Annotated in this window: 49 protein-coding genes (1 of these 49 only partly in view); 25 read left to right on the top strand and 24 right to left on the bottom strand. The window is 72.0% G+C overall.

What is annotated here, in order from left to right:
• Positions 1 to 524: 524 nt before the first annotated feature.
• Positions 525 to 1,304, top strand: coding sequence for a hypothetical protein (locus K4S16_RS41165; RefSeq protein WP_200842415.1), 780 nt, complete (start codon positions 525 to 527; stop codon positions 1,302 to 1,304).
• Here K4S16_RS41165 and K4S16_RS41160 read toward each other — a convergent pair.
• Together K4S16_RS41160 and trxA are read right to left on the bottom strand one after the other, a co-directional pair.
• Positions 1,222 to 2,055: a putative RNA methyltransferase gene (locus tag K4S16_RS41160; protein WP_149264528.1), complete on the bottom strand. Its 834-nt coding sequence runs from the start codon at positions 2,053 to 2,055 to the stop codon at positions 1,222 to 1,224. The genes K4S16_RS41165 and K4S16_RS41160 overlap by 83 nt on opposite strands.
• Positions 2,056 to 2,169: 114 nt before the next feature.
• Positions 2,170 to 2,523, bottom strand: coding sequence for a thioredoxin (trxA, locus tag K4S16_RS41155; RefSeq protein ID WP_149264527.1), 354 nt, complete (start codon positions 2,521 to 2,523; stop codon positions 2,170 to 2,172).
• A 130-nt stretch (positions 2,524 to 2,653) separates the two neighbouring features.
• Between trxA and K4S16_RS41150 the strand changes: the two genes are divergently transcribed.
• Positions 2,654 to 3,658: an RNA polymerase sigma factor RpoD/SigA gene (locus K4S16_RS41150; RefSeq protein ID WP_235037401.1), complete on the top strand. Its 1,005-nt coding sequence runs from the start codon at positions 2,654 to 2,656 to the stop codon at positions 3,656 to 3,658.
• Positions 3,659 to 3,784: 126 nt separating this feature from the next.
• Positions 3,785 to 5,134, top strand: coding sequence for a class II 3-deoxy-7-phosphoheptulonate synthase (locus K4S16_RS41145; protein WP_149264526.1), 1,350 nt, complete (start codon positions 3,785 to 3,787; stop codon positions 5,132 to 5,134).
• Between the two features lie 105 nt (positions 5,135 to 5,239).
• Here the strand turns inward: K4S16_RS41145 and K4S16_RS41140 are convergent, their stop codons facing one another.
• Genes K4S16_RS41140 through K4S16_RS41130 form a run of 3 tightly spaced genes read right to left on the bottom strand, consistent with a single transcriptional unit; the run spans position 5,240 to position 8,287 of the window.
• Positions 5,240 to 5,608, bottom strand: a complete 369-nt coding sequence (locus tag K4S16_RS41140) for an ATP-binding protein (protein ID WP_235037400.1) — start codon at positions 5,606 to 5,608, stop codon at positions 5,240 to 5,242.
• Between the two features lie 44 nt (positions 5,609 to 5,652).
• Positions 5,653 to 5,991 carry an STAS domain-containing protein gene (locus K4S16_RS41135; protein ID WP_149264524.1) on the bottom strand — a complete coding sequence of 113 codons (339 nt, stop codon included), beginning with the start codon at positions 5,989 to 5,991 and terminating at the stop codon, positions 5,653 to 5,655.
• Positions 5,992 to 6,022: 31 nt separating this feature from the next.
• On the bottom strand, positions 6,023 to 8,287 hold the full coding sequence (locus tag K4S16_RS41130; protein WP_149264523.1) for a SpoIIE family protein phosphatase: 2,265 nt from the start codon (positions 8,285 to 8,287) through the stop codon (positions 6,023 to 6,025).
• Between the two features lie 328 nt (positions 8,288 to 8,615).
• On the opposite strand from K4S16_RS41130, the gene K4S16_RS41125 reads away from it, so the two are divergent.
• The 3 genes from K4S16_RS41125 (at position 8,616) to K4S16_RS41115 (ending at position 14,757) form a co-directional block, all read left to right on the top strand.
• Positions 8,616 to 12,851: a HAMP domain-containing protein gene (locus tag K4S16_RS41125; RefSeq protein WP_235037399.1), complete on the top strand. Its 4,236-nt coding sequence runs from the start codon at positions 8,616 to 8,618 to the stop codon at positions 12,849 to 12,851.
• A gap of 74 nt (positions 12,852 to 12,925) precedes the next feature.
• Positions 12,926 to 13,591 (top strand): two-component system response regulator, encoded by a 666-nt coding sequence (locus K4S16_RS41120; protein WP_149264542.1) that lies wholly within the window; start codon positions 12,926 to 12,928, stop codon positions 13,589 to 13,591.
• A 95-nt stretch (positions 13,592 to 13,686) separates the two neighbouring features.
• The gene (locus K4S16_RS41115; RefSeq protein ID WP_149264521.1) at positions 13,687 to 14,757 is read left to right on the top strand and encodes a sulfite exporter TauE/SafE family protein; all 1,071 of its coding nucleotides are present in this window, start codon (positions 13,687 to 13,689) and stop codon (positions 14,755 to 14,757) included.
• A gap of 16 nt (positions 14,758 to 14,773) precedes the next feature.
• Here K4S16_RS41115 and gltX read toward each other — a convergent pair whose 3' ends face one another.
• Together gltX and K4S16_RS41105 are read right to left on the bottom strand one after the other, a co-directional pair.
• The gene (gltX, locus tag K4S16_RS41110; protein WP_149264520.1) at positions 14,774 to 16,177 is read right to left on the bottom strand and encodes a glutamate--tRNA ligase; all 1,404 of its coding nucleotides are present in this window, start codon (positions 16,175 to 16,177) and stop codon (positions 14,774 to 14,776) included.
• A gap of 46 nt (positions 16,178 to 16,223) precedes the next feature.
• Positions 16,224 to 16,802: a TIGR03086 family metal-binding protein gene (locus tag K4S16_RS41105; RefSeq protein ID WP_149264519.1), complete on the bottom strand. Its 579-nt coding sequence runs from the start codon at positions 16,800 to 16,802 to the stop codon at positions 16,224 to 16,226.
• 98 nt (positions 16,803 to 16,900) lie between these two features.
• On the opposite strand from K4S16_RS41105, the gene K4S16_RS41100 reads away from it, so the two are divergent.
• Complete coding sequence (locus K4S16_RS41100; RefSeq protein WP_200842414.1) at positions 16,901 to 17,782, top strand: AraC family transcriptional regulator; 882 nt, start codon at positions 16,901 to 16,903, stop codon at positions 17,780 to 17,782.
• Positions 17,779 to 18,417 (top strand): CoA pyrophosphatase, encoded by a 639-nt coding sequence (locus K4S16_RS41095; protein ID WP_149264518.1) that lies wholly within the window; start codon positions 17,779 to 17,781, stop codon positions 18,415 to 18,417. The genes K4S16_RS41100 and K4S16_RS41095 overlap by 4 nt, the downstream gene beginning before the upstream one ends.
• A 3-nt stretch (positions 18,418 to 18,420) precedes the next feature.
• On the opposite strand, the gene K4S16_RS41090 is transcribed toward K4S16_RS41095, so the two are convergent.
• The 3 genes from K4S16_RS41090 to K4S16_RS41080 all read right to left on the bottom strand — a co-directional run bounded on the left by K4S16_RS41090 (position 18,421) and on the right by K4S16_RS41080 (position 20,862).
• Positions 18,421 to 19,182, bottom strand: a complete 762-nt coding sequence (locus K4S16_RS41090; RefSeq protein ID WP_149264517.1) for an SDR family NAD(P)-dependent oxidoreductase — start codon at positions 19,180 to 19,182, stop codon at positions 18,421 to 18,423.
• An 84-nt stretch (positions 19,183 to 19,266) separates the two neighbouring features.
• Positions 19,267 to 20,277, bottom strand: a complete 1,011-nt coding sequence (locus K4S16_RS41085; RefSeq protein WP_149264516.1) for a methyltransferase — start codon at positions 20,275 to 20,277, stop codon at positions 19,267 to 19,269.
• Positions 20,278 to 20,361: 84 nt separating this feature from the next.
• Positions 20,362 to 20,862: an HAD domain-containing protein gene (locus tag K4S16_RS41080; RefSeq protein ID WP_149264515.1), complete on the bottom strand. Its 501-nt coding sequence runs from the start codon at positions 20,860 to 20,862 to the stop codon at positions 20,362 to 20,364.
• An 89-nt stretch (positions 20,863 to 20,951) separates the two neighbouring features.
• On the opposite strand from K4S16_RS41080, the gene K4S16_RS41075 reads away from it, so the two are divergent.
• Positions 20,952 to 21,806 (top strand): class II glutamine amidotransferase, encoded by an 855-nt coding sequence (locus K4S16_RS41075; protein ID WP_149264514.1) that lies wholly within the window; start codon positions 20,952 to 20,954, stop codon positions 21,804 to 21,806.
• Between the two features lie 56 nt (positions 21,807 to 21,862).
• Entirely contained in the window at positions 21,863 to 22,675 is an 813-nt protein-coding gene (locus K4S16_RS41070) for a PIG-L family deacetylase (RefSeq protein WP_200842412.1), read from the top strand.
• Here K4S16_RS41070 and K4S16_RS41065 read toward each other — a convergent pair.
• From K4S16_RS41065 to K4S16_RS41040, 6 genes are all read right to left on the bottom strand, one after another.
• Positions 22,668 to 23,810, bottom strand: a complete 1,143-nt coding sequence (locus tag K4S16_RS41065; RefSeq protein ID WP_149264513.1) for a hypothetical protein — start codon at positions 23,808 to 23,810, stop codon at positions 22,668 to 22,670. The two genes, K4S16_RS41070 and K4S16_RS41065, sit on opposite strands and share 8 nt — an antisense overlap.
• Entirely contained in the window at positions 23,807 to 25,246 is a 1,440-nt protein-coding gene (locus K4S16_RS41060) for a hypothetical protein (protein ID WP_149264512.1), read from the bottom strand. The genes K4S16_RS41065 and K4S16_RS41060 overlap by 4 nt, the downstream gene beginning before the upstream one ends.
• 216 nt (positions 25,247 to 25,462) lie before the next feature.
• Positions 25,463 to 25,744, bottom strand: a complete 282-nt coding sequence (locus K4S16_RS41055; RefSeq protein ID WP_149264511.1) for a hypothetical protein — start codon at positions 25,742 to 25,744, stop codon at positions 25,463 to 25,465.
• Between the two features lie 74 nt (positions 25,745 to 25,818).
• On the bottom strand, positions 25,819 to 26,181 hold the full coding sequence (locus K4S16_RS41050) for a VOC family protein (RefSeq protein WP_149264510.1): 363 nt from the start codon (positions 26,179 to 26,181) through the stop codon (positions 25,819 to 25,821).
• A gap of 77 nt (positions 26,182 to 26,258) precedes the next feature.
• Positions 26,259 to 26,891: a TetR/AcrR family transcriptional regulator gene (locus tag K4S16_RS41045; protein WP_235037397.1), complete on the bottom strand. Its 633-nt coding sequence runs from the start codon at positions 26,889 to 26,891 to the stop codon at positions 26,259 to 26,261.
• Positions 26,884 to 28,176 (bottom strand): acyl-CoA dehydrogenase family protein, encoded by a 1,293-nt coding sequence (locus K4S16_RS41040; protein ID WP_149264508.1) that lies wholly within the window; start codon positions 28,174 to 28,176, stop codon positions 26,884 to 26,886. The genes K4S16_RS41045 and K4S16_RS41040 overlap by 8 nt, the downstream gene beginning before the upstream one ends.
• A 106-nt stretch (positions 28,177 to 28,282) precedes the next feature.
• Here K4S16_RS41040 and K4S16_RS41035 point away from each other — a divergent pair, with 106 nt between their 5' ends.
• The 3 genes from K4S16_RS41035 (at position 28,283) to K4S16_RS41025 (ending at position 31,037) form a co-directional block, all read left to right on the top strand.
• Positions 28,283 to 29,347, top strand: coding sequence for a phosphotransferase family protein (locus tag K4S16_RS41035; RefSeq protein ID WP_308801001.1), 1,065 nt, complete (start codon positions 28,283 to 28,285; stop codon positions 29,345 to 29,347).
• Between the two features lie 58 nt (positions 29,348 to 29,405).
• Positions 29,406 to 29,912 (top strand): GNAT family N-acetyltransferase, encoded by a 507-nt coding sequence (locus K4S16_RS41030; RefSeq protein ID WP_149264506.1) that lies wholly within the window; start codon positions 29,406 to 29,408, stop codon positions 29,910 to 29,912.
• Positions 29,913 to 30,098: 186 nt separating this feature from the next.
• A complete protein-coding gene (locus K4S16_RS41025) occupies positions 30,099 to 31,037 on the top strand; it encodes a TIGR03621 family F420-dependent LLM class oxidoreductase (RefSeq protein WP_160161214.1) in 939 nt (312 codons plus the stop codon).
• Here the strand turns inward: K4S16_RS41025 and K4S16_RS41020 are convergent.
• The 3 genes from K4S16_RS41020 to K4S16_RS41010 are packed head-to-tail and all read right to left on the bottom strand — an operon-like array spanning position 31,034 to position 34,668.
• The gene (locus K4S16_RS41020; protein WP_149264504.1) at positions 31,034 to 32,527 is read right to left on the bottom strand and encodes a sugar ABC transporter ATP-binding protein; all 1,494 of its coding nucleotides are present in this window, start codon (positions 32,525 to 32,527) and stop codon (positions 31,034 to 31,036) included. The genes K4S16_RS41025 and K4S16_RS41020 overlap by 4 nt on opposite strands.
• A gap of 33 nt (positions 32,528 to 32,560) precedes the next feature.
• Entirely contained in the window at positions 32,561 to 33,634 is a 1,074-nt protein-coding gene (locus K4S16_RS41015; RefSeq protein WP_149264503.1) for a sugar ABC transporter substrate-binding protein, read from the bottom strand.
• Complete coding sequence (locus K4S16_RS41010; RefSeq protein ID WP_149264502.1) at positions 33,631 to 34,668, bottom strand: ABC transporter permease; 1,038 nt, start codon at positions 34,666 to 34,668, stop codon at positions 33,631 to 33,633. Before K4S16_RS41010 ends, K4S16_RS41015 begins: the two co-directional genes overlap by 4 nt.
• A 102-nt stretch (positions 34,669 to 34,770) precedes the next feature.
• Here K4S16_RS41010 and K4S16_RS41005 point away from each other — a divergent pair, with 102 nt between their 5' ends.
• From K4S16_RS41005 to K4S16_RS40995, 3 genes are read left to right on the top strand one after another with little or no spacing between them, the layout of a single operon-like run.
• The gene (locus K4S16_RS41005) at positions 34,771 to 35,523 is read left to right on the top strand and encodes an SDR family NAD(P)-dependent oxidoreductase (protein ID WP_149264501.1); all 753 of its coding nucleotides are present in this window, start codon (positions 34,771 to 34,773) and stop codon (positions 35,521 to 35,523) included.
• Positions 35,524 to 35,565: 42 nt separating this feature from the next.
• Positions 35,566 to 37,209 carry a thiamine pyrophosphate-binding protein gene (locus tag K4S16_RS41000; RefSeq protein WP_149264500.1) on the top strand — a complete coding sequence of 548 codons (1,644 nt, stop codon included), beginning with the start codon at positions 35,566 to 35,568 and terminating at the stop codon, positions 37,207 to 37,209.
• 56 nt (positions 37,210 to 37,265) lie between these two features.
• Positions 37,266 to 38,060 carry an IclR family transcriptional regulator gene (locus K4S16_RS40995; protein WP_149264499.1) on the top strand — a complete coding sequence of 265 codons (795 nt, stop codon included), beginning with the start codon at positions 37,266 to 37,268 and terminating at the stop codon, positions 38,058 to 38,060.
• Positions 38,061 to 38,196: 136 nt separating this feature from the next.
• Here the strand turns inward: K4S16_RS40995 and K4S16_RS40990 are convergent, their stop codons facing one another.
• Together K4S16_RS40990 and K4S16_RS40985 are read right to left on the bottom strand one after the other, a co-directional pair.
• Positions 38,197 to 38,895, bottom strand: coding sequence for a hypothetical protein (locus tag K4S16_RS40990; protein WP_149264498.1), 699 nt, complete (start codon positions 38,893 to 38,895; stop codon positions 38,197 to 38,199).
• 885 nt (positions 38,896 to 39,780) lie between these two features.
• Positions 39,781 to 40,233: a hypothetical protein gene (locus tag K4S16_RS40985; RefSeq protein ID WP_149264497.1), complete on the bottom strand. Its 453-nt coding sequence runs from the start codon at positions 40,231 to 40,233 to the stop codon at positions 39,781 to 39,783.
• 469 nt (positions 40,234 to 40,702) lie between these two features.
• On the opposite strand from K4S16_RS40985, the gene K4S16_RS40980 reads away from it, so the two are divergent.
• Entirely contained in the window at positions 40,703 to 41,797 is a 1,095-nt protein-coding gene (locus K4S16_RS40980; RefSeq protein WP_149264496.1) for a winged helix DNA-binding domain-containing protein, read from the top strand.
• Positions 41,798 to 41,873: 76 nt separating this feature from the next.
• On the opposite strand, the gene K4S16_RS40975 is transcribed toward K4S16_RS40980, so the two are convergent.
• Entirely contained in the window at positions 41,874 to 42,143 is a 270-nt protein-coding gene (locus tag K4S16_RS40975) for a hypothetical protein (RefSeq protein ID WP_149264495.1), read from the bottom strand.
• A gap of 1,048 nt (positions 42,144 to 43,191) precedes the next feature.
• Between K4S16_RS40975 and K4S16_RS46195 the strand changes: the two genes are divergently transcribed.
• The gene (locus K4S16_RS46195; RefSeq protein ID WP_235037396.1) at positions 43,192 to 43,947 is read left to right on the top strand and encodes a DUF2786 domain-containing protein; all 756 of its coding nucleotides are present in this window, start codon (positions 43,192 to 43,194) and stop codon (positions 43,945 to 43,947) included.
• An 82-nt stretch (positions 43,948 to 44,029) separates the two neighbouring features.
• Here K4S16_RS46195 and K4S16_RS40965 read toward each other — a convergent pair whose 3' ends face one another.
• Positions 44,030 to 44,242, bottom strand: a complete 213-nt coding sequence (locus tag K4S16_RS40965) for a helix-turn-helix domain-containing protein (RefSeq protein WP_021594883.1) — start codon at positions 44,240 to 44,242, stop codon at positions 44,030 to 44,032.
• A gap of 445 nt (positions 44,243 to 44,687) precedes the next feature.
• Here K4S16_RS40965 and K4S16_RS40960 point away from each other — a divergent pair, with 445 nt between their 5' ends.
• The 3 genes from K4S16_RS40960 to K4S16_RS40945 all read left to right on the top strand — a co-directional run bounded on the left by K4S16_RS40960 (position 44,688) and on the right by K4S16_RS40945 (position 50,004).
• On the top strand, positions 44,688 to 45,638 hold the full coding sequence (locus K4S16_RS40960) for a hypothetical protein (protein WP_149264493.1): 951 nt from the start codon (positions 44,688 to 44,690) through the stop codon (positions 45,636 to 45,638).
• Positions 45,639 to 46,256: 618 nt separating this feature from the next.
• Entirely contained in the window at positions 46,257 to 47,078 is an 822-nt protein-coding gene (locus K4S16_RS40950) for a phosphotransferase (RefSeq protein ID WP_160161213.1), read from the top strand.
• Between the two features lie 2,128 nt (positions 47,079 to 49,206).
• Positions 49,207 to 50,004: a hypothetical protein gene (locus K4S16_RS40945; protein WP_149264491.1), complete on the top strand. Its 798-nt coding sequence runs from the start codon at positions 49,207 to 49,209 to the stop codon at positions 50,002 to 50,004.
• Between the two features lie 269 nt (positions 50,005 to 50,273).
• Here K4S16_RS40945 and K4S16_RS40940 read toward each other — a convergent pair whose 3' ends face one another.
• Entirely contained in the window at positions 50,274 to 51,059 is a 786-nt protein-coding gene (locus tag K4S16_RS40940; RefSeq protein WP_149264490.1) for a hypothetical protein, read from the bottom strand.
• Between the two features lie 125 nt (positions 51,060 to 51,184).
• Here K4S16_RS40940 and K4S16_RS40935 point away from each other — a divergent pair, with 125 nt between their 5' ends.
• The 4 genes from K4S16_RS40935 to K4S16_RS40920 all read left to right on the top strand — a co-directional run.
• The gene (locus K4S16_RS40935; RefSeq protein ID WP_149264489.1) at positions 51,185 to 52,123 is read left to right on the top strand and encodes an aldo/keto reductase; all 939 of its coding nucleotides are present in this window, start codon (positions 51,185 to 51,187) and stop codon (positions 52,121 to 52,123) included.
• Positions 52,124 to 52,186: 63 nt separating this feature from the next.
• Positions 52,187 to 53,095, top strand: a complete 909-nt coding sequence (locus K4S16_RS40930) for a serine/threonine-protein kinase (RefSeq protein ID WP_200842411.1) — start codon at positions 52,187 to 52,189, stop codon at positions 53,093 to 53,095.
• Between the two features lie 467 nt (positions 53,096 to 53,562).
• Positions 53,563 to 54,846, top strand: a complete 1,284-nt coding sequence (locus tag K4S16_RS40925) for a citrate synthase (protein ID WP_149264488.1) — start codon at positions 53,563 to 53,565, stop codon at positions 54,844 to 54,846.
• 142 nt (positions 54,847 to 54,988) lie between these two features.
• On the top strand, positions 54,989 to 56,089 hold the 5' portion of the coding sequence (locus K4S16_RS40920; protein ID WP_149264487.1) for a cytochrome P450. Its footprint extends 123 nt past the window's final position; the window shows 1,101 of its 1,224 coding nt (coding positions 1–1,101); its start codon is at positions 54,989 to 54,991; its stop codon lies beyond the right edge, outside the window.

The following is a 56,089-nucleotide window of genomic DNA, read 5'->3' as shown; positions in this document are numbered from 1 at the left end:
GAGGCAACCCTGCTAACTTACCAGACCCATCTCCGCTGTCAAGTAGATCCGTGAAGATCTTTTCGACGAGTCGGAGGTGTGCCCGTCCCCACGCGACGACACATCCCCAGGCCGAAGAGACCTGGAAAGATCGTTCCGTAGGAGGCGCCCTGCGGGCCGGCCACCTCGCGGCGTCCTGCATCCCGTATCAGGCTGTCCAGCCATCCTACAACAGTCCGAGCGGTGCTCGAACCATTTTCGGCGGCTTGGCTCCCCAGGGCCGGCCGCCTTCCGGCGTCCGCTTCCCCTTGGGGCGAGAGAGACATTAAGACGCTCCGCGGGGACCGTCAAATCGCGGCGGCCGCGACCCGCGGACCTTTGTCACGGGAGCACAGCATCGAGCGCGCTGACCTCGTCTTTCCCGTACTACGTGCTTCCGGTCACAGTGGGGTACCGTGCCCTGACCACCCACCCGCGGCAGGCCGTCACGCGGGACGGGCGGCGGCTCCCGGCGCGACCCTTGACCGAGGCCAGGAGGAGATCTCGTGAACGTGTCCTTCACCGCCCGCACGTCGGCGGAGCGTCTGGTGGTCGCCGCGACGATGGGGCCGACGGGCCATGACGTGCACGCCTGGCGGTTCAAGGTCGTCTCCGGCCTGATCGAGGTGCACGCGGATCCCGACAGGTTCAGGCCGAGGCACGATCCCGCCGGGCGGAGCCTGCACCTCAGCAGCGGCGCCGCTCTGGTGAACCTGCGCCTCGCCGCCGCCCAACTCGGTCACGAGGCCGTGGTCCGGCTGCTCCCGGACCCGGGACGTCCCACCGTCCTCGCGTCCGTGCGTCTGGCCGGCCGCCACCGCGTGTCCCAGGAGGAACGGCTTCTCTACGCGGCCACGCTCCGGCCGTTCCGCTCCGGCCGTTCCGCCGCAGAAGCCTGCCCGCCTCTCCCGGTCATCGACGAGTTGGGCGGGGAGGCTCGGCTCGAAGGAGCGACGCTTCGCCGACTTCCCGCCGCCTGCGATTCGGCAGGGCAGCGGGCGGTGCTGACCACCCGCGGGGACTCCCCCGCCGAGTGGCTGCGCGCGGGCCAGGCTCTGCAGCGGCTCCTGCTGAGCGCCGCGTCCCGCTCGCTCTCCACGTCGTTCCGCTACGAGGCGGTCGACGTGCCGGGCGTCGAGGAGGTGACGGAGCCGGGCGAGACCCCGCAGGTGCTGCTGGAGATCGCTCAGCCCGCCGACGCTCCTACTCGAGCCGCCGGTAGGTGGACAGGACGAACGACAGCGGCGCGGGCAGCGGGTCGGGCAGCCGCTCCAGCCGCTCCCTGAGCTGCTCCTCCGGGACGTGGTGCGCGCTCGGTCCCATCCCGACGAGCGTGATCACCTCGCCGTGCGTCAGGACGGCCTCGGTCTCGAGCTCCTGGCGCGAGTCCAACTTGAAGTAGCCCGCGAGCGCGGCGTCCATGCGCTCGGTCTTGTGCTTGTCGATCGAGAGGAGGCCGAGGGCTTCCACGAGCGTGCCGAGATGCCGGGGTGAGGGCGTCACCGTGAACAGCAGCCCGTCGTCGCGGAGCACGCGGTGGAACTCGGCGGCGTTGCGCGGAGCGAAGACGTTGACGACGGTGTCGGCGGCGCCATCGCGGATAGGGAACGGGCGCCAGAGGTCCGCGACGACGGCCCCGCAGCGCGGATGTGCCTTGGCGGCGCGGCGGGCCGCGTGCTTGGAGATGTCCAGCGCGAGGCCGACGGCCTTGGGCGCCCGGTCGAGGACGCGGCTCAGGTAGTGCCCGGTTCCCGCGCCCGCGTCCAGGACGAAGGCCGGGTCGGCGCGCGAGACGTTCCAGGCGAGCCGGTCCGCGAGGGCCGTGAAGTGGCCCGCCGTCAGGAACTCGTCCCTCGCGCGGACCATCTCGGGCGTGTCGGCCGTTCCCGGGCGGGCGTTGCCCGGCAGCAGGTTGGCGTATCCCTGTCGCGCGATGTCGAAGGCGTGCCCGGCCGGACAGCGCAGTCCGCGGTCGACCAGTTCGAGGCCGGCTCCGCACACGGGGCACACCAGGTATCGGACGACATCGGCGAGCATCCGTCCATCATCGACCATGCGCCCCGGCCGGCGGGCGGCGCCGTCCGCTTCTTTGCCCTCGCGCCGCCCGGGCGCCCGCTGCGCGCCTCGTCCCCGCAACCCGGCGGGCGCGGGTCAGGCCTCCGCCCGCTTGCGGACGTCCTCCATGTCCAGGCCGCGGACCTGCTCGATCACGTTCTCCAGCACCGACTCGGGCAGCGCGCCCGGCTCCGCGAAGACGATCATGCCGTCGCGGATCGCCATCAGCGTGGGGATGGACCTGATCCCGAACCGCTCCGACAGCTCGGGCTCGGCGTCGGTGTCCACCTTGGCGAAGACGATGTCCTCGTGCTTGCCCGCCGACCGCTCGAACACGGGAGCGAACCTCTTGCACGGCCCGCACCACTCGGCCCAGAAGTCGACGAGCACGATGCCGTCGGCCTGAGCCACCTCGTCGAAGTTCTCAGCGGTCAGTGTGACCGTCGCCATGTCGGTTTCTCCTCAGTCGGGGTATCACGACGTAGAGCGGCTTACAGCCTCGCAGTATTCCCCACCCGGGAATCACAGAGCGGTAATTAGCGTTCTCCTCCTAGGGAGATCGCACCGGAGAAGGGTCAGGATGGCTGGAACCCGTACCAAGGGCGACAGGGTCGAAGTCCCCGACAAGGATCTAGTCGGGGCGTACCTCGACCGGATCGGCCGTACTCCCCTGCTCGACGCGCAGGCGGAGGTCGATCTGGCCAAGGCGATCGAAGGGGGCCTGTACGCCGAACAGCTGCTCGAAGAGGGAAGGGTGCCCGAGGGCGCGTCCCGCGAGGAGCTGGAGGAGCTGGCCGCGGCGGGGCTGCGCGCGAAGCAGCGCTTCGTCGAGGCCAACCTGCGGCTGGTGGTCTCGATCGCCCGGAAGTACCCGACCGACTCGTTGCCCCTCATAGACCTCATCCAGGAGGGGAACCTGGGGCTTATGCGCGCGGTGGAGAAGTTCGACTACCGCCGCGGCTTCAAGTTCTCCACGTACGCGACCTGGTGGATCCGGCAGGCGATCGGCCGCGGGCTCAGCCACACCGCCCGCACGATCCGGCTGCCCGTCCACGTGGAGGAGGAGCTGTCGCGGCTGCGGCGCGCGGAGCGCCAGCTCGGCCGCGAGCTCGGCAGGGAGCCGACCCGCGAGGAGCTCGCGGGCAGCCTCGGCGCCGAGGCCGAGCACGTCGACGAACTGCTGCGCTGGCGGCGCGATCCGGCGAGCCTGGACGCGACCGTCGACGACGCCGGCGAGACGCCGATGGGCGACCTGCTGGAGGACCCGGACGCCGTCACCCCGGAGACCGAGATCCTCGCGCTGGACGACATCGAGGGCCTCGGCCGGCTGCTCGACCGGCTTCCCGAGCGCGAGTCCGCGATCCTGCGGGCCCGGTTCGGGATGGACAACGGCCAGCCGCTGTCGTACGCGCAGATCGGCGCCCGGTACGGCCTGAGCCACAACCGGGTCCGCCAGATCACCGACCGTTCGCTGCGGCGGCTGCGCCAGCTGGCGACCGAGACGGACCTCAGCGGCCGCCGGACGCTGGCCGGCGGCCCCGGCAACGCGCCCGAACCGGCCGCCGCCGGAACCCGCGCGGCCTGACGACGTCCACCCCCCGCCGTATGACCTTGACCGGGCGGCCCCGAACGGGGCCGCCCGGTCGCGTTCGCCGGGGGCTGTGCGAGGCTTCCCGTCCGCGGAGCGCGGGCGGTGCCATAGCCTTTCAGGGTGAGCACTTCCGCCGTCATCGGGGACCTCGACGCGTGGCGCGCCCTCCCCGCCCTCCAGCAGCCCGATTGGGACGACCCGGCCGAGGTACGCGCGGTGGCCGCCGAGCTGGCGGCGCAGCCGCCGCTCGTCTTCGCCGGCGAATGCGACCAGTTGAAGGCTCAACTCGCCGACGTAGCCCGCGGTGAGGCGTTCGTCCTGCAGGGCGGCGACTGCGCCGAGACGTTCGAGGGGTCGAACGCCGACGCGGTGAAGAACAAGTTGAAGACGCTGCTCCAGATGGCGGTCGTCCTCACCTACGCGGCGAGCGTCCCCGTCGTGAAGATCGGCCGGATGGCGGGCCAGTACGCCAAGCCGCGCTCCAAGCCCGTGGAGGTGCGCGGCGGCCTGGAGCTCCCCGCCTACCGGGGCGACGCGGTGAACGGGTTCGGCTTCGACGCCGCCTCGCGGCGCAACGACCCGAACCGCCTGCTTAAGGCCTACCACTGCTCGGCGGTGACGCTGAACCTGTGCCGGGCGTTCACCAAGGGCGGCTACGCCGACCTGCGCCAGGTGCACGCCTGGAACCAGGACTTCGTCGCGCAGAGCCCGGCGGGCCGCCGCTACGAGCAGCTGGCGGGCGAGATCGACCGGGCGCTGACGTTCATGAAGGCGTGCGGGGTCAACCCCGACGAGTTCCACGGGGTGGAGTTCTACTCCAGCCACGAGGCGCTGCTCCTGGAGTACGAGCGCGCGCTGACCCGCATCGACCACCTGAGCGGCCTGCCCTACGACGTGTCCGCGCACTTCCTGTGGATCGGCGAGCGGACCCGGCAGCTGGACGGCGCGCACGTGGAGTTCCTGCGCCACATCCGCAACCCGATCGGGGTGAAGCTCGGTCCGACGACCTCGGCCGACGACGCGCTGGCCCTGATCAAGCGGCTGAACCCCGACGGCGAGCCGGGCCGGCTCACCTTCATCACCCGGATGGGGGCGGGCCGCATCCGCGAGGCGCTGCCGCCTCTGATCGAGAAGGTGAACCAGAGCGGGGCCCCGGTCGCGTGGATCTGCGACCCCATGCACGGCAACACGTTCGAGGCGCCGAGCGGGCACAAGACCCGGCGGCTGGACGACGTCCTCGACGAGGTCGCCGGGTTCTTCGAGGTCCACCGGGCGCTCGGCACGCACCCGGGCGGCATCCACATCGAGTTCACCGGCGACGACGTGACCGAGTGCGTCGGCGGCGGGCAGGGGCTCGCCGAGACCGACCTCCACCAGCGCTACGAGACGGCCTGCGACCCGCGGCTCAACCGGGGCCAGTCGCTTGACCTGGCCTTCATGGTCGCGGAGCTGTACCGCAAGTCCGTCTGACCGGGCCATCCGCCCGGTCTGATCGGCGCGCCCACCGGACACGCCCGGTGGGCGCGCTCCCACAGGTGATCGTGCGAGAGGGCGTGTCCCGGCTGGGACGGCGTCTCAGATGCCGACCTCGGCCCAGACGACCTTTCCGCCGGTCACCGGGTCGGCGCCCCAGGAGTCGGCGAAGCGGTCGACGATGAACAGGCCGCGGTGCGACTCGTCCAGGGGGCCGGGGACGGTCAGGCGGGGCAGCTGGGCCGCGCGGTCGCGGACCTCGACGCGGACGCGCCCGCTGCCGCGCAGCAGCCGCAGCTCCAGCGCCGTCCCGGCGTGCCGGACGGCGTTGGCCACGAGCTCGGCCACGATCGCGGTGACGAGCTCCTCGCGGTCCATCAGCGCCCAGGTGCGCATCGTGCGGGCCGCGAGTCGCCTCGCGTACTCGACCGCCTCGGTCTGGGGCGCCGCACGCAACGTGGTCTCGGTCATCGGGTCGGTCACTCCGCCCGCTCGCCGTTCTTCATCGTGTCCCTTCACCGCCCATCGGCCGAAGCCTCCTCCGCCGGGCCCTCGATGAGGAAGCGGTCGAGCCCGGTGGTGCGCAGCACGTTCTCGACGCGGCCGTAGGCCCCGGTGACGGTGAGCGTGGCGTTCTGCGCGCGCGCGTGCTTGTACGCGCGGACGAGGACGTTCAGGCCGGAGGAGTCACAGAAGTCGACCGCCGCGAGGTCGACGACGACCGACCGCTCGCCCGCGTCCACGAGCTCGGTCAGCCGAGCGCGCAGCTCGTCGGAGGAGTGCAGGTCTATAGAGCCGCGCGCGGCGATCGTCGCACGGCCTTCCTGTCGTGTCGTGTGCAAGGCAAGCCCCACGCCACCCCACCTTACCGATTGTTGGTCTCCATCATGACGCCCGCAGAACGATGAGGGCAACGTCGTCGTTCGACGGCTCCGGGCCGAAGTCGCGTACCGCGCGCTGGATGCGGGCCGCCACGGCGCCCGCGCTCAGCCCGGTGCAGCCGGCGAGCAGCTTCTCCAGGCCGTGTCCGTCGCCCAGGAGCCGGCTGCCGGAGCGCCGCTCGGTGACGCCGTCGGTCACGCAGAGCAGGACCTCGCCGCGGCGCAGCTCGACGGTGTCGGTGTGGAACTCCACGCCGTCGAAGACGCCCAGCAGTGGCTGGGGCGAGGCGACCTCGCGCACGCCGCCCTCAGGGTCGAGCACCAGCGGGGGCGGGTGCCCCGCGCTCGTCAGTTTGATCGTCACGCCGTCGCGGCGCCGCCGGGCCGTGATCTCGCCGTGCAGCAGGGTGAGCAGCCGGCCGCGCTCGCCCTCGCCGAGGATGAGCCGGTTGAGCCGGGTCAGGACGGCCGGGACGGTCATGTCCTCGGCGGCGAGGATGCGCAGCGCGTGCCGGGCGAGGCCGGTGACGGCGGCGGCCTCGGGGCCGGTGCCGCACACGTCGCCGATGGCGAACCGCCAGCGGGACGCGGGGGCCGGTCCGCCGGGCCGGCGGCCGCTCTCGAAGACGTCGTAGAAGTCGCCGCCGACCTCGCTGCCCTCCCCCGCCGGCTCGTAGACCACCGCCACCTCCAGGCCGGGGATCTCCGGGATGCCGGGCGGCAGCAGGCTGCGCTGCAGCGCGCTGCTCATGGCGGTCTGGGCGGAGAACAGGCGCGCGTTGTCGACGGCGAGGGCCGCGCGGCGGCTCAGCTCCTCGGCCAGCTCGATCGCGCTGCGCGGGAAGCGGTCGCCGGCCGGGCGGCCGATCACGATGGTGCCGATGCGCCGGCCGCGGGCGATCAGCGGGAAGGCGTAGACCTGGTCGTTGGCGGTGCCGCCCACGGCGGCCCGGACCTCCTCGGGCGCGGTGGCGAGCCCGTTCCACGGCCCGGAGGCGTCGGTGGGCGGGGCCGCGCCCGCGTGCTCGAGCAGCTCGCGGAGGCCGTCGGCGCGGTCCTCGTCGGCGTGCCACACGTAGGCGAGCCGGTCGGGCTCGGCCTCGGTGACGGTGTAGACGGCGCACCAGGTGGCCAGGCGCGGCACGACGAGCTGGGCGACCAGGGCCATCGTGCGCTCCTGGTCGAGGGTGCCGGCGAGCAGGTCGCTCGCCTCGGCGACGAAGCTGAGCCAGCCGCGCCAGGAGCGTTCCAACTCACCCACCCTGGCCTTCTCCAGGGAGAGCGACATCTCGTCGGCGAGCCGGCCGAGCCGGGCGCCGTCGGACTGGTCGAAGCGGCCGGACAGGGACGAGACGGCCACGATGAGGCCCGTCAGGCGGCCCTGCGACTCCAGCGGGGCGGCGGCCAGCGAGGAGGCCCGCAGCGCGGCGGCGGTCGGATCGGAGGCGTCCGCGGCGACCCAGGCGGAGCCGGCGCGGGCGGCGGGGGTGAGGGAGGCGACCGACAGCTCGCCGAGCGGCATCTCCGCGGCCGTGCCGGCGGCCGACCCTATGATCAGGCGCCCGTCGCGCTCGGTCAGCAGGACGGCGGCGCCCTCGGCGCCGAGCACCTCCCGGACGGTGGCGACGCCGTCCTCCATGGCCTCCACGGCGGCCGGGGAGCGCAGGAGCCGGTCGCCGGCCACGGGGACCTCGCTCGCGCCGCCTGCCAGCCTGCCCTCGCGGACCTGGGCGGCGGCGGCTCCGTCCCGCACCGGCTCGACCGCGCCGGGAGCGCCGCGATCACGGGCGGCGCGCTCGCCCTGCGCGGAGCCGTTCGCGGCGATGTCGGCGGTGAAGGCGGCCTCCGGACCGCCGGCGGCCGCGCCCTCGGGCGCCGCGGCGGCCTCGGCGGCGCCCGGCCGGGTCAGCCGGAACCAGACGCCCTTGGTGCGGCGGTCGTAGGAGACGCCCCAGGAGGCGGCGAGGCGGGCGATCGACGGGAGCCCGCGCCCGCTGGAGGCGGTGACGCCCGGCATCTCGATGCCCCGGGTGGGATGGCGGTCGCGCACCTCGATCTCGACGTCCCGGCCCACGAGGCGGCAGGAGACCTCGAACGAGGTGCCCGCGTAGGCGATCGCGTTGGTGGCGAGCTCGCTCGTCGCCAGGACGGCGTCGTCGGCCACCTCGTCCATGCCCCAGTCGGCGAGCACCTTGCGGACGAACCGGCGCGCGTCCGCCACCGCCGCCGCGGCGGACGGGAAGGTGGCCGTCGCCGTCTGCCGATCCAACTGTCGTCCCTCGTTCGAAGCTTCTCCACCCGGGCCTGGCTATCGTGGCAGACTGGTCGGCCGCCCGGCACCGGGAGGCCTGAACCCGCCCGGGAAGCGGGTCCGGCCTGGGCCTTCACCACCCCCCGCCACAACACGACAGACCGTAACACGAAGGCTACGAGAGCGGACCGGCGGCCGATCCCGCCCGGCCGCCGGAAGCCCGCGGAACGGAGCCCGCCGCCGCACGGCGACGTAGAGTACAGGTGCGGCCGATGAGGCCCCCAGAGCAGCCGGAGTCCGTGGTATCCGGATACCCGATCGATCGCGGGCCAGGAGGATGAAGAGCATGCCGCGTACCGCGTCACGTGCCCGCCCCGGCGGCGGGTACCGCGACACCACCCCGCGTTACAGCGACGCGGACCTCGAACCGCTCCTGAAGGCGCTGGTCGCCGTGCGGGACGGCAAAGCGAAGGCCGAGCTGGACGTGTCGGGTGAGGGCGCTGTGGCGGAGGCCGCGGCCATCCTGGAGGAGATCCGGGACAACGGCATGGAGCTGGCCTCCGGGCTGAGCCGCGTCCGGAAGGAGATCGGCCGGGAGGGGCAGCTGCGGGGGCGCCTGACGCCGGGGACGCTGCGGGGCACGTGGGCCGGCGCGGTGGAGGACGCCAACGCGATCATCGACAAGCTCACCGACCTCGCCACCGGGATGAGCCAGGTGGTGGAGGCGGTCGCCGCCGGGGACCTGAGCCAGCGGGTGGAGCTGCGGGTGCGCGGCCGACCGATGCGCGGGGAGCTGCTGCGCATGGCCAAGTCGGTCAACGGCATGGTCGAGCTGCTCGACCAGTTCACCTGGGAGGTCACCCAGTTCGCCCGCGAGGTCGGCACCGAGGGGCGCCTCGGCGGGCAGGCTCCGGCGCGCGGCATGACCGGCCGCTGGCGGGACGTGACCGCGTCGGTGAACGTGATGGCGTCGCGGCTGACCTCGCAGGTCCGCGACATCGCGGAGGTCACCACGGCGGTGGCGCGCGGCGACCTGACCCGCAAGGTCACGGTCGAGGCGACCGGCGAGCTGCAGGAGCTGAAGCTCACCGTCAACACGATGGTCGACCAGCTGTCGGCGTTCGCCGGCGAGGTCACCCGCGTGGCCCGCGAGGTCGGCACCGAGGGGCAGCTGGGAGGCCAGGCGAACGTGCCGGGCGTCAGCGGCGTCTGGAAGAACCTGACCGACAACGTCAACGCGATGGCGAACAACCTGACCTACCAGGTCCGCAACATCGCCCAGGTCACCACCGCCGTCGCCGAGGGCGACCTCGGCAAGAAGATCACCGTCGACGCGCAGGGCGAGATCCTGCAGCTCAAGAACACCGTGAACACGATGGTCGACACGCTCTCGGCGTTCGCCGACGAGGTCACCCGCGTCGCCCGCGAGGTCGGCACCGAGGGCCGCCTCGGCGGCCAGGCCCGGGTCCCCGGCGTGAGCGGCGTGTGGAAGGACCTGACCAACAACGTCAACGGCATGGCGTCCAACCTGACCTACCAGGTCCGCAACATCGCCCAGGTCACCACCGCCGTCGCCGAGGGCGACCTCGGCAAGAAGATCACGGTCGACGCGCAGGGCGAGATCCTGGAGCTCAAGGACACGGTGAACGCGATGGTCGACACCCTGTCGGCGTTCGCGTCCGAGGTCACCCGCGTCGCCCGCGAGGTCGGCACCGAGGGGCGGCTCGGGGGCCAGGCGATCGTGCCCGGCGCGGGCGGGGTCTGGCTCGACCTGACCGACAACGTCAACTCGATGGCGAACAACCTCACCAACCAGGTGCGCGGGATCGCCCAGGTCACCACGGCGGTGGCGCAGGGCGACCTGACCCGCAAGATCGAGGTCGACGCGCAGGGCGAGATCCTCCAGCTGAAGACCACCCTGAACACCATGGTCGACACCCTCTCGGCGTTCGCCGACGAGGTCAGCCGCGTCGCCCGCGAGGTCGGCACCGAGGGCCGCCTCGGCGGCCAGGCCCGGGTGCCGGGCGCGGGCGGCATGTGGAAGGACCTGACCGACAACGTCAACGGCATGGCGTCCAACCTGACCTACCAGGTCCGCAACATCGCGCAGGTCGCGACCGCGGTCGCGCACGGCGACCTGACGCGGCGCATCGACGTGGACGCCCAGGGCGAGATCCTCGAGCTGAAGACCACGCTGAACACCATGGTCGACACGCTGTCGTCGTTCGCGTCCGAGGTCACCCGCGTGGCGCGGGAGGTCGGCATCGAGGGCCGCCTCGGCGGCCAGGCCGAGGTCGAGGGCGTCTCGGGCACCTGGAAGCGGCTCACCGAGAGCGTCAACGAGCTGGCCGGCAACCTGACCACCCAGGTCCGCGCGATCGGCGAGGTCGCGAGCGCGGTCGCCACCGGCGACCTGACCCGCACGATCACCGTGGAGGCGCGCGGCGAGGTCGCCGAGCTGAGCGACAACGTCAACCTGATGGTCGCGACGCTGCGCGAGACGACCCGCGCGAACGAGGAGCAGGACTGGCTCAAGACCAACCTGGCGCGCATCGGCGGGCTCATGCAGGGCCACCGTGACCTCCAGCAGGTCGCCGACCTGATCATGCGCGAGCTGACGCCGACCGCGAGCGCCCAGTACGGCGCGTTCTACCTGGCCGAGAGCGGGGGCGAGGAGACCGAGCTCGCGCTGATCGCCGGGTACGGGACGCGGCGGCACCGCGGTGGCGCCGTCCGGTTCGGGCTGGGCGAGGGCCTCGTCGGGCAGGCGGCCCAGGAGCGCCGTCCGCTGCTGATCGCCGACGCCCCCGCCGACTACGTCAAGATCGGGTCGGGCCTCGGCGAGGCGTCCCCGGTCAACATCATCGTGCTGCCGATCGTGTTCGAGGACGAGGTGCTCGGCGCGATCGAGCTGGCCTCGTTCGGCCGGTTCACCGACGTCCACCTGGCGTTCTTCAGCCAGCTGATCGAGACGATCGGGGTCACGCTCAACGCGATCCGGGCCAACACCCGCACCGAGGCGCTGCTCGGCGAATCGCAGCGGCTCGCGCAGGAGCTGCAGGAGCGGTCGGACGAGCTGCAGCGCCAGCAGGGCGAGCTGCGGCACTCCAACACCGAGCTGGAGGAGAAGGCGGCGCTGCTGGCCCAGCAGAACCGCGCGATCGAGATCCAGAACTTCCAGATCGAGCAGGCCAGGCGGACGCTGGAGGAGCGCGCCGAGCAGCTGGCGATCTCCTCGCGGTACAAGTCGGAGTTCCTTGCGAACATGTCGCACGAGCTGCGCACGCCGCTGAACAGCCTGCTGGTGCTGGCCAAGCTGCTGTCGGAGAACCAGGACGGCAACCTCACCGGCAAGCAGGTGGAGTTCGCCCGGACGATCCACGAGTCCGGCACCGACCTGCTGGAGCTGATCAACGACATCCTGGACCTGGCGAAGGTCGAGGCCGGGAAGATGGAGGCGCACCCGCAGCGGCTGTCGGTGTCGGCGCTGGTCGACTACGTGGACGCCACGTTCCGACCGCTGTCGGTCGACAAGGGCCTGCACTTCGGGGTGGAGGTCGCGCCCGACGTCCCGGCCGCGCTGAACACCGACGAGCAACGGCTGCAGCAGGTGCTGCGGAACCTGCTGTCGAACGCGGTGAAGTTCACCGCCGAGGGCGAGGTGCGGCTGCTGATCGAGCGGGCCGGCGACATCGACTTCACGCTGCCCGCGCTGTGGAACACCCCCGACGTGATCGCGTTCCGGGTGATCGACACCGGGATCGGGGTGAGCGCCGACAAGCTGCAGGAGATCTTCGAGCCGTTCCAGCAGGCCGACGGGACCACGAGCCGCCGTTACGGCGGCACCGGGCTCGGCCTGTCGATCAGCCGCAACATCGCGCGGCTGCTGGGCGGGGAGATCCACGCCGAGAGCCAGCCGGGCCGCGGCAGCGTGTTCACGCTCTACCTGCCCGCCCAGTACGACGACCGCGACGACCGGCGCCGCCCCGCGCTGCCGGACGAGGTGGTCGCGGGGGCCGAGGCCGCGCCCGGCCTGGGCTCCGGCGCCGCGCCCGGGAACGGCGTCGCGGGCGCGACCGGGGAGGGCCCGCTGCCGGTGGAGCAGCGCCCGCCGGGCGCGGAGCGTTCCGGCAAGCCCGAGCAGGCGCTCAACGGGCTGCTGCAGGAGCCCCCCACCGACTTCCTCGACACGGTCCTGTCGGGCCGCAAGGTCTTGATCGTCGACGACGACGTGCGGAACGTGTTCGCGCTCACCAGCGTCCTGGAGGGCTACGGCATGGAGGTCCTCTACGCCGAGGACGGGCAGGCCGGGATCGACGTCCTGCACCGCAATCCCGACGTGGCGGTCGTGCTGATGGACATCATGATGCCGGGCCTGGACGGCTACGCCACCACGGCCGCGATCAGGGAGATGCCGCAGTTCGCCGAGTTGCCGATCATCGTCATCACGGCCAAGGTGATGAAGGAGGACCGGGAGAAGAGTCTCGCCTCGGGCGCGTCGGACTATGTGCCGAAGCCCGTGGACGTGGACCATCTCCTTGATGTCATGAGGAACTGGCTGCAGCCCTCCGTCGTCCGCTGAGGAGAGGAGCCGGGGCAGCAGGGATCGCCGTGGAGGTGCGGCGTCAGGCGGGGACCGTGATCGGAGAGACGCGCGTGGACGACAAGGCCAAGATCCTGCTCGTGGACGACCGCGAGGAGAACCTGATCGCGCTGGAGGCCATCCTCAGCTCGCTCGATCAGGACCTGGTCCGGGCGCGGTCCGGCGAGGACGCGCTGAAGGCCCTGCTCACCGAGGAGTACGCGGTCATCCTGCTGGACGTCGTCATGCCGGGCATGGACGGGTTCGAGACGGCCCGCGACATCAAGCGCCGCAAGAAGACCCGCGACCTGCCGATCATCTTCCTCACCGCGGTGAACAGCGACCCCGACTACGCCTTCCGGGGGTACGCGGCGGGCGCGGTCGACTTCATCTCCAAGCCGTTCGACCCGTGGGTGCTGCGGGCCAAGGTCTCGGTGTTCGTGGAGCTGCACAACAAGAACAAGCAGCTCCGCGACCAGACGGCGCTGCTGCGCGAGCAGGCCGCCCTCCTGAGGGACCAGACGGCCCTGCTGAAGGCGCGGCCCGCCGGGACGCCGCAGGAGCCCTCCGCCGACCGGTCCGTGGGCGAGCGCCTGGCCTCGGTGGAGGAGCAGGCCGAGGTGCTCGGCAAGCACCTCCCGGCCGCGCTGCGCGACGAGTACGAGGAGCTCAGCCGCAGGATCGTCTCGCTCCGGGAGGCCGTCGACGGGCAGGAGCCCGTGGAGGGCCTCGCGGAGTGACGGCTTCCGGCACCGCGGGACAGCCGGGCGTATCCGTGCGGTGACGCTTCGCGGGCGCGGGGGTTGGGGAGGATTTCTCGGCGGAGGTGGTCCCCGTGGGTGTCGCCACGCTCTTCCTCGCCGGTGCCGGGACGGGTCTGCTCGCGGGCGGCACCACCTGCGCGGCCACGCAGCTCGGCCTGCTCACCGGGGCCGTCAGCGGGGGGCGGGCGGCGGCCAGGCCGGTGGGGGCGTTCCTCGCGGCGAAGCTGGTCTCGCACGCGCTGCTGGGGGCGCTGCTCGGGCTGGCGGGGGGCGCCGTCCAGCCCGGCCCGCGGGTGCGCGGCGTCCTGCTCGCGGCGGCCGCGGTGGTCCTCGCCGTGTTCGCCCTCGACCTGCTGGGCTTCGGGCCCGCGCGGCGCCTCCTGCGGCGCGGGCGGGAGCCTGGGCACCGCCGGGAGCCTGAGCACTGCCGGGAACCTGAGCACCACCAGGAGCCGAGCCACTGCCAGGAGCCGAGCCATTGCCAGGAGTCAGGCCCCTGCCAGGGGGCAGGGCACCGGCCTGCGGCGCGAGCCGGGCGTCCCGCCGCGCTCGGGGCGGCGACGGTGCTGCTCCCGTGCGGGCTGACACTGTCGGCCGAGTTGGTCGCGGTGACCTCGGGGTCGGCGCTCGGCGGCGCGGCCGTCATGTCCGGGTTCGTGATCGGGACGGCGCCGCTGTTCGGGCTCATCGGCGTGACGGTCGGCCGCTCGCTGCGGGCGCTGCGGGGGCGGCTGACCGCCCTGCTGGCCGTCGGCCTCCTCGCCGCGGCCGGCTGGACGCTGCTGTCGGGCCTGCGCCTCGGCGGGTGGCTCCCGGACGGCGGCGGAGCCGCCTCGGCGGCCGACTCGGCGCGTTTCGTCAGGTCGGACGCGTCCGGAACCCAGATCGTGACCGTGTGGGCCCTGGACCGCGGCTACCGGCCCGCAGTGGTGACCGCCCGCGCCGGGGTGCACACCGTTCTGGTGTTGAAAACGAGGGGGACGCGGGGTCACACGCGGGCGTTCACCGTCCCGAGTCTCGGCAAGGACGTGATCCTCCCCGTGACCGGTGAGACGCGCGTCGACCTCGGTACCCCGGGGCCGGGCCGGATGCGCTTCGTGTGCGCGTCCGGCCACTACCCCGGGGCGATCACGTTCCGCTAGGCGGAACCGGCCGGGGTCACGCGCCGGCCTCCAGCTTGGCGCGGGCGGCGGCGATGCGGGCGAGGGTGCGGTCGCGGCCGAGGATCTCCAGCGACTCGAACAGCGGAAGCCCCACGGTGCGGCCGGTGACGGCGACGCGGACGGGCGCCTGGGTCTTGCCGAGCTTGAGCCCGTGCTCGGCGCCGATCCGCTCCAGCCGGTCCTTCAGCTCGGCGGCGTTCCACGGCGCGTCCTGGTAGGCGGCCTCGGCGGCGGCGAGGATCGCGGCGGCGGGCTCCTTCATCGCCTTGTTCCAGGACTGCTCGTCGGCCGGCGGCTCGTCCAGGAACGCGAAGTCGATCATCTGGACGATCTCCGACAGCAGCGCGACGCGGGTCTGCGCGAGCGGCGCCAGCTCGGCGAACACCGCGACGTCCACGTCGAACGGCGCCTCCTGCAGGAACGGCAGGCACTCGGCGATGAACTTCTCGACGGGCAGGGCCCGGATGTACTCGCCGTTGATCGCGCGGAGCTTCTTGACGTCGAAGAACGCGGGCGAGGTGTTGACGTCCTCGATCCGGAACTCCTCGACCATCACGTCCCACGGGACGATTTCGCGGTCGTCGGAGGGGGCCCAGCCGAGGAGCATCAGGTAGTTGCGCATGGCCTCGGCGAGGTAGCCCTCGGCGCGGTAGTCCTCCAGGGCGACCTTGTCGCGGCGCTTGGAGAGCTTCTGCCGCTTCTCGTTCACGATGACGGGCACGTGCGCCCACACGGGCGGCTCCGCGCCGAGCGCCTCCCACAGCAGCTGCTGCTTGGGCGCGTTGGACAGGTGCTCCTCGCCGCGCACCACGTGGGTGATGCCCTGGCTGATGTCGTCGACCGCGTTGGCCAGCAGGAACATGACGGAGCCGTCGGCGCGGGCGATGACGAAGTCCTCGAGGAGGGCGTTGTCGAAGACGGGCTTGCCGCGCAGCAGGTCGACGACGGTGGTCTGGCCCTCGTCCGGGGTGCGGAAGCGCAGGGCCCGCCCCGGGCCGGGCTCCAGGCCGCGGTCGCGGCAGAAGCCGTCGTAGCCCTTGTGCTGGTCGCCGCCGCGGCGGGCGACCAGCGCCTCGCGGGAGCAGTCGCAGTAGTAGGCGCGCCCGGCCTCCTTCAGCGTGTGGACCGCCTCGGCGTGCTTGTCGGCGTTGGCGGACTGGAAGTAGGGGCCCTCGTACTGCCCGCCGTCCATCCCGAGCCACGCCAGGGCGCGGATGATGCCCTCGGTCCATTCGGGACTGTTGCGGGAGGCGTCGGTGTCCTCGATCCGCAGCACGAGCGTCCCGCCCGACTGCGCGGCCATCGCCCAGTTGAACAGCGCCGAGCGGGCGCCGCCGACATGGAACATGCCGGTCGGTGACGGGGCGAAACGTACGCGGATCGAAGAGGTCGAAGACATGCCTACCAGCGTAGAGCGCGCGGGACCCCGCTCGCGCCGGGTTTGTTCAGGGCTTCCAGTGCGGGTCGCGGCCGGACAGCCCGATGACGCGGTCGAGGAGCGGCGCGTCCTCGGGCACGGGGACCTCGGGGCCGAGCGCGCCGTACTTGCGGCTGATCTCGGCCGTGGAGACGAGCTGCTCCCAGGCGGCCTCCACTACCGGGGTGGGGAAGGAGGGCTCGCGGCCGATGGCGACGGCGAGATCCCACCCGTGCAGGACGCACTCGCCGAACACGATCCCCGCGATGAACCCGGCGGGCATGCCCTCCTTGTTGCCGGTCAGGCTCGTGTTGCCCTCCCACGCGCCCGGGTCCTGCCATGCCTCGGCCGTCCTTCGGGCCTGCTCGGCGAAGCGCTCGGCCCAGCCGGGCTCGGCGGTGAAGTCGTGGTCCTCCGCCGGCCCGGCGGGCGGCAGCCTGCGCGCGGCCGTCCCGCCCCTCGCGTTCCACAGGATCAGATGGTTGAGGAGGGCCCGCACGTCCCAGTCCGGGCAGGGAGTGGGCGCGTCCAGTTCCCCCTCCGGGGTCTCCAGGACGATCCGCGCCGCGGCCTCCGCCGCGGGCATCATCTGGCTCCGGATATCCATGGTCTCTTCCTCGCTCATCCGTTCGAACACATGGGAAACGCTAGAACGGGCCCGCGGCGGCGGTCTTGAAGAAACGCGACACCGTCTAGCCTGAGCCGGTGAACCGATCCCTACCCGGCGGGACGCGGGGCATCCTGCACGCCCGGACGGGCCTGGAGCGCTTCTCCATCGAGCGGCGCGAACCGCCCGCCGCGCTGGCCCCGTTCGTCGCGAACTTCTGGCTGCTGCGCTGGGACCTGCGCGGACGGCCACCGCACCGCCAGCGGATCCTCACGCGCCCGTCCGTCCACGTGACGTTCACCAGCTACCTGGCCGGCGGGGCGACACGGGCCCGGATCGCCGGGGTGGTGCGCGACGACTTCGTCGAGGAGATCCACGGCGAGGGGCGCGTGGTGGGCGCCGCCTTCCGGCCGGGCGGGTTCAGGCCGTTCATGGACGCGCCGGTGTCCACGCTGACGGGCCGGTTCGCGGGAGTGGACGAGGTCTTCGGCGAGGAGGGCCTCGCTCTCGCCGAGGAGATCTTCTCCACCGCGGACGACCACGAGGCGGTCGAGCGGCTCGCGGCGTTCCTGACCGGCCGGGGCCCCGAGCCCGACGCGTCAGCCGCGAAGGCCGCCGCGGTCGTCGAGCGGATCGCGGCCTGGCCGGGCCTGGCGCGGGTGGACGATCTCGCCGAGGACGTCGGGCTGAGCCCGCGCAGCCTTCAGCGACTGTTCCACGAGTACGTGGGCATCGGCCCGAAGTGGGTGATCCGGCGGTTCCGGATGCAGGAGGCGGCGGAGCGGGCCGCGTCCGGGACGGGGGTCGACTGGGCGGAGCTGGCGGCCGAGCTGGGCTACGCCGACCAGGCGCACTTCACCCGCGACTTCACCGCCGCCGTCGGGACCTCGCCCGGCCGGTACGCGCGAGAGGCGGGGCGGCCTGCTCCGGAGGCGGGCCCGCATGCGCCGGAGGCGGGGCCTGGCAGGATCGACGCATGAGCGTCCCCTCCCCCGACCCCTTCGACGACCTCGCCGCGTTCCGTGCCCTCGCCGCCGAACGGCTCGGCTCGTTCGAGCACACGACCGTCCCCGACACGCCCGGCCTGCGCCGCGCCGGGGTCGTGCTGTGCGCCGTCGAGCACGAGGGCGCACCGTCGCTGATCGTCATCAGGCGCGCCTACCGGGGACGCAACGCGGGGCAGTGGGCGCTGCCGGGCGGCCGCCTGGAGGACGGCGAGACCCTCGAGCAGGCGGCGCTGCGCGAGCTGCGCGAGGAGATCGGCCTGACCGCGGGCCCGGCCGACGTCCTCGGCAGGCTCGACGACTTCCCCGCCGCGTCCGGCTTCGCGATCACGCCGGTCGTGGTGGCGCTGGACGACCCGGGCCCGCTCGCGCCGTGCCCGGACGAGGTCCACTCGGTCCACCTCACGACCCTGCGCAAGCTCGCCGCCGACGACACCCCGCGGTGGGTCCCGCAGCCGGACGGCGGGCGCCTGCTGCAGATGTGGCTGGGCCCGGAGTGGCGCGTCCACGCCCCGACCGGCGCGATGCTGTGGCAGTTCCGCGAGGTCGTGCTGCTCGGCCGGCAGGTCAGGGTCGCTGACTTCCTCCAGCCCGACTGGACGCGCCACTGAGCGTCAGAACGTCCCGCCGTCCACGACGACGCGCTGCCCGGTGACGTAGGACGCGGCGTCCGAGACGAGGAACCGGACCACGTCGGCGACCTCTTCGGGCGTGCACACGTGCCCGTAGGGGGACGCGGCGTCCTGCTGCCGGATGTCCTCGATCCCGGCCGTGGCCCGGACCAGCCGGCGCCCCATCTCGGTGTCCACCAGGCCGGGGGCGACGACGTTGACGTGCATGCCGTTGCCGCGCTCCTCCTTGGCGATCACCTGGGCGAGCGCCTCCATCGCCGCCTTGCCCATCGCGTAGGGGCCGCCGAACGCCGGCATCAGGTCCGTGGCGACGCTCGACACGAAGACCAGGTCGCTGCGCTCGGCGCGCCGCATCAGCGGGATCAGCGCCTGGCTGAGGTGGTGCGGGCCGAACGCGTGCACGCGCATGACCCGCTCCAGCTCGGCGGGGTCGGTGTCGGCGACGCTGTTGCCGCGGCTGGCGATCCCGGCGCTGTGGACGAGGATGTCCAGCTCGCCCAGCTCCGCCTCCACCCGCGCGGCCAGCGAACGGCACTGGTCGAGGTCGTCGACCGAGGCGCGGAACGCATGGCCCCGCACCCCAGCGGCCTCGATGTCGGCGACCGTCTTGCGCGCGGCCTCGTCATCGCGCCGGTAGGCGACGGCGACCCGGGCGCCGTCGGCGGCCAGGGCCAGGGCGATGGCCCGGCCGATCCCCCGGCTTCCACCGGTGACCAGGGCCGTTCGGCCGTCGAGAGAACTCACGGGGCACTCCTTCGTCAGGGCTGCTTGCGGCGGTCCCATCCTGCCCGGCCGCCCGGCCGCGCCGTAAGCGGGCCCTGACAGAAGTCAGTGCGCGATTCCTGCCTCGATGACGTGGTAGGCCGTCTCCGATAGCGGTCCGGTCTGCGAGACGACCGTGAGGCCCGCTCCCTCCAGCAGTTCCCGGAACTCGGCCTCGGTGCGCTCGCGGCCGCCGGTCGCGACGAGCATGTTGAGGTCGTTGCGGACGATGCCCGCCGATTCCGGCGCGACGATCTCCGGCATCACCTGCTCCAGGAGCAGCACCCTGGCGTCCGGGCCCATCGCGGCGCGGCAGTTCCGCAGGATCGCGGCGGCCTTCTCGTCGGGCCAGTCGTGGATGACGCTCTTGAGCACGTAGGCGTCGGCGCCCTTGGGGACGGCCTCGAAGAAGTCGCCGGGCACGATCTCGGCCCGGTCCGCGACGTCGGCGAGGGGGCCGGAGGCGTCGGCCAGCCCGGCGGGCAGGTCGAACAGGACGCCGTGAAGGCCGGGGTGGGCGCGCAGGATCGCGGCGAGCAGCGTGCCGTCCCCGCCGCCGAGGTCGGCGACCGTCCCGTAGCGGCCGAAGTCGTGCGCCCCGACGACCGCCGGCGCGACGTCGCGGGTGTGCTCGGCCATCGCCCGGTTGAAGGTCTCCGACATCTCGGCGTCCGAAGCGAAGAACTCGAACGGCGTCCTGCCGGTCATCCGCTCCCAGGCGTACTCCCCCGTACGCACGGTCTCGGCCATGCCGCCCCACGTCCGCCACACGTCCGGGCCGCAGAACAGCCTGATCAGCGAGCGGATCGAGTCGGGCGCGTCCGCGCGCAGCCGCCGCCCTTCCGCGGTGAGCGCGAACAGGTCCGGCTCCTTCTGCTCCACGACGCCGAGGCCGGCGAGGCCGCGCAGCAGCCGGTACAGGGACGGCGCGTGGGTGCCGGTCGCCTCCGCCAGCTCGGCGCTCGACCTCGGCCGGTCGTCGGTGAAGGCGTCCGCCACCCCCAGTTCGGCGGCGACGTGGACGATCTGCGCGTTCATGAACCCGAAGGCCGGCTCCATCAGCGGTGATCTCGGCATGGTCGGCTCCCTTCCTCGCCTCCGACGCTAGGAGGCCCGCGGAAGGGGCGTCTTGGACGTATGGAACCTCGGTGCCCGGGGCGCTCAGCCGGTGCGGGCGCGCAGCCAGCCGGCGGCGACCTCGATGTGGTCGTCGGTCAGGCCGGTCAGCGGATCGACCTCCACGAGCAGGTGGTCGGCGACGTCCGGCTCCCCGGCGATGCACTCGGTGGCGTCAGGCTCGTCCTCGAACCAGACGAACGGCCGGCCCTCCGCCCACGCGGCCACGTGGCGGGCCTTCCAGGCGCCCAGCGTGCGCCCCTCCGTGATACCGGGGAACCGCGGGATCGGCACGAACGGCAGTTCCGGGAGCCCGATGCGGGGGGCGATCCACTCGTTGGCGTTGTCGCACCAGTAGCTCGCCCAGGCCAGCTCGGCGCCCGTGGACTCGGCGAGGTCGAGAAGCGCCGCGCCGTGCCCCGGATAGAGCCACAGCTTGAACGTCATCCCGTTCGGGGAGCACTCGTGCCGCTGGAAGCCGCGGTGCGGCCGCTCGAACGGGTTGAGCACCCCGTCGACGTCCAGGAGAACCACCGGCGACCCCATATACGGACCGTACGGCATCCGGGGCCGCCCGTCGAAGGCCTTTTACCGTGCCCGGTCTTAGGCCGCCGCCACGCGGGCATCGTCCCTGCATGTGCCGCCTGTTCGGGATGACCACGGGAGGACCCCGCGTCCGCGCCACCTTCTGGCTGCTGGACGCCCCGGACAGCCTGCGCGCGCAGAGCCGCCGCATGCCCGACGGGACGGGCCTCGGCTGGTTCTCGCTGGGCGAGGAGCCCGTCCGCGACCGCGCGCCCGTCGCCGCGTTCCGGGACGCCGACTTCAACGCCGAGGCCCGGCACGTCGTGTCGCACACCTTCATCTCCCATGTCCGCTACGCGTCGACGGGCGCTCCCGACGTCCACAACTCCCACCCCTTCGTCATGGACGACCGGCTGTTCGCCCACAACGGGGTGGTCCGGGGCATCGACGTCCTCGACTCGTGGCTCACGGACGTGGACCGGGCGCCGATCCGGGGGCAGACCGACTCCGAGTCCGTGTTCGCCTACATCACGGCGGAGATCCGGCGCCGCGGCGACACGGCGACCGGGCTGATCGCGGCCGTCCGGCGCATCGCCGCCGAGTTGCCGATCTTCGCGCTGAACATCCTGCTGGCCGAGTCGGGGCGGCTGTGGGCGCTGCGCTACCCGGACACCCACGAGCTGTGGGTGATCACGCCCGAGCTGACCGAGCCGGGCGAGGAGCGCCACCTCGGCGAGGGCCGCGAGCAGGGCCGGATGAAGGTGGCCGCGCACCGGGAGCCGACCCCCGCCTGCGTCCTCGCCAGCGAGCGCCTGGACGACGACCCCGGCTGGCGGCTCCTCGACCCCGGCGAACTGCTCATGGTGGACGGCCTTGAGGCGTCCTCGGTGTTCCCGTTCGACGCGCCCGCGCACCCGTTGACGGTCGCCGACCTGTCGGGGGCCGAGTCGACCTCGCAGACCTGATCGTTTGTCACACCCGGGACGTAGAGTGGGCGGCCGAATCTGCTGAGGAGTCCCCATTGACCCGAGAACTGACGCTCATGGCCGTCCACGCCCACCCCGACGACGAGGTGCTGGGCACAGGCGGCCTGCTGGCCCGCAGTGCCGCCGAGGGCATCCGCACGGTTTTGGTCACCTGCACCAACGGCGAGCAGGGTGACGACTCCGGCGGCGTGAAGCCGGGCGAGCCCGGCCACGACGCCGAGGAGGTGGCCCGGCGCCGCCTCGCCGAGCTCCGCGAGTCGGCCTCCCTGCTCGACATCGGCCACCTGGAGCTGCTGGGCTACCGCGACTCCGGAATGGACGGCTGGTCCACCAACAGCGACCCGGCGGCGTTCGCGAACATCCCGCTGGAGCAGTCCGCCGGGCGGCTCGCCGCGCTGATGGAGCGCTACCGGCCGCAGGTGGTCGTCACCTACGACGAGAACGGCGGCTACGGGCACCCCGACCACATCCAGGCCCACCGGATCGCCCTCGCCGCCGCCGAACAGACCGGCATTCCCGACAAGCTCTACTACACGGCCATTCCGCGGTCGGGCATCAAGCAGATGTTCGAGGCCGTCCAGGCCGCGGGCGTCGACCTCGGCTTCGAACCGCCCGAGGACTTCGGCACCCCCGACGAGCTGATCACCAGCACCCTGGACGTCTCCGCCCACTTCGAGGCCAAGCGCGACGCGCTGCTGGCGCACGCCAGCCAGGGCGAGAACATCTTCCTGCTGAAGATGCCGGAGGAGATGCAGAAGGCGGCGTTCTCGTCGGAGTCGTTCATCCGCCACTACAACCGGATCAAGGCTCCCGCCCAGGAGGACGACCTGTTCGCGGGTCTCAGGTAGCGCGGCGCTGCGCCCTGAAGTGGTCGAGGACGTCCTGCCGCAGCAGGTAGCCGAACCCGGCCCGTTCGAGGCGCAGCGCGAGGCCCGCCCTGTCGGCGCCGAGCGCGGCCGCGGCGGCGCCCAGCCGCCAGTCGTGCTCGGCCAGCCGCTTGAGCAGGTACCCGCGCCTGACCTGCGCCTCCGAGAGCCGGAACGTCTTGAGGTAGGCGACGCGGCCGTCCCCGCCGGTGATGACCTCGCCGATGTGGTTCTCCCTGCCCAGCGCGAACGAGGGCAGGAACCGCGTCAGCTCGAACCCGTGCATCGACTGCACCGCCTGCCGCGAGCCGTCCGCGTCGAAGAGCCCGCCGGCCATGACCTCGTCGTGGAAGGCCGCCCACTCCGCCTCGCGGATCTGCGCCGCGACGCGCAGGTCGCCCAGCGTCCTGATCCCCGCGGCGTCGATCGGCGCGGACAGGTCCCCGGCGGGAGCGCCCAGCAGGCCGTACATGTAGACCAGTTCACCGAAGAGGTCCTCGACCAGCGTCGGGTGCAGCGCCCGGTAGTCGTCCGGGTGCGGCACGACGAACGCGCTCGCGAGGGCGTCGGCGACGTACACCAGAACGCCGCACTGCCCTGGATGGATCTCGAAGATGCGCAGCGCGTCCTCCAGGCCGCGGACCCTCCGTCCGAGGAAGGTCTCCTCGCAGCGCGGCGACAGGCCGTGCGCGACCGTCCTGCGCGACCACTCCTCCCAGGCGATCTCCGGGCCGCCGAAGTGCAGCGCCAGGTAGCCCTCGACGGCCAGGTGCAGCGGCAGGAAGCGGAGCCGGTCCTTGCCCGCCTTCCTGGCCATCCGCCGCGTGAACCGCACGGGCATGCGCGGCGGGGCGGCCCGGGTGTCGCGCTCCAGGAGGCGCGTCCCGTACGAGGCCGCCTGCGTCTGGTCGCCGTCGCTCCAGGTCGCGACGAAGGCGTGGGGGACGAACGAGACGTAGGCGGCGTCGCCGACGTCCACCACCGCCACCGGCTCCTCGAACGCCTTCCGGTGCAGCCGCAGGTGGGGGACGGGCTCGTCCCGGACGAGGGGGACGAGCCGTATCGAGCCCCACACCTGCGCGGGCCTCGTCTCCAGCCCGTCCAGCGCGAACGTCATGCGGGCTCCAGGAAGCGGGCGGTCCGGTCGGCGAGGTGCGCGCGCAGCTTCGGCAGGCCGACCCGCCCCTCGGCGAACCGGGCCAGCTCGACCAGCGTCGGCAGGTCCTCGGCGTCCCGGACGCCCGCGGTCGGCACGCCCGGCGCCAGCCGCCGCACGTCGAAGTCGTCGGCGTCGTACACCGGGTTCAGGTGCACGATCATGACCCGCTGGCCGGGGGCGCGCCGGTGGCCGGGGTCGAGGCGCGTGCGCCAGACGCGCAGGACGTCCGCGGCCAGCCCCGGCGGCGCGTTGTCCCAGCCGTCGGAGACGATGAGGAGCCGCTCGGGCCCGGTCTCCAGCGCGTCGATGATCCGGTGGCCGAGCGGCGTCGGACCGGACGGGTACGCCAGGAGCTCGTCGGTGCGTCCCGACGTCCACAGCGGCGTGTACTCCTTGGCGAGCATCTCCAGCAGGTAGTGCGCGGCGAGCGCGACCGCCAGCGGCCGCCTGCGCTTCTCCCCCGAGCCGAGCGAGGAGTAGCTGTCGTCCAGCACGGCCGTGACCCGTCCCCACGAGCCGCGGGCGGCCCCCGCGACGCGCCGCGCGGCGGTGCGCAGGGCCTGCGACAGCTCGGCCCGGCGCCGGGCCCTCTCGTCCAGGGGCAGGGCCAGCACGTACGACGCGAGCCTCGTCAGCGGCATCTCCCCCAGGTCGGCCCGCACGGCCTCGACCTTCGCCTCCCGCGCGCTCTCCTGGAGGCGCAGCCGCTCCAGCCGCGTCAGCTTGTGCTGGATCCGCTCCAGGAAGACGTCGCGCGGGATCCCGTGCTTGGCGGCGAACCCCTCCGCGACCGTGTACGGCAGCTCGTAGATCGCGGCCTGCTCGTAGTGCGCCCGCCGCCACTGCTCGTAGAGGGGCGTCCGGAACGCCTTGACTCCGGACGGCGCGAACAGGAACACCGGCTGCTCGCCCTGCAGCCGCAGATGCGCGTGGCGCACCGCGTCCTTCACCGCCGTCCGGTACTTCACGGAGTCGAACGCCGGGTCGCGGCGCCCGGCCATCCACTCGCGGATGATGGCGCGCGTCCGCCGGTTGTTCACACCGAGCCGCCGCAGGTCGCGGAACAGCCGGTACACCCGCTGCGGAGGCAGCCGCTCCAGCCGCCGCGCGATCAGCCGCCCCTCCTCCCGCCGCCGCTCGACCCCCACGTCGCCCGCGCGTGCCAGCAGGTTGCGGACGATGATCGCCGCGTTGTGGTCGTTGACGTCCAGCGCGAGCACCGCCGCGTACATGTCGCGGTAGTTCTCCAGCATGTACTCGTGCAGGAACTCCAGGCTGAGCCGCTGCTCCCCGGAACCGTGGTGGAACTCCCGCTGCCCTGTGGAGGTGATCGCCGCGTTCACGAACATCAGCACGTCCTCGCACGCGACGAGGTCGGCGAACGTCTCGCCCATCACTCCCCCGGTCGGTCGAAGGCGCCGGCCGGGGAATGGGGGCGCGAGCAGCGAAGCATCGCTTAAGAGGCAAGTTCCGGAAGTCGCACCGAAGTCCCGCGGCCGGCCCCCGCACCGTAACACCGCATTCTTCGCGAAGCCCCCGATTAATATTCCAGCCGCGAAGGGCGGTCCGCCTCCGGTGACGGACCGCGGGCGGGTCCGCCGTCGCGATGATCACGAGGGCGTGAAGCGCCGTCCTCGGTGGCGGGCGCGGGCTGGGGCGGCGGGGTCCAGGCGATGCCGGTGCGGGGGCGCCGGCCGGTGGTGAGGTACTCGAGCACCGCGCGGCGGGCCGTCGCCGCGCTCGTCCTCGCCTCGCGGACGGATCCACAACGCCTGACCGGAGCGGCCGGTAGGCAGGATCTCCCGGACGATCTCGTCGAAGAGCCCGCCGGCCTCTTCGGGACCGGCCGGCTCGTGGACGCTGACCAGATGGTCGATCAGCAGGAAGGCCATCGACGCATCATCCCAGTGGTCCGGTGCGGAGGATCCGTCGGCCGGAGGGCGTGCCGTCCGGCCGCGGGTCCGGGTCAGGGGCGGTAGGTGCCGAAGTACCACTCGTTGCCGTCGGGGTCGCGGGCCGCGTAGTCGCGGGAGCCGTAGTCCTGGTCGGTGAGCTCGCGGAAGATCTCCGCCCCCGCCGCCTTGGCGCGGTCGTGGTGGGCGTCGGGGTCGTCGATCGCGACGTAGACGGCCGCCTTGGCGGTGCCGGCGGGCCCGAACATGATGAGGCCGGTGTCGTAGCGCATCTCGGCGTGGACGATGGCGCCCTTGTCGTCCTTGTGGACGTCGATGGGTTCGAAGCCGAACGCCTTCTCCAGCCAATCGAGCGCCTTCGCCGGATCGGCCGCCCGGATGAGCGGGTAGAAGGTGCGGCGTATCTCGCTGGTCATGTCGTCCTCCCTTTTTCTGGGATGCCCAGTCTGCGGGGAGCGGATCCGGCCGTCTTGGACGAATGTGACCTCGGCGGTCAGCGGCGGGCGGCGTCGCGTTCGGCGGCGAGGCGGCGCGTCTCCGGAGAGACCGGCGCGCCGAGGATCGCGGCGACGACGTCGACCAGGTAGCTGGTGAACAGGCGGTCGTCGGTGCGGGGGCCGGAGCGGGCGCGGCGGGCCAGCTCGATCGCGGCGTACAGGATGGCGGTGAAGCGGCGGTGCAGCCGGGCCGCGTCCTCCTCCAGGAGGGGTTCCACCAGGGTCCGCCAGCGGCAGAGGCTGTCGCGGGGATCGTCCAGGACCGCGACGGGGACGAGCGGGTCAGGGCGGTTCAGCACGTCCGCCCAGATCTGCAGGTAGGCGCGGCCCGACGCGTCGCCGAGGCGGGCCGCCATGGGGCGGACGAGGGCCGCCGCCAGGGGGCGGACGCCCTGCTCGCCGTCCTCGTAGGCGTCGAGCAGGGCGTGCCGGCGGGCCTCGACCTCGGGGGCGTGCCGGGCGAAGATCGCACGCAGGATCCCGGCGCGGTCCCCGAAGTGGTACTGGACGGCCGTGGCGTTGCGGGCGCCGGCCTCCTGGAGGATCTCGCGGAGGCTGACGGCGTCCACGCCGCGGGCGGCGTAGAGGGTCTCGGCGGCGTCCAGCAGTCGTTCCCGTGTGTCACTCATTGCCGATCGCATGCTCCAGGGCCTCGGCGAAGCGCTCGCGGGCCGCCGCCCGCCGGGTGGGCAGGTGGCCGGACGGCCACAGGCCCTCCACGGGCTCGACGTCGCGCAGCAGCTGCCGGGCCACGGTGATCTTGTGGACCTCGGTGGGGCCGTCGGCGATGCCCATCGCCTCCGCCCCCATCATCATGGCGGCGAACGGCATGTCGTTCGACACGCCGAGCGCGCCGTGCAGGTGCATCGCGCGCTGGACGACGTCGTGGTACACCTTCGGCATCGCGGCCTTCACGGCGGCGATGTCCTTGCGGACCCTCCTGTAGTCGCGGTGCTTGTCGATCAGCCAGGCGGTGCGCAGCACGAGCAGCCGGAACTGCTCGATCTCGATCCAGCTGTCGGCGATCTTCTCCTGGGTCATCTGCATCTTGGCGAGCGGCCCGAACCGGGTCTGCCGGGAGACGGCGCGCTCGCACATCATGTCGAACGCCTTGCGGACCTGCGCGATCGTCCGCATCGCGTGGTGGATGCGGCCGCCGCCGAGGCGGGTCTGGGCGATGGCGAACGCGCCGCCCTCGTCGCCGAGGAGGTTCTCGGCCGGCACCCGGACGTTCTCGTAGCGCAGGTAGCCGTGGGAGCCCTCGCGCTCGCCGCCGACGCCCACGTTCCGCACGGTGACCAGGCCGGGCGCGTCGGCGGGCACGATGAACATCGACATGCCCTCGTAGGCGGACACGTCGGGGTTCGTCACGGCCATCACGATCAGGAAGGTCGCGTGGCGGGCGTTGGAGGAGAACCACTTCTCGCCGTCGATGACCCAGCCGTCCCCGTCGCGGACGGCGCGTGTGGTGAACAGGGTCGGGTCGGCTCCCCCGTGCGGCTCGGTCATCGAGTACGAGGAGGAGATCTCGCCGTCCAGGAGGGGGCGCAGGTAGCGCTCCTTCTGCTCGGGCGTGCCGAAGTGGGCGATGATCTCGGCGTTGCCGGAGTCGGGCGCCTGGCAGCCGAACACCGACGGCGCCCAGCGGGAGCGGCCGAGGATCTCGTTCAGCAGCGCGAGCCGCACCTGCCCGTACCCCTGGCCGCCCAGTTCGGGGCCCAGGTGGCACGCCCACAGGCCCTTCTCGCGCACCTGGTCCTGGAGGGGCCGCACGAGCCGCTTGTAGCGGGGGTCGGCCTTGTCGTAGGGGTCGCCGAGCACCAGGTCGAGGGGCTCGACCTCGTCCCGGACGAAGGCGTCCGCCCAGTCGAGAAGTTCCTGGTAGGCGGGGTCGGTCTCGAAGTCCCAAGCCATGGCGAGCCTCCTCGGTCGTGTCCCCCGATAATCGGCGTACCTCAGTAAGTAATGCAAGTGCATGACTGTTACTCTCCGGTACATCAAGCGTCGGAAAGGGACCGCCGTGCAGCCTGAGCAGATCGACCGCGCCCTCGTGGACTTCGACGTCCTGGCCGGGTGGATGGAAGGCCGCGGCCTGCCGGGCGGCCCGTTCGAGGACGTCGAGCGGCTGACGGGGGGCACCCAGAACACGCTGGTCCGGTTCCGGCGCGGCGGCCGCGACTACGTGCTCAGGCGGGGGCCGGGCCACCTGCGCGCGAAGACGAACGAGGTCCTGCGGCGGGAGGCCCGTGTGCTGGGGGCGCTCGACGGGACCGACGTCCCCGCGCCGCGCCTCATCGCGGCCTGCCCTGACGAGACCGTCATGGGCGGCGCGGTCTTCTACCTGATGACGCCCGTCAACGGCTTCAACGCCTCGGTCACGCTGCCCGAGCTCCACGCCCGGGACGCGTCCGTCCGGCGCGAGATGGGCCTGAACGCGGCGCGGGCGCTGGCGGCGCTGGGCGCGGTCGACCACGAGGCGGTCGGCCTCGGCGACTTCGGCAAGCCCGAGGGCTTCCTGGAGCGGCAGGTGGGCCGCTGGATGTCCGAACTCGACTCCTACGGCGCGCTGGACGGCTACCCCGGACCGGACATCCCCGGCCTGGACGACGTCGCCCGGTGGCTGGAGCAGCACCGCCCCAAGGCGTGGCGCCCCGGGATCATGCACGGCGACTACCACCTGGCCAACCTCATGTACTCCTTCGACGGCCCGGAGGTCGCCGCGATCGTCGACTGGGAGATGTGCACGATCGGCGACCCGCTGCTGGACCTCGGCTGGCTGCTGGCCACCTGGCCGGACCGTGCCGACCAGAGCGCCGCCCTGGCCGGCCCCCTCGGCGCGGCCGGCGGCCTGCCGACCGCCGAGGAGCTGGTCGAGGTCTACGCCGAGCGGGCTGACGCCGTCGAGGGGCGCGACCTGTCGTCCATCACCTGGTACGCGGTGCTGGCCTGCTTCAAGCTCGGCATCGTCCTGGAGGGCACGCACGCCCGCGCGTTCGCGGGCAAGGCCCCCAAGGAGACCGGCGACCTGCTCCACTCGATCACGCTCGGCCTCTTCGCCCGGGCCCGCGGCTTCATCGGCTCCTGAGGCCCCCTCGCGCCGGTGATCGGGAACTGCCAGGATCTCCCTCGCACGAGGAGGTGCGATGGAGATCCGTAAGGGCGGGCCCGGCGACGCGCCGGTGATGTTGGCGATGCTGGACGGGGCGGTGGCGTGGCTCGCCGCCAACGGCCGCACGGGGCAGTGGGGCAGCGAGCCGTGGTCGGAGGATCCGCGCCGCGTCGAGCGGATCACCGGCATCGCCCGCGACGACGAGATCTGGGTGGCCGAGGTCGGCGGGCGGCCCGCCGGCGTCATGGCGGTCGCGTCCGGGCCCCCGCACTACGTCGACCCGGTCGAGGAGCCGGAGCTGTACATCACCCTCCTGGTCACCGACCGCGCGTTCGCCGGGCACGGGGTGGGCGGCGCGCTGATCGCCAAGGCGAGGGACGAGGCCGGGGCGAAGGGCGTCGGCCTGCTGCGCGTCGACTGCTACGGCGGCGACGACGGGCGGCTGGTGGATTACTACCGGAGCAACGGGTTCGAGACGGACGCCGCGTTCGCCGTGGGCGACTGGCCGGGGCGGGTCCTGTCCCAGCGTGTCGGCGGGTAGGCGCGCCCCTGCTTGCAAAACCGCGCGGCCCGTCGCAGCCTGGAAGTGACCGGTGCGAACGGGGCAGTCGGTGACGCCCTTACGCCGCACGGACGGCGACCGAGCCGCTCGCCTCGTTCCGCCGGTCGGAACCTCATGTCGCATTCCCGCCAGCCAGGCGCCACTGCCACGGGCAAGGCTTGGGACATGCACAGGAACTTCCGCTTCGGCGTGGTGGGCGAGTCGATCCGCTCGGGCGCGGAACTGGCCGAGACGTCCCGCCGCGCCGAAGAGCTGGGTTACGACGTCCTGACGTTGCGGGACCACTTCGTCGCCGAGCCGTTCGGCGAGCAGCTCGCGCCCATGGTGGCGCTGGCCTCCGCAGCGTCCGCGACGACCACGCTGCGGCTGGGCACGATGGTGCTCTCCAACGACTTCCGGCATCCGGTGATGCTCGCCAAGGAGGCCGCCACCCTCGACCACCTGTCGGGCGGGCGTTTCGAGTTGGGCGTCGGCGCGGGCTGGCTGCGCGAGGAGTACGAGGCCGCCGGGATGCCGTTCGACCGGGCCGGGACGCGGGTCGGGCGGCTGGAGGAGTCGCTGCGGATCCTGCGCGGCCTGCTGAGCGGCGAGAAGACCACGTTCGCCGGGGAGCACTACGCGGTCGACGGCCTGACGGTGTTCCCGCGCCCGGAGCGCCGCCCGCCCCTCGTCGTGGGCGCGGGCAGCCGGCGCATGCTCGGCATCGCCGGCCGGTACGCCGACACGGTCGGGATCCTCCCACGCGCCCTGCCCGAGGGGACGATCTCCGACGAGGTCTCCGAGCGCCTCCCGGACACCATCGCCCGCAAGGTCGACTGGGTCCGCGAGGCGGCGGGAGAGCGGGACGTCGAGCTGAGCATGATGGTGACGCCCGCGTTCGGCCCCGACCCCCGCCGCGCCGCCGCGAAGGTCGCGGTCACGCGCGGCTGGGGCACGTCGTCGGCCGAACTGGTCCTCGGCATGCCGTCCCAGTTCGTGGGCCCGCCCGAGCACGTCGCCGAGCAGATGCTGGCCCGCCGCGACCGCTTCGGCTTCACCTACTACCAGGTCTCGGACACCGTCATGGAGGCGTTCGCCCCCGTCATCCCGCTCCTGGCCTCCTAGGCGGGGGCGGCGAAGCCGGCGTTCATGGCGAGGCTCAGCTCCGGTTCGGTCAGCCGGCCGCCCTCCAGGGTGTCGACGATGCGGCCGTGCTGGAGGACGACGACGCGGTGGCACAGCTCGACCAGTTCGGCGAGGTCGCTGGACGCGATCAGCACCACCTTCCCGTCGTCGGCGAGGTCGCGGACGATGTCGTGCAGCTCGGTGCGGGCGCCGACGTCCACGCCGCGCGTCGGGTCGTCCAGCGCGAGGACGGCCGGGTCGGCGTCCAGCCATTTGGCGAGGACGGCCTTCTGCTGGTTGCCGCCGGACAGGTTCCCCGCCCGGTCGTGGACGTCGCCGCGCACCCGCAGCCGCTCCATGCGGCCGCGGGAGCGCTCGACGAGGCGGGACCGGCGGGGCATGATCCCGCCGCGCCCCTGCCCGAGCCAGCTCACTGACGTGATGTTCTCCCACAGTGTCTTGTCGAGCATCAGCCCCCGGCCCTTGCGGTCGCCGGAGATGTAGGCGACGCCCGCGGTGACGGCGTGCCGGGCGGAGCGGGGCGAGCGCCCGTCCGGCAGCCGGACCGTGCCCGACGACGGCCGGGCCCGCCCGCACACGGCGTCCAGCACGGCGAGGTGGCCGGAGCCCTGCAGCCCTGCCAGGCCGACGATCTCGCCGCCCCGCACGGTGAGGGAGACGTCGCGCAGCCGACCCGGTACGGTCACGCCGGTGAGGGCGACCGCCGCCCCGCCGGGGCGGCGCGGGGCGGCGGTCGCGGCGGCCGCGTGCCGGGCGGGCTGCCCGAGCATCGCGGTGACCAGGGAGTCCAGGCCGACGCCGGCCGCGGGCTCGCCCGGCAGCACGACCCGGCCGTCCCGCAGGACGGTGACCCGGTCCGCGACCCGCATGACCTCCTCCAGGAAGTGCGAGATGTACAGGACGGCGAGGCCCCGCTCGGCCAGCCGCCGGGTGACGGCGGCGAGCCGCGCGGCGGCGTCGCGGGGCAGCGCCGAGGTCGGCTCGTCCAGGATCAGGACACGGGGGTGCTGCAGGAGCGCCCGGCAGATCTCCAGGAGTTGCCGGTCGGCGAGGGGCAGCTCGCCGACCTTCGCGTGCGGCGGCGGGTCCAGGCCCAGCTCGGCCAGGACGGGCTCGGCCAAGCGCCGCATCTCCCGCGTGCTGACCAGGCCCCCGCGCCGCGGCGCCCCGTAGGGGAAGAGGTTCTCCAGCACGGTCAGGTCGTCGTAGGTCATCAGCTCCTGCGACACGATCGCGACGCCCTGCGCCGCGGCCTGCCGCGCGTCGGCGAACCGGACGGGGACGCCGTCCAGCTCGACGGTGCCGCCCCCGGGCCGCACCACCCCGGAGATGATCTTCACGAGGGTGGACTTGCCCGCACCGTTCTCGCCGACGAGCGCGTGCACCTCCCCCGCGTCCAAGGTGATGCCGACGCCGTCGAGGGCGGTGACCCCGCCGTAGTGCTTGACCAGGCCGGAGGCGACCAGCATCTCAGGACCTCCCGGCGCCGCGGCTCCGCCGCATCAGCGGGCCTCCTTCAGCGGGCGCATGCCGGCGCCGGGGTTCGCCAGCAGCTTGTCCAGCTGCGGCTTGTACCACTGGTAGGCGTTCTGGACCGACTGCTGCCGTTTGATGATCTCGTCGATGTTGGACGAGTCCATGACGAGCCCGGGCGTCTTGAACCAGCCGTCCGGGAGCTTGCCGTCCTTCTCCCGCACCGACGTGATGAGCGTCGCGGTCGCCACGTACCCCTTGAGGTAGTGCTCGGGGTCGACGCCCGCGAAGTTGGTGCCCTTCTTGATGTACTCCAGGGTCTTCGGGTCCACGTCGAAGCCGGCGGTGAGGTACTTGCCCTTCTTCTGCTCCTTGAGGCGGCCGAGGTTGTAGCTGTCGGCGTCGCCCACGCCGAGGAACGCCAGCGCGGCGGGGTTCGCGTTCACCTGCGACTGCCAGGCGCCGTAGTTCTGGGCCGGGTCGCTGTAGGTCTGGAACGGGCCGAGGACGCGGATGCCGGGCGCCAGCTTCGCGAACGTGTCCTTGATGCCCTTGGCCCGGCTGTCGAGGACGGGCGTCCCCGGGTTCGGCACGCCGACGACCACGGTGCCCTTGGCATCCTCGCCGAGCTTCTTCACCGTCGCCTCGGCGAGCAGCCCGCCGAGCTCGTAGTTGTCGTTGCCGACGTAGAAGCCGATCTTGCTGCCGTCGGTCGGCGCGGTGTCGAGCGCGACGATCGGGACGCCCTTGTCCACGGCCTGCGCGGCGGGGCGGGTGAAGATCGGCGGGTCGAGGTTCTCCAGGACGATCCCGTCCGGGTGGGTGACGGTGAGGTTCTGGAACAGCTGCTGCTCGGCGGGCCCGTCGGTGTTGGGCGGGCCGACGACCTTGAAGTCGATGTTCCCGGCCTGCCTGGACGCCTCCGTCGCGCCCTCGTACATCTCCCGGGCGAAGTTGAGGCTGTAGTTGGCGACGGCGATGCCCATCCGGAGCCGCTCGCCCTTGCCGGAGCCGCCGCCGTCACCGCAGGACGCGGTGGAGAGGGCGGCGCCGAGCACGAGGGCGAGGGCCGCCGCGACGGGCCCGCGGGGACGCGGGGTCATGGGTTCCTCCCAGGTGAGCGCAGGTCACGGACGCGGCGCAGCAGCGGCGCGGCGCCGACGGCGACGAGGATCACGCCGCCGGTCGCGAAGGTCGTCCAGTTGATGGGGACCTCGAAGAACACCAGCGCCGCGGTGACGGCGCCGAGGATGAGGGTGCCCGCCGCGGCGCCGAGGACGGAGCCGGTTCCGCCCTTCAGCGGGGTGCCGCCGATGATGGCCGCGGCGATGGCCGTGAGCTCGTAGCCCTGGCCGATGGTGGGGTCCCCGGCGATGAAGAACGCCAGGGCGAGGACGGCCGCGACGCCCGCCATGAGCCCCGACAGGGCCAGCGCGGCGACGCGGGTCCGGGTGACGGGCAGCCCGCCGAACTCGGCCGCCTCCGGGTTGGAGCCGATGGCCCGCACCCGCGCACCGAACCGCGTCCGGGTGAACACGACGGTCAGCACCGCGACGGCGAGCACGAAGACCCACACCGCGTTCGGGACGCCGAGCGACTCGCCGCCGCCGAGCATGGTGAAGAACGCGTGGTCCTGCGGCAGGTCCGTGATCTGCTTGCCCTCGGCCAGCGCCAGCCCCACGCCGCGCAGCAGCATCGACGTGGCGAGCGTGACGATGAACGAGGGCAGCCGCAGATACGTGGTCACGGCGCCGTTCAGGGCGCCGATGGACGCCGACAGCGCGAGCACCGCCAGGGCCGCCGCCCACGGGTTCCAGCCGTCCCGGATGAGCAGGGCGCCGACGACGACGCCCATCGCGTACATGCCGCCGACCGACAGGTCGACCTCCCGCATCGCCAGCGCGAACACCATCCCGCAGGCCATCAGCCCGACGTAGACGGAGTTGTGCGCGGTCGTCAGCAGGTTGCCGGTGCGCAGGAAGTCCGGCTGGAGCAGGCCGACGCCCAGCACCAGCAGGATGAGCACGCCGACGACGCCGGCCTCGTCGGGGATCGGCCGCCGGAGGCGGGGGCGCCGCGCCGGTGGCGCGTCCTTGTTCTCCGAGGCCGGCCCGGCCGCGGGCTTTCGTACGGACATGCGGCGAGCATGTGACCCGCGCCACGCCACCACAAGGAAGCCGTTTCAACCAGTGAAAACGGTGCCTTGCCCGGGGGCCGGGGGTGGCGCACGCTGCCGTCCATGAGCGAGACGCCGTCCGGCGACGGACCACAGCGGACCGCGCTCGTGACCGGCGCGGCGGGCGGGCTCGGGCGGGAGTTCGCGATCGCCCTGGCCGCGCGCGGGCACCGGGTCGCGGGCCTCGACCTCGCCGACCTGTCGGGGACCGCCGAGGCGATCGGCGACCGCTTCCACCCCGTGCGGGCGGACGTGACCGATCCGGACGAGGTCGAGGCCGCCGTGGAGGAGACCGCCGCCCGCTTCGGAAGCCTGCACATCGTCGTGAACAACGCCGGGATCTACCCGCCGCTGGAGTTCGAGGAGACGACGCTGGAGGACTGGCGGCGGATCATGCGGGTCAACCTCGACGGGCCGTTCCTGGTGTCGCGGGCCGCGCTGCCCCACCTGAAGGCGGCCGGCTGGGGGCGGATCGTCAACATCGCCTCCGCCGTGGTGTTCCTCGGGCCGCCGGACCTCGTCGCCTACACCACGTCCAAGGCCGGGCTCGTCGGCTTCACCCGGGCCCTTGCGAGCGCGGTCGGCCACCACGGGATCACGGTGAACGCGATCGCGCCCGGCCTCACCCGGACCGGGACGGCGGCGCGGACGACGGGCGCGGACGGCGGGTTCGAGCGCGTCCGCGACATGCAGGTCGTGCGGGCCGTCGAGGAGCCGCGCGACCTGCTGTCGACGCTGCTGTACGTGTGCGACGAGGGGAGCGGCTTCCTCACCGGCCAGACGATCAACGTGGACGGCGGGTCCGCCAAGCACTGAGCCGCCGGGCGGCGGACCCGCCGAGCAACGGAAAGGCACCGTATGAGGCCGATCGAGGCGCTGCTGGAGATCGCCCGCGACGAAGGCGTGACGCGGATCTTCGGCAACCCCGGCACGACCGAGCTCCCCCTGATGGACGCGCTGGTCGAGGCCCCCGACCTGCGGTACGTGCTGGGCCTGCAAGAGGGGTCCGTGGTGGCGATGGCCGACGGCCACGCGCGGGCGTCCCGCCGCACGTCGATGGTCAGCCTGCACGTCGCCGCGGGCGTCGCGAACGGGCTGATCGGGATGCTGAACGCGCTGCGGTCCCGGACCCCGATGGTGATCGTGGCGGGCCAGCAGGACCGGCGGCACCTCGTCCAGGACCCGATGCTGTCGGGCGACCTGGTCGGGCTCGCGTCGGCCGCGACGAAGCACGCGGTGGAGGTGCAGCACGCGCGCGACCTGCCGATCGTCCTGCGGCGCGCCTTCGCCCTCGCGGCCCGGCCCCCGGCGGGGCCGGTGCTCGTGTCGGTCCCCATGGACCTGCTGGAGGAGGACGCCGACGTCGCGGTGCCGGCCCGCTCCCCCGTGACGGGCCCGGGCGCGGCCGAGGCGGGCGACGCGGCGGCGCTGCTCGCCCGCGCCGAACGACCGGTGGTCGTCGCCGGCGACGGGGTCGGACGGGCGGGCGCGGTCGCCGAGCTGGTCGCGGTGGCCGAGCGGCTCGGCGCGGCCGTCCTCCACCAGCCCATGAACGACGCCATCGACTTCCCCACCGGGCATCCGCTCTACGCCGGGATGATGGCGCCCCGCAACGCGGTCATCCGCGAGGCGCTCGCCGGGTACGACGCGGCCCTGATCGCCGGGTGCCACGCGTTCATGCCGCACCACTACTCCCCCGGCCCCGCCGTCCCCGACGGGCTCGCCATCGTGCAGGTGGACGAGGACCCCGCGGAGATCGGCCGGAACTTCGCCGTCCGGCACGGCCTGACGGGCGACCTCGCGGGGACTCTGCGGGCGCTCGCCGACCGCCTCGACGGGCTCGTCCCGTCCGCGCGGGAGCGCGCCGAGCGGCTCGGCGCCGATCACGCCCGGGCCAGGGAGAAGGCGGAGGAGGCCGCTCGCGCGGCGTACGGCCCGTCCCCGATGGATCCGAGCGCCGCCGCCCACGCCGTCGCGTCCGGGCTGCCCGACCGGGCGGTGGTGGTCGAGGAGGCGATCACCGTCGGGCTGAAGCTGCGCGCGGTGCTGCGCCAGGACCTTCCCGGCTCCTACGTGCACACGGTCGGCGGCGGGCTCGGCTGGGGCATCGGCGCGGCGGTCGGCACCCGGATGGCGGACCCGGACCGTCCCGTGGTCGCGGTGCTCGGCGACGGGTGCGCCATGTTCGGCCTGCAGGGGCTCTGGAGCGCCGCCCGGTACGAGGTGCCCGTGGCGTTCGTGGTGATGGACAACGGCGAGTACCGCACCCTCAAGGACACCCTCGACGAGGGCGGGGGCGCCTCGGCAAGGCACGGCCGCTACGTCGGCATGGACCTCGCCCCGCCCGCGCTCGACTGGGCGAGCGCCGCGCGGCTGTTCGGGATCGACGCGGTGCGGGCGGGCTCGGCCGGCGAGCTGCGGGACGCGGTCGCCTCGGCCGGGGACCTGGCGGCGCCGCTGCTGATCGTGGCGCCCGTCACGGGGCACGGGGCCGACCGGTGATCGCCGCCCGCTTCCCCGCCCTTGCCGCCGGCTCCGATCGCGGACACCATCGGGGGATGGACGTGCGGGCCACGGGCGCGGAGCCGCCGCGGTCGGTGCTGGCGCGCGGGCTCAGCCTGCTGGACGCCTTCGGCTCCGCCGACACCGAGCTGAACCTGACCGAGCTCGCCGCCCGCACCGGTCTGCCGAAGCCGACGGCGCACCGGCTGCTGAGCGAACTGGTGCGGTGGGGCGGCGTCGAGCGCACCCCGTCCGGCTACCGGCTCAGCATGCGGCTGTTCGTCCTCGGGCAGCGGGCGCCCCGCCCGCGCGGCCTCCGCGAGGCCGCGCTCCCCTACCTCGAGGACCTGTACGAGGCGACCCACGAGAACATCCACCTGGCCGTACTGGACGGGACGGACACGCTCTTCCTGGAGAAGGTCACCGGGCGCCGGTCGATGCCGATCGTGTCCCGGGTGGGCGGGCGGCTGCCCGCGTACTGCACGGCGACGGGGAAGCTGTTCCTCGCGCTCGGGCCGCCGGAGCGGCTGGAGCGGGTGCTCGCGGGCGGGCTCGTCCACTACACCCCGCACACGATCGTGATGCCGGGGCTCCTGCAACGGGAGCTGGCCCGCACCGCCGACCGCGGCTACGCCGTCAACCGGGAGGAGTCGGAGGCAGGCGTCTCCGCCGTGGCGGCGCCCGTCCTCGACCACCGCCGGCAGGTGATCGCCGCGATCTCCATCACCGGCAACGTGTGCCGGCTGGACCTCGACCGGCTCGCCCCGGCCGTGCGGACCGCGGCGCTGGCGCTGTCGCGCGAACTGGCGCGTGAGAACGCGGGCACGCTGGAAATGGGGATTCCCCGGTGATCTCTCGATACCGGGGAATCCCCGCTTCCATGCACCGGCAGCCCTGCGCCGGGTCTGGAAGAGGCCTTGCGATCCCACCGTGAGCGGGCTCACATTCACCCTGTGAGCCATTTCACGAATGGTCCGCCGCCTCAGATCATGAGCCGAAAGGCTGGGGCATGCCCTTCTTCCCGGGGCCCTTGCCCCAGGACAGGACCTCCCACTTGACGCCCTTCAGGTGGCCCTCGCCGGTACCGGCGTTGTACTTGCTGGCGGGCTTCTTGCCGTCCAGCAGGTACCGGAAGGTGTAGGTGTCGAGGTCGAGCATGACGCCGCGGTGCGACGGCTCGCCCGGCCCGCGGTCGCCGACGAAGCCGGTGATGCTGCGGCCCTTGTAGGACACCTTGACCTTGGTGTGCATGGGCCAGCTCGGGCTGGCGAACAGGCCCTTCTGCATCGGCTTGCCGCCGGCGGGGGCGCCGGTGTCGCCGTTCACGCCCGAGCCGTCGTCCCAGAAGTAGGACGCGGTCGTCTTGCCGCTGAGCAGGGCCTTCGGGCCCTTCTTCGCGGGCTTGGCGGCCTTGGGGGCGGCCTTGGAGTCGGCCTTCACCTCGGTCTTGGAGTCGGCCTTGGCCTCGACCTTCGGGGCCTTCGGCAGGGTGAGCTCGGTGAGCCCGGCCTTGTCACCGAGGCTCTTGGGGGACTGCTGCTCCTGCGCGGCCACGGCCTGCTCCGGCAGGAACTGCTTCTTGGGAGCGGAGTCATCGCTCGCGGCGGCGACACCGGCCACCATCATGCCCGCGAGGGCGGTGCCGGTGACGCCGGTCAGGATGACGTTGATCGCTCGCTGCTGCATGGAGATCCTTCGTTCGGGGTACAGGGCTGCCGCTCGGCACGGGGAAGGCGCGCAGGTCACGCGCCTGTCTCCGGGCAGGGGTGAACGGCTCCGAGACTCGAGACTCGGGAGGCGCCGCCGCGAGAAGGACCCGCTTGGAACGGTCCACGGGCATGGCGGACCGCGCTCGCGCTCAGCCGCGCACGACCGGGTTCGGACGTGCGGGTGACACGGGCTTCGGTGAAGCGGGAAGGATGCCGACCGGGGGCTCACGGGCCCAGCACGGTGCGCGGCCGCTGCATGGTACGGCTGCGTTCGGCGAAGGGATCCCGCCTGGCGGGCGGGAGGCGGCGGTTATGCGATTGGCCGGGTCAACGGTTCTTTGACCCTGACCTGGGGATGACTATATACGGCATTACCGTGCTGTCGCCAAACGGGGGATTTCTTTACCTTTGACAAGGTAGATCTTTTAAGCCGGAACTGGCCCGGAGCGCCTTTCCCATAGGGGCTCCGGGCCAGTCGGCCGCACCGCGCCCATGGCAAAAAGGATCTTTAAACCGATGGCCTCGGCGCCCATGGCCCGGCCGTCCGCTCCCCGCCCCGGCGCGCGAACAGCCTGGGACGCGTGGGGCGCTGGAGATGAGCGACCGCGAACCCGGACCCGTCACGACGCACACGTGACCGCAGGACGGAGGGCGCCGCACACGCTCGGACCCGCACGTGATCAGAGGGCACAGGACCGGGCCGCGTGTGCTCAGACCGCCCGTGAATCGACCGCCTGGAACCGGGCCGCGGGCGATCGGACCGCACGTGATCAGACTGCGTACGACGGGCCGCACAGGATCGGGCCGCGCTGGGCGGCCGCAGACCCGCACGGCCGTCTGCCGCGCGGGTGGAACGTCCTCGTCAGTGCGTCGGGTAGACCGACGGCACGAGCGGCGTCGGGCCGGTTCCGCCGGTGAACACGGCGGGGCCCGCCTGGGGCGGGACGAAGGGCGACTCCGCGTAGGAGGCGTCCGCGTAGACGGGCTCCCCGTACGGCATGGCCGCCACGATGGGGCCCTGCGCCGCCGGGACGGCCTGGGCCGCGGGCGGCGGGACGGGCGGTGGAACGTGCGAGCCGTCCGCCCGGCGCTGCTCCGCCGCGGCCGCGCTGCGGCGCTCGGCGAGCAGGGCCATGAGGGCGCGGGCGGTGTCGGCGTCCATCTTCAGCAGGACGCTCGGCATCCCGGTCTGATCGACGAACGGGGATACCGAGGGCGGAGCCGGCAGCTGCGGTATGGCCGCCCGCATCTCCTCGCGGAGATCCTGGGCCAGCCGCAGCGCCTGTCGGTCACTGTCGCTCAAGTGTGCGGTCATCGCGATCTCCGGGGAGTTCACGTGCGGGGGTCCGGGGCAATCCTGCTAGGGATGGCGTGCAGGTGCAAGGGCTGATGCACGTGCATTTCAAGAAAATTCCCCCCGTAACCCCCGCCTCCGTCGCTCGTTCCCGATCACTCGACGCCGCGCCTTCCGCGCGTCCACAGCGACTTGACCAGCACAGATGTGCACGGTCGGCCCCGCACTCGCACCAGAAGGTCCACGGACGGCCAGCACGGTGCGTGCCTCCTCGAACACGGAGACGGTTCCTGCTTCCGAGCAAGATCCATGTGCCCAGGGTCGGATGTGTGTGATGTCCGCCACGAGCGCGCGGAAGCCTGCCGCCCGGGCGTCCGATCCGGCCCCGGGCGCGCCGCTGCGGATCCATCGCAGGGGTCCGGATCACTTATCTCTAGGGATGCCTCGTTCGGCGCTGCGTGCGGAGCGCCATTAACGGCATTCTGGACGGATGACAGAGACCCTCAGCACCCGGGCCCTCAACCGGGCCACGCTTGCGCGGCAGATGCTGCTCGCACGGGAGCCGATCCCCGCCGCCGAGGCGGTGGGACGGCTGTGCGGGATGCAGGCGCAGGAGCCCAAGCCTCCGTTCCTGGGGCTGTGGACGCGAGTCGAAGGGTTCCAGGCGTCCGATCTGCACTCCGCCTTGCAAGGCCGGTCGCTAGTGCGCGCCACGATGATGCGCGCCACCCTGCATCTGGTGACGAGCGCGGACTACACGGCGTTCCGTACATCGATGCAACCGATGTTGGACGGCGGCCTGCGGGTGCTGGGCGACCGCGCCAAGGGACTCGCCCTGGAGAAGGTCGTCCCCGCCGCGCGCTCCCTCCTGGAGGCGGGGCCGCTCACGTTCAACGAGATACGCGCCGAGTTGCAGCAAATGTTCCCGGACGTGAACGAACGCGCTCTCGGCTATGCCGTCCGCCTGTGCGTGCCCCTGGTCATGATGCCCACCGAGGACAGGTGGGGCTTCCCGCGCACGTCGCGCTTCGTGCTGGCCGACTCTTGGCTGGACTCCGGGCCGGACGCCGAGAACGCGATCGACGAACTGATGCTCCGCTACCTGGCGGCCTATGGACCGGCGTCCCCCGCCGACGCGCAGACGTGGTCGGGGTTGTCCACGACCGGCGAGGCCCTGGAGCGCCTTCGCCCGAACCTGCTGACCTTCACCGACGACAAGGGCCGGGAGCTGTTCGACCTGCCGGACGCGCCGCGCCCCGGCGAGGACGTCCCCGCCCCCGCGCGGTTCCTGCCCGAGTTCGACAGCCTCGTCCTCGCGCACGCCGACCGCAGGCGCGTCATCGCCGACGACCATCGCCCCATGCTCACGACCAAGAATCTGCGCGTCCGCGCCGTGTTCCTGTGGGACGGGTTCGCGCGCGGCATCTGGGAGACGGAGTACAAGCGCAAGGTGGCCACGCTCCGGATGCGTCCGTTCGAGGCCCTCCCCCAGGCGGCCGTCGACGGACTGAGGACCGAAGGGGAAGCGTTGCTGCGCTTCATGGAACCGGACGCCAAGGAGACCGTCGTCACCGTCGAGGAGTGACGAGACCGCCTGGAGCCGTGCAGACGACAGCCCCCGGGCGATGGCCGGGGGCTGTCGGAGAGTCGAGAGGCCCGGGCTAGCCGGCGCCGTCCTGGCCGCGCATCTCCTCGACCACGACGCTCTGGTACGCGCGAGAGGTGTCCGGGACGTAGCTCAGCCGCGCCAGAGCCTTGCCGTCGTGGTCCCTTATCTCGAAGTGGTAGCCCTCGCCGGCCTCACCCACATGCGCTGCGGCCTGGTCGTGCCTGAGCCGGCACATGGTGTCGACCTTCTCGAGCGCCACCTTCAGGCTCCCCGCGTCACTGATGAGCCGCGCGGGCTCACTCGTCTCCCAGATCTCGAACATCAGTCGTGTCCTGTCGGCGGTCGGTCGGTCTGTCGGAAGGAACGGGCGGGGCATTCCAGACGTCTGGGACAGCTTGCGCCTATCTCATGGATCTTTCAATCAACCAAGGTATCGGATTGATCACTATTCGAAGTTGTCCACGCTCATAGTGTCATGTCCGCATGTGGCGACGGTCCACCCTTCCGCCGTCCAACCCGGTTCGGTACAGTCGGCCGCGCCGAACCGAACGTGACTCGGAATGAGACGCCCACTCCCCGCGCCCCCGCCCGGCCCGCGGGAGCCTTTGCTCATTCCGGCCGGAAGACGCCGAGCCTCGCCGCCGGATGGCAGGATCGTCCTTCGGAGTGCTGTCGGACGGCGGGGAGTGGCGGTGCGGAAGACCTGGCGGTGCGGCACGACACCCGAAGCCTGGGCCACCCTCGCCGCCGAAGAGGCGGTGCGATCGCTCGCCCGCGGCGACCGCGCCGCGTTCCGGCGCCTCGTGGCCGAACTGACCGGCGGCCCCGCCGGCCCGGGCTGGACGAGTGCCGCCGACCGCTGCCTCACCGACCGGCTGCGGCACGCCGTCACCACCGCTTGGCGGCGCGGGTGGCAGCCCGCCGACCTGGTGCGCTTCACGACACGTCGGCACACGGCCCGGCACGCGCGGCTCTGCACGGACGCCATCGCCGACGAGAGGCGCACCTACCCCACCGGTGCCGTCGACGAGCGGTGGGAGGAGCAACTGGCGGCCCTTGGAGCCGGCGTGTGGTGGCCGGACGGCTCCCATTCGACCCACTGGTGCCACCGCGAAGGCTTCGAACGCGCGGATTACGTCACGTGCGCTCTAGAAGTCATCCACCTCTTGGAAACCCTCCCAAAGCTTCCTCCCATCACCCCGCCTCCCACGACCACTTCGGACACGAGCCCGCCCGGCGGAAGAGCATCCAGGGGCTATAGGACGGGTGCAGGCAGGTCCAAGTCAGGGTCGTCCAGTACGGGAGGGCCAGGGGCCGGGTCGGACCGAACTGCCACGGGCGCGTCCGATGCGGGGAAGGCCCATAGGGGGGTGCCTAGGCCCGGCGGCGAATCCGGTCAGCGGAGGCGCCGGAGGCTGGAAGAGGTCGATCAGCGGATCCTCGGTCGGGTCCGGGCTCTTCTGGCCAAGGCCGAATCGACCGAGTTCCCCGAGGAGGCGGAGGCGCTCAGCGCGCGCGCCCAGGAGTTGATGGCGCGGCACAGCATCGACCATGCGCTGCTCGCGGCGGAGACAGGCGACCTGAGCGGTCCAGACGGACGGCGTATCGCGATCGACAGTCCTTACGAGGCGCCCAAGGCGATCCTGCTGACGGTGGTGGCCGAGGCGAACCACTGCCGTGCGGTGTGGCACCGGGAGCTGGGGCTCTCCACCGTCCTCGGGTTCCCGGCCGATCTGGCCGCGGTGGAGATCTTGTTCACGTCCCTGCTGGTGCAGGCCACGTCCGCCATGGTGCACGCGGGTCCCAGGCGCGACGCGCGGGGACGGTCACGGACGCGTTCGTTCCGCCATGCGTTCCTCAACGCCTACGCCGTCCGCATCGGGGAGCGGCTGCGAGGAGCGGCGGACAGGGCGGCCGCGGACGCCGGCGGGAAGGATCTGCTTCCCGTGCTGGCGGCGCGCGACCAGGCCGTCGACCAGGCCGTCGACACGATGTTCCCGAACCTCGCCAAGGGGCGGGCGGGATCGGTCTCCAACTATGAGGGCTGGCTCGCCGGACGGGCGGCCGCCGACCTCGCCAGCCTGGACGGGCGCTCCGAGGTCACCGGAGCCTTCCGAGGTCCGTAGCGCGCGGGGTCCCCCCGGGGGGCGAGGGGGACGTCCGGCCATGTGCTCGCTTCTTCCTTGTCTCGCTGTGCTCGGGAGCGGGTCAGTCCTTCTTGCGCCGGGTGTTGCCGCCCCGGCCACGGAGCGGCACGCCCGCCTCCTTCAGGACGTTGTAGATGAATCCGTACGACCGGCCGGTCTCGGCAGCCAGATCGCGGATGCTCTCGCCGGCGGCGTACCGCGGAGCGAGCTCGGCGGCGAGCCTGGTGCGTTCGGCACCGGTGACACGGGTGCCCCTCGACAGTGTTCGAGCCACGGGGACCTCCTGATTCCAAGGCTGGGCGGCGGGGCCCGTCCCCGCAGCTCACAGCAGTGTTGATCTCCCCAACGTACACATTCCCCCCGATTGCTCCGTCGATGCCGCGCGAATCACCACGAATTCGGCCGAAGCTGGTCTTTTCCGTGGTGAACGGCGTGTCGGAACTAGACAGACGTGTCCGATACCGTCCTCGCTCGGTCGTTCCACCGGATCACCCCCTCCAGGAGCCCCAAGACCGGAACCATGCGTCCCTGAAGCCCCCGTGGCTTCACCTCTCGCTGGCGTCCCCCTGGCCTGAGCGCCCCCAAGCCCCGACCACACCGGCGTTTCCCCGGGCTCCAGGACCCACCGATGCCGAGTTATCCACAGAACCGCGTTCTACAGCTTCTCGCCGGGACGGTCGCGCATGCTGGCCGGGTCCCGACAGGCGAGGAGGAGTCCCATGGCCACGATCACATTCCCGGTCCCGTCGACCACGACCTCGAGGTTCGCCGTGGCCGCCACGAGCATCCCCGGCGACCCGGCACCCCTTCTGAGGAGCGCGGAGGGCCCCTACCAGTCCCACATCGCGGGGCGTCTGGGCACACCCCAACTCCAGGTCGCCCGCGAGGCCCTCCCCGCCCTTCGCTGGGACCCGTGGCACATCAAGCCGTCCCGCCCGGACGACCGGCGACTCGCGCGGGCCTTCAACGACGCCGAGCAGTTCGCCGTCGTCACCGCGTTCGCCCCGATCACCGACCAGCCCAGGGCGGTCCAGGTGGCCCGAGCCGCCGCGTACGCCATCGCCGAGGCCACCGGCGGGATCCTCGCCGACCTGGTCACGGGCCACGTCCTGACGCCGTCCGCCCAGGAGCGGACGCGTTTCGTGCTGGCCGACCGATGGCTGGGCGACGTCCTGCCGCCGTTCCGCGCCAACGGCCGCTGCACGGCCGCCGACCCGGGCAGGGATCCCGAAGGCGTCAACGGCTGCGCCTGCGTCCGGCTGCGCACCCGCGGCCTGCGGCGCTTCGGCCTCCCCGAACTCCAGATCACCGACGTCGCCTGCCCGCACGACCTCGCCGCCCTCAACGTCCTGCGCACCACCGCCCGCCGCCTCCTGACCGACCACTGGTCATGGCTGGCCACCGGCCCGGCCGTCGGAGACCGCACGATCCCCGACGTCCTCGACCTGTCCCAGACCGACTTCAACGACTTCTGGGGCACCACCCGCCGCGTCCGCCTGACCGCGCCCTCGCCCTTCCAGGTCCACCTCTCCCCCCTGACCTCCCGCCTCATCGCCGTGGGTCCGCCCACCCACTTCGAAGGCACGGTCAACGACTGGCTCTGGGGCGACACCCTCCCCATGGGCATGCACGACTCCCAAGAAGCCCCCGCCCTTCCCACAGCCGCCTGAACGCCCCCACCCGGCAACTCCGTCAACCGGCCCGTCCACCAGACCCGACCACCAGACCCGACCAGCCCCTGCCCTCGAACAGCACCGCCCACCGACCACGAAGCGACTCAACGACCGGGCCTGTCGGGCCCGTCCAATCAACGGCAACCCACCTCAAGGCGGTGCAGACCTCTCTTGAACCACTCTCGCTGGCTGCTGTGACCGGGACTAGCGCCGTTAATGAGCCAGCCCGAGGAGCGGCAGGTGCAACTAGAGCGACCCGGCCCGGCCACAGCCTTGTTGATCTCGGCTGCAGACCGCGATCAACGCCACTGACCCAACAAGTTGATGTAACTCGATCTTGCGGGGGCTAGTCGCGGACGGCGCCGGCCGGGGCCGTCCAGCTAACGGTGTCATTCGATCTTGTGGGGTTCAGTTGTGGGCGGCCGGGCGGCCTTCGAAGGTCATCTCGAAGGCGTTGAGGGCGGCCTTCCACCGCTGCATCCAGCGTCTGCGAGCGGTGCCTTTGGCGGCCAACTCATGACCGCGAGGTGCACGCCCTTGAGTGCGGCCTGCTCGTGGGGAAGCGGCCGCGGGCATTGCCTGGGCGGTGTCATGGAGGGCTGGGATGCTGGCGACGTGAGGGATGACGAGGACGAGCCGCTCGTTGGCGGCCGGATGGCGCAGGGTGTCGTGCGTCGCGGCGAGCGGGTGCTACGCCCGCTGGGTCCCTGGTCAGAGGCAGTCCACGAGTATCTCCGTTACTTGGAGGGCGTGGGCTTTGCAGGTGCTCCCCGCGTGCTGGGCGTCGAGGGAGACCGCGAGGTACTGACATATCTGGACGGAGAGGTGGCCGTCGATCCCGCCTGGCAGCCGGGCCGCGGGCACCGGCTACCCGCGCACGCTCGCAGCGACCAGGCACTCATCCGCGCCGGGCGGCTCATCCGCGACCTGCACGAGGCATCGCGCGGATTCCGTCCGCGTCGCACCACCTACCGCTTTCATCCCTGCCCACCCCGCCCTGGCCAGATCATCTCCCATGGCGACCTCGGCCCCTGGAACACGGTCTACCGCAACGGTCTGCCCGCGGCGTTCATCGACTTCGACAGCGCAGGACCGGTCGATCCCGTGGACGAACTGGCCGCGGCCGCGTGGGCCTTCGTGCCGCTGGCACCCGACCGGCGCCTGCGCGAGGCCGGATTCGACCCGATCCCCGACCTGCCGGCCCGGCTGCGCTTGTTCGTGGACGCCTACGGCTTGCCCTATCGCCCAGCCGCCTTGGTGTCCGCCCTGCAACGGAGCGTCCTGACCAGGGTGGAGCAAATCGCCACGTGGCCGCTGTCCGCGGCCGACGCCGCCGGGTCCCTGGAGTTCCTGGCCAACGAGCTGCGCTGGTTCCACACGATGACCCCTGCCATCGAGCGCGCCCTAAGCGGACCAGACGCCCCCAGCAGACCCTGATGATGGCGAGACAAAACCGCGCGGGCTGCTCGAACGACCGACAACCTGCCGATGCCGCCGCGCGACGCAAGGACCGGAAAGATCTTCGCCAGCTGCTCGGCACCGGCCTGTCCAACACCGAGATCGCCGGGCGCCTGGCAAGGCGGCGGCGCCGTCGCATCCGCACCCCCTGCCCGTCCTGCGGCCGCTGACTGCCCCAGCCCGGCCCTCGACCGAGAACACGCACGGCGCGCTCACAGGCCTCCCGCACCGCCGCCGAAACCGGGATGCGGCGGAGCGGACGGCGCGCCCGCAGGCCTCGCGCACGGCCGCCGGAACCGGGATGTGGCAGAGCTGTCGCTTGTCGGAACCTCAACGTTCGGCCTGGCATCACTCTCCGTGTCACCGTCGCTTGGGGCCGAGGCCCTACGGGCGGGAGGCAGCGTTGAGGGGACGGAACGGGCGATGTCATGTTGGACGGCTGCCGCCGTCCACGCCGCCGTTACGACCATGTCCCTGAGCACTTCGCGCCTTGGTCCGCATTACCTCGCCCTCGACTAACAGGACTCGGCACGTCACAAGTTTGGCGCGGATCTGGTTTGTCGCTCTAGTCCGGCTCTATGAGATGAACACCGAGAAACATCGTGTTCACTGCATCGGCTGCGAAGGCACGCATCACGCCCCGCACCACCCGCCGCGGTGCAGGCTCCTCCCCTCCTCAAAGACCAGCGCCTTTATCGGAGAGACCGGCCGCTTCCCGCGTGGGCGAACATCAGTCCTTGGCCGCTTACTCGAATCTACGTCCTCGACTGTTGAGGCGGCGCTCCTGACCGAAGAGCCGCCGCTTGTACCAATTGGGAGCCAAGGTCGCATACCTCCCGCTTTCTACGCTGTCGCCGAGCGCCCCGAAATCGACTCTCTGCTGCCGATCGACATCGACCGCCCGCACCTTCAGCCCCAAGCGCACCCCCCATTCGCACCATCAGGGCCGGCCGTTTCCGACCAGGAGAACGACAGTCCGCACCCTCCTCATGAGGTGGTTCAATGGGAGCACGCAGGTGTGATAGAAATATCCGCCTTCACCCGATTCGGCCGTATCGACGACCTTCGCGGCCACCCAATACAGGTCTGGCCGCTCGCACCTCCCCGCCCACCGAGGGCAGGCCACGTGATCGGATGACTTGCTCAATCCATGTTCGCCCGGGACGTGTCGAATTGGGCGTTCCGATTCGCGTCAGGAGCACGGGGCGCGTGGGCGATTTTGCGTGTCGGGGCGCAGTGACAGCGAGTGACAGTTTTGCGACCGCGCCGTCACCCCGGCATGCCAGCCGAGGAACTCCTCACGGAGGTCGATCATGTGCTGATCATGCAAATGTCGTCGCCTGCGGATGTTTCATCAACGCTTCCCTCGTCGCGTATCCCTAAGAAATTCGCGGGAATTCGACCCTCGGGCCGCCCGGCCGTCCCGGCGAGAGGCAGACACCGACATTTCGGGATGAGCCGGGATATGACGTCCATATCAGTCGTGGCCGTCACGGCGACGGCGGCGCGGGATCGACGGAGCCGACTGTGGGCAATGCGCAACGCTCCGTAGCCAAAGTAGCTACGATCGGCATTCACACGGTGACCGACGCGATCCCCCGGGGCGAAGATGAACCGTTTCCTGGCACATCCCAAACTCGCCGTCGCCTTCAGCGAATGGCTCCGCTGCACCTGCGGGTTCCTGGGGTGCACCGCCATGGCCGGCGCCATCAGTATCGGCGCGGCGACCCCCTCCGAAGCGGCCGCCCGAACCGACCCTGAGCCGCACGGGCCCAGACCGCCGATCTGTCGTCACGCCATAGGTATCGGCGATCGGTTCGCCTCGCACAAGTGCATGGGGCCGTGGCTGTCGATGCCCGACAAGCCCCGGGGACGTCCGGGACACGGTCGGGATTTTCCTCACTGGCTCGACCGGTACGACAGCAGGAAGCCCAAGAAGGAGCACAGGGCACCCCCGCCGCGCCCACCCGAGAAGCCGGCGCCCCGCCCGGCCGCGACCGGCGGCCCGAGAAGCGTGCCCCCGCCTCCCCGCCCACCCAAGAGCGCCAAGGTGCGCCGTCCTCCGGCACATCCCCCGGTACCGGTGCCTCCCCCAGCGCCGTCGCCGGTGCCGGCACCAACACCGGTGACGGCCCGCGAGCAGGCCGACGAGGTCGATTCACGGCCCTCCTCGCTGCAGCCGGTCCTGCTTCTCGGTCTCCTGCTCCCCGCCGCTGCGGCGATGTGCTATCCGTTCCGGCACCGCATCTACACCGCCGCCAATCCCGGCGTGTCCCCCCTTCCTGCGCCCAACATCCCGGACCCGCAGGCGGTGAGCGTCACCTACCGCCCCCTGCTCGACCCGTTCGGCACGGCGGCCACGGGCCTTGCGGGCCCGGGCGCCGGCTCCACCGCGCGGGTGCTGGCGCTGACGGCGCTCGACGAGCACGCCGACGACTCGCTCGTCGTCGTCCCGCGACCCGACGCCATCACCCTCTTCGGGCTGTCCGAGGACGAACTCCTCGACGACGACACCGCCGGGCTCTTCATCCCGGGGAACCTCGACGCCGCACTCGCCTATCTGGAGACCGAACTCGCCATCCGCGAAAGGAGCGGCGTCACGCACGCGCGCCGTCTCCTTCTGGTCGCCGACTGCGCCCAGGAGGCCGACCGGATCGCAGCACTCCTCAAGCGCCACCCGGGCGCCGTGTTCGCGGTCCTCCTCGGCCCCTGGACGGGCGACCAGGCAACGGTCGACGACGAAGGCGCGGTCCAGGCCCCTCCCGCAGTGGCATCCACCCTCCCCTCCCACCTCCCGGCGATGTCCCGCACCGAAGCCCGCGATCGCCTCCTGAAGACCTTGGCCCAGCAGAAGGACACCCGTAAGCCGCCTCCCCGGCGCCGCTCGATCTCCCGGCGCGGTTAGCACCCCCACACGTGCACACGGCAAGAGGTAGACGGCGCGGGACGGATGTGCCGAACGGCGCTGCCGTTCCCCTGGCCGAGGTCACCCGCGAAGGCCGCCCGGCGGCCGCTCGCCTCTGACCGAGACAAGATCGAGTCACGGCCGGAGAAGCTGGGGCTGCTCACCGGCGACAGGCAGTGCCGACCCACCCCCCGCACCCGCCGCGCCTCCACAGAGGGCACACCTCAGAACGGCGCCTCCCACACCTGTCAGGCCTGAGTGGGCGGGGCTTAGAGGGCAGGGCTTTCTTGTCGGGCCATCTCAGCCCTGATCGTTGTGAGGCTTCTCAACGCCCGTCCTAGAGCGCTGGTATCCGGAGGCTGCTCGGCGTCGCGGTCCACAAAGGCGGAGCAGCGGAGGAGCCAGGCGCGGACGACGTCCTCGGCGTGGGCCTCTGAGCGCCGCGTCCGGGCGAGGGCCAGATGGCGTTTCTCCTCGGCCACCTGGCGGGCGAGGTCCTCGTCCTCCCGCAGAGCCTGGACGTCGGAGAGCGCGTAACGGCCGAGCCTGTCCGCCGCCAGCCCGCGTTCGCTCGCGATCCGGTCGAACATCTTGCGGGGCCAGTCGAGGATGGTCGCCGCGCCACCGGCGTCGACGGTGTCGGTCAGCGGGCCCTTCCTGGCGGTGACGACCCGGCGCACGGTGCCGGGATCGAGCCGGTCCAGGTCGCGCAGCAGGTAGACGGGATGCCCGCGGAAGGCGCTGACGACGTTGAGGTCGCCCTGGGCGACCAGGACCTCGATGTCGCCGCGCTCGACGTCGAGGCCGACCCGCGCCGCCAGTCGGGCCGCGGCCCGTGCCGAACCGACCGGGGGCTCGGCGCCGAACCTGGCGACGATCTCCTCGCCCCGCCCGCGGACCTCCTCGGCGAGGGCGGCGGACCACCGGTCCTCCTCGAGGTCGGGCTTCGGGAGCAGGCCGTGCTCGAGGCCGAGGCGCAGTTGCCAGCGGGTGAGCCCGAGAAGCGCGGCGAGCTGGTTGGCGCCGTGATCGGCGCGAGTCGTCTGAGCAGGCATTGCCGGGCCCTTCTTGTCGCGATGACGTGGACGCGCATCAGCCTCGCGGAGGCGTGCCGCCGCAACGGCTAGAACGTGGTTCTGTGGATAACGGCCGCCGGGGCTCCACGTGCGAGGCTGGGGTCATGAACGCGATACGTCGGCTCGGGATCGGGCTCGCCGCCCTGGGGCGGCCGGCCTACATCAATGTGGGCAGCGCCGGGGAGCTCCCGCCTGGGCGGAGCGTGGAGGCCATGCGCGAGGCGACCTGGAGCGTCCTCGATGCCGCTTACGCCGCAGGCATTCGGTGGGTGGACGCCGCACGCTCCTACGGCAGGGCGGAGGAGTTCCTTGGGGGCTGGCTGGAGGCACGCGCCCCCGCGGGGGTTCACGTATCGAGCAAGTGGGGCTACGCCTACGTCGGTGACTGGAAGACCGACGCGGAAGTGCATGAGGTCAAGGAACACAGTCTCGACCGTTTCCAAGCGCAGTATGAGGAGACGCGCAGCCTGCTCGACGGGCATCTGTCCGTGTACCAGGTGCACTCGCTCACCGAAGAGAGTCCACTGTTCCAGGACGTCCCCCTCCAGGCGGCCCTGGCGCAACTGACGGCTGAGGGTGTTCGCGTCGGGTTCTCGACGTCCGGGCCAAGGCAGTCGGACACGATCAGGCGGGCGATGGAGTTGGAGGTGTCCGGTCAGAGGTTGTTCAGCACGGTCCAATCGACGTGGAACCTCCTGGAGACCTCTGCCGAGGACGCACTGCGCGAGGCCCATGGCGCCGGTCTGCATGTGCTGCTCAAGGAGGTGCTGGCCAACGGGCGGCTCGCCGTACGGGCGCCCGCGGAGGTGCGGGACCTCGCGGCTGAGCACGAGGTCGGGCCGGACGCCGTCGCCATGGCTGCGGCACTCGGCAGGCCGTGGGCTGACACCGTCCTCATAGGCGCGGTCAGCCCGGCCCAGTTGCAGGCCAACCTGGCGGCCACGGATGTGCGGCTTGGCGAGGGCGACCTGGAGGAACTGGCAGGGCTGAGCCTCCCGCCGGAGCGCTACTGGGCCGAACGGAGTGCGCTCTCCTGGACGTGAGCGGTCGGACGAGCCCGTGCGCCGTGGCACGATTTGAGCACGCCCCACCATGATCGGATAGCCGTGTCCCTGCAGCCAGAACCCTCCCAGATGATCGGCCCGTACCGCGTGGTCGCCCGGCTCGGTTCCGGCGGGATGGGCGAGGTGTTCCTCGGGGCGTCGCCGAGCAGGCGCCTGGTCGCGGTGAAGGTCATCCGGGAGGAACTACTGGACGACCCCAGGTGGAGGGAGCGCTTCCGCCGTGAGGTCACCTCGGCTCGCTCGGTGAGCGGCTTCTACACGGCTCCCGTCGTCGACGCCGATCCTGACGCCGACCGGCCGTGGCTGGCGACCCAGTACATCCGCGGGGTGAGCCTCTCCAAGGTCGTCCGGGAGAAGGGGCCGCTGCAAGAGGAGTCCGCCTGCCGGCTGGGGGCCGGGCTGGCGGAGGCGCTCATCGCGATCCATCAGGCGGGGATCGTGCACCGCGACCTGAAGCCGTCGAACGTCCTGCTCGCCTCGGACGGTCCGAGGGTCATCGACTTCGGTATCGCTCGCCCCTTGGACGCGCGGCCGCTGTCGCGTACGGAGATCCTTGGGACGCCCGCATACATGTCGCCGGAGCAGGCCCTAGGCGATCCCGTCCATCCGGATAGCGACGTGTTCTCCCTCGGCTCGACGCTCGTCTACGCGGCGACCGGCGCGCCGCCGTTCGGCGGTGGGCACAAGGTCCGCGGACGGATCGTCCACGGCGAACCGGATCTCACCCTCCTGCCCGCTCCCATGCGGGGGCTCGTCACGCGCTGCCTGACGAAGGACCCTGGGGAACGTCCGACTCCAGAGCAGATCCTCGTCGCCCTGAGCACCTTGCTGGACGCGCACTACGGCGAGGAGTGGCCTCCCATGGACGTCGAGCAGTTGATCGACGTCCAGGAGCTGACACTGGTCGAGATGACGGCGGAGCAGCCGACCTTGCGTGAGCCGCGCCAGTAGGCCAGCCCCGTGGCCGGTCCCCGAGCGGACCGGCGATGGCGAACGCGCTGAGATTCTTCTCACTTCGTCGGCTCCGCAGGCACGGCGCCGAAAGGCCTCCATGGCATCCTCTCCCCCCGCGCGAGATCATGAGAACGCCTCGCCGGCCGACCGGCCGGCGAGCCGCGGACGGGGAGGGCGAAATCCGGTCGATCGCTCCTGACCGTCCGGCTTTCCGCCCAGGCCAGCCGGACCAAGCGTTCCGGGGTGACTCGTCCGGTTCCGGCACGCGGGCGGAGAGGCCCGGGGGCTCCGCCCACGCAAGCGACGGAGGGAGGGGCGTGACGAGAGGTGAGCGGCTCGCGCACCCGTGCCGCCGAACGGTCCGCCGTCGACGGGGACGGCCCGGATCAGCCCCCGTGATCACGTGGATACGATGAAGAACGGAACGTCTACGCAGGTGTGGACGCAGTTGGGAGTGAGCGAGTATGTCGGACTTCGAGCTCGACCACGCGGGCGGCCGCATGCCTCTGGAGGTCACCGAGGCGACCGAGGGCCCCTCGGGGCTGGTCGTGAGCAGCCTCCTCAAGGAGACGGGGCATGTCACGCTCGATCCGGGTTTCACCAACACGGCGTCCACCACGTCGGCCATCACCTACATCGACGGTGAGGCGGGGATCCTGCGCTACCGGGGCTACCCCATCGAGGAGCTGGCGGAGAAGTCCTCCTTCCTCGAGGTGGCCTACCTGCTGATCTACGGCGAGCTGCCGACGGCCGACCAGTTGAGCACGTTCACCGACAAGGTGCGCCACCACACCCTGCTGGACGAGAAGTTCCGCGCGTTCTTCTCCGCCTTCCCGCGCCGCGCGCACCCGATGGCCGTGCTGTCGTCCGCGGTCAGCGCCCTGTCGACGTTCTACCAGGACAGCCTCGACCCGTTCGACCCCGAGCAGGTCGACCGGTCCAGCATCCGGCTCATCGCCAAGCTCCCGACGATCGCCGCCTACGCGTACAAGACGTCCAACGGCCAGCCGCTGCTCTACCCGGACAACTCCCTCGGGTACGTGGAGAACTTCCTCCGCATGATGTTCGGCCTGCCCACGCAGCCTTACGAGATCGACCCGGAGATCGCGCGCGTCCTGGACATGCTGTTCGTCCTGCACGCCGACCACGAGCAGAACTGCTCCACCTCGACCGTGCGGCTCGTGGGCTCCAGCCAGGCGAACCTGTTCTCCTCGGTGTCCGCGGGCGTCGACGCCTTGTTCGGGCCTCTGCACGGCGGCGCCAACCAAGCCGTCCTGGAGATGCTGGAGCGCATCCACGAGAACGGCGACGACATCGACTCGTTCGTCGAGCGTGTCAAGAAGAAGGAGCCCGGCGTCAAGCTGATGGGCTTCGGGCACCGGGTCTACCGCAACTACGACCCCCGCGCCGCCGTCGTGAAGAAGGCCACCGGCAAGGTCCTGGACGCGCTCGGCAAGTCCGACCCGCTGCTGGACCTGGCCATGCGCCTCGAAGAGGTCGCGCTGAGCGACGACTACTTCGTCGAGCGCAAGCTGTACCCGAACGTCGACTTCTACACCGGCGTCATCTACAAGGCGATGGGGTTCCCGACGAACGCCTTCACGGTCCTGTTCGCCCTCGGCCGGCTCCCCGGCTGGATCGCCCAGTGGCGCGAGATGATGAACGACCCGTCCACAAAGATCGGACGTCCGCGCCAGGTTTACGTGGGACCGGGCGAGCGTCACTTTGTGGAGCTCTCCGCTCGCTAACTGTGGCTTTGCCGGGCGGCGGCCCGGTGAGCGCGGACGATCGCGCGCGGGCGGGGTCCCACCCCGCCCGCGCATGATCGTCTTCTCGGGGGCGACGGGGTTAGCCTGTGGGCGACGACTCCCCAGCGGAAGGCGCTCCCCCATGCCCTCCATCGCCGAGAGCAGCCTCGTCAGCCTGGACTTCTGGGCGAGACCGCAAGGCGAACGCGACGAAGTGTTCGCCTCCCTGCGGGCCGCGGAAGGGCCGGTCTTCTGCCCCCTGCCGGACGGCCAGGGCTTCTACGCGATCACCCGTTACGAGGAGGTCGCCGAGGCCAGCCGGAACCCCCAGGTGTTCAGCTCCCAGCCCACCGCGGTCAGCCTGGTCGATCCGCCCCCTCAGGTCGTCCGCTACAGCGGCTCCATGATCAGCATCGACGACCCGCGGCACGCGCGGCTCCGCCGGATCGTCTCCCGCTCGTTCACGCCGCGCCTCGTCCAGCGGGTCACCGGGGACGTCGCCGTCCTCGCCCGCCGCATCGTGGACGAGCTGACCGAACGCGGCCAGTGCGACTTCGTGGAGCACGTCGCCATGCCGATGCCCTTGCAGATCATCTGCTCCATGATGGGCATCCCGGAGTCGGCGTACGACGACGTCATCGACGCCACCAACCTCATCATCGCCCTCGGCGACCCCGACTACGAAGGGCCTGAGGGGAAGGACCGCGCGGCAATCCTCGCCGAGAAGTTCTCCCTCCTGCACGCGCTCATGGCCGACCTCGGACGGCTGCGCCGGGAGAAGCCCGCCGACGACCTCGTCACGGCGCTGACGCACGCCAACGTGGACGGCGAGGCCCTCGACGACCTCGACCTGGGACGCTTCTTCGCACTGCTGGTGGTGGCCGGCAACGAGACGACGCGGAACGCGCTGTCGCACTCCCTGACCCTGCTCACCGACAACCCCGGGCAGCGGGACATCCTCCTCGCGGACCTCGACGTGCGGCTTCCGGCCGCCGTCGAGGAGATCGTCCGCTACGCCACCCCCGTGACGTGGATGCGCCGCACACTGACCCGCGACCACGAGCTGGGCGGGCACGTCTACCGCGCCGGCGACCGGGTGATCCTCTACTACAACTCGGCGAACAGGGACGACGGCGTCTTCAAGGACCCGTACGCGTTCGACGTCCTGCGCTCTCCCAACCCCCACTTCGGTTTCGGCGCCCCCGGACCGCATTTCTGCCTCGGCGCGCACCTGGCCCGCCGT

This window comes from Actinomadura sp. K4S16 (assembly GCF_008327685.1).
Classification (GTDB): domain Bacteria; phylum Actinomycetota; class Actinomycetes; order Streptosporangiales; family Streptosporangiaceae; genus Spirillospora.
The sequence above is the reverse complement of the archived record's forward strand: the minus strand, read 5'-3'. Positions and strand labels throughout refer to the sequence as shown.

Bases quoted from the DNA above. Each gene is read 5' to 3' on its own strand.
- K4S16_RS41160 (WP_149264528.1), bottom strand. From the start codon at position 2,055: ATGCTCGCCGATGTCGTCCGATACCTGGTGTGCCCCGTGTGCGGAGCC.
- trxA (WP_149264527.1), bottom strand. From the start codon at position 2,523: ATGGCGACGGTCACACTGACCGCTGAGAACTTCGACGAGGTGGCTCAG.
- K4S16_RS41150 (WP_235037401.1), top strand. From the start codon at position 2,654: ATGGCTGGAACCCGTACCAAGGGCGACAGGGTCGAAGTCCCCGACAAG.
- K4S16_RS41140 (WP_235037400.1), bottom strand. From the start codon at position 5,608: ATGACCGAGACCACGTTGCGTGCGGCGCCCCAGACCGAGGCGGTCGAG.
- K4S16_RS41125 (WP_235037399.1), top strand. From the start codon at position 8,616: ATGCCGCGTACCGCGTCACGTGCCCGCCCCGGCGGCGGGTACCGCGAC.
- gltX (WP_149264520.1), bottom strand. From the start codon at position 16,177: ATGTCTTCGACCTCTTCGATCCGCGTACGTTTCGCCCCGTCACCGACC.
- K4S16_RS41105 (WP_149264519.1), bottom strand. From the start codon at position 16,802: ATGGATATCCGGAGCCAGATGATGCCCGCGGCGGAGGCCGCGGCGCGG.
- K4S16_RS41095 (WP_149264518.1), top strand. From the start codon at position 17,779: ATGAGCGTCCCCTCCCCCGACCCCTTCGACGACCTCGCCGCGTTCCGT.
- K4S16_RS41085 (WP_149264516.1), bottom strand. From the start codon at position 20,277: ATGCCGAGATCACCGCTGATGGAGCCGGCCTTCGGGTTCATGAACGCG.
- K4S16_RS41080 (WP_149264515.1), bottom strand. From the start codon at position 20,862: ATGGGGTCGCCGGTGGTTCTCCTGGACGTCGACGGGGTGCTCAACCCG.
- K4S16_RS41075 (WP_149264514.1), top strand. From the start codon at position 20,952: ATGTGCCGCCTGTTCGGGATGACCACGGGAGGACCCCGCGTCCGCGCC.
- K4S16_RS41065 (WP_149264513.1), bottom strand. From the start codon at position 23,810: ATGACGTTCGCGCTGGACGGGCTGGAGACGAGGCCCGCGCAGGTGTGG.
- K4S16_RS41060 (WP_149264512.1), bottom strand. From the start codon at position 25,246: ATGGGCGAGACGTTCGCCGACCTCGTCGCGTGCGAGGACGTGCTGATG.
- K4S16_RS41055 (WP_149264511.1), bottom strand. From the start codon at position 25,744: ATGGCCTTCCTGCTGATCGACCATCTGGTCAGCGTCCACGAGCCGGCC.
- K4S16_RS41050 (WP_149264510.1), bottom strand. From the start codon at position 26,181: ATGACCAGCGAGATACGCCGCACCTTCTACCCGCTCATCCGGGCGGCC.
- K4S16_RS41045 (WP_235037397.1), bottom strand. From the start codon at position 26,891: ATGAGTGACACACGGGAACGACTGCTGGACGCCGCCGAGACCCTCTAC.
- K4S16_RS41040 (WP_149264508.1), bottom strand. From the start codon at position 28,176: ATGGCTTGGGACTTCGAGACCGACCCCGCCTACCAGGAACTTCTCGAC.
- K4S16_RS41030 (WP_149264506.1), top strand. From the start codon at position 29,406: ATGGAGATCCGTAAGGGCGGGCCCGGCGACGCGCCGGTGATGTTGGCG.
- K4S16_RS41025 (WP_160161214.1), top strand. From the start codon at position 30,099: ATGCACAGGAACTTCCGCTTCGGCGTGGTGGGCGAGTCGATCCGCTCG.
- K4S16_RS41020 (WP_149264504.1), bottom strand. From the start codon at position 32,527: ATGCTGGTCGCCTCCGGCCTGGTCAAGCACTACGGCGGGGTCACCGCC.
- K4S16_RS41015 (WP_149264503.1), bottom strand. From the start codon at position 33,634: ATGACCCCGCGTCCCCGCGGGCCCGTCGCGGCGGCCCTCGCCCTCGTG.
- K4S16_RS41010 (WP_149264502.1), bottom strand. From the start codon at position 34,668: ATGTCCGTACGAAAGCCCGCGGCCGGGCCGGCCTCGGAGAACAAGGAC.
- K4S16_RS41005 (WP_149264501.1), top strand. From the start codon at position 34,771: ATGAGCGAGACGCCGTCCGGCGACGGACCACAGCGGACCGCGCTCGTG.
- K4S16_RS41000 (WP_149264500.1), top strand. From the start codon at position 35,566: ATGAGGCCGATCGAGGCGCTGCTGGAGATCGCCCGCGACGAAGGCGTG.
- K4S16_RS40995 (WP_149264499.1), top strand. From the start codon at position 37,266: ATGGACGTGCGGGCCACGGGCGCGGAGCCGCCGCGGTCGGTGCTGGCG.
- K4S16_RS40990 (WP_149264498.1), bottom strand. From the start codon at position 38,895: ATGCAGCAGCGAGCGATCAACGTCATCCTGACCGGCGTCACCGGCACC.
- K4S16_RS40985 (WP_149264497.1), bottom strand. From the start codon at position 40,233: ATGACCGCACACTTGAGCGACAGTGACCGACAGGCGCTGCGGCTGGCC.
- K4S16_RS40980 (WP_149264496.1), top strand. From the start codon at position 40,703: ATGACAGAGACCCTCAGCACCCGGGCCCTCAACCGGGCCACGCTTGCG.
- K4S16_RS40975 (WP_149264495.1), bottom strand. From the start codon at position 42,143: ATGTTCGAGATCTGGGAGACGAGTGAGCCCGCGCGGCTCATCAGTGAC.
- K4S16_RS40960 (WP_149264493.1), top strand. From the start codon at position 44,688: ATGGCCACGATCACATTCCCGGTCCCGTCGACCACGACCTCGAGGTTC.
- K4S16_RS40940 (WP_149264490.1), bottom strand. From the start codon at position 51,059: ATGCCTGCTCAGACGACTCGCGCCGATCACGGCGCCAACCAGCTCGCC.
- K4S16_RS40935 (WP_149264489.1), top strand. From the start codon at position 51,185: ATGAACGCGATACGTCGGCTCGGGATCGGGCTCGCCGCCCTGGGGCGG.
- K4S16_RS40925 (WP_149264488.1), top strand. From the start codon at position 53,563: ATGTCGGACTTCGAGCTCGACCACGCGGGCGGCCGCATGCCTCTGGAG.